Raw genomic sequence first — 57,268 nt, forward strand, 5'->3', positions numbered from 1 at the left:
GGTGGTGGCGATGACGCAGGACGGTGCGGGTGCGGTTGCGGGGGAGTCCGGGTCCGGGGTGATGATCGCGTTCGGGAGGCAACTGAAACTGCTGCGAACGCGGGCAGGGTTGGACCGGACGGAGTTCGGGAAGCGAGTGGGGTACGCGGGGCAGTCGGTCGCGTCGTTCGAGCAGGGGAGGCGGATTCCGCAGCCGGGGTTCATCGACAAGGCAGACGACATTCTGGATGCCGGGGGGCTACTGAAGGCGCTGAAGGAAGAGGTGGTGCGGGCACAGTATCCGGCGTTCTTCCGGGACGCGGCACGGTTGGAAGCCGGAGCTGCGGCGCTGTGCGTATACGGGGTCTACGCGATTCCGGGTCTGTTGCAGACGGCGGATTACGCGCGAGCCGGTTTCCAGATGGAGCGCCCGCTGCTGGACGACGAGGTCATTGAACAGGGCGTTCTGGCCCGACTGGCCAGACAGGAGATCTATGACCGACGCCCCGCTCCTTTGTTGAGCTTCATCGTCGAGGAGTCCGTACTTCATCGGCCGATCGGCGGTTCGTCGACTAGGTACGGTCAGTTGGAGCAGGTGCTCCACATCGGCAGGAAGCGAAACGTCGAGGTTCAGGTGATGCCGATGGATCGCGAGGACCACGGTGCTCTGGGGGGACCATTCACGCTGATCGACACCGCGCAGGGGCAGCGCATCGCGTACGCCGAAGTGCAGGGTGACAGCCGTCTCTATACCGCACAGTCGACGGTTCGTGAGCTCGAAGCCCGCTATGGCATCATCCGGTCTCAGGCACTCACCCCGAGTGAGTCTTCGGAGTTCATCGAGAAACTTCTGGGAGGGAGATGACCGTGCAGCGCATCGAACCGACTATGCCTGCGTTGGAGTGGTTCAAGAGCAGTTACAGCACCGGCAATGGCGGCGAGTGTGTCGAGGTTGCCACCGGATCCACCCACGTATTCGTCCGGGACTCGAAGCGGCTCGACGGACCGATGCTGACCGTTGGACCCGAGGCGTGGGTCGGGTTCGTTGGGCTGGTCACGGGCTGAGGGCACCGCAACAACGGGCTGCGTACCCACAAAAGAGTGAGTCGGCCGGTCTCGGAACTCGAAACCCGGAGCTCGGAGTTCGGGCTCCGAACCCCGGGTGCGTGGCGCGACGTTCAGCGGGCCACGGCGCGCCGTCGCTCGCGGGTGCTGCGGACGACGTATGCGGCGAGTGCGATCACACCCGTCCCGAACACGCCGTCTGCCAGCAGCCCTCCGGTGTCGTACGGCACCGAGGCCAGGAATCCTGGCGGGAGGAGCGCGAGGACCGGTGCCACGATCAGTGCAGCGGCCAGCGCCGGGGCGTAGCGGGCGCGGGCTACTGCCAGGGCGGCGGGCACGGCGAGGACCAGCGGGGTGAAGAAGAAGAGCAGATGCAGCGGATCGGGCCGTGCCGAAGTGGTGGTCCCTGGCCCGGAGGCCGCCTGAAAGGCCGTCACCGACCCGACCAGTAGCGGCACTCCCAGGGCCAGGGTGATCAGTGCCATCTTCTGACGGGCACCGCGAGTGGCGGGCGGCAGGTCGGGTGGTGCGGCGAGCACGAGGACGGCCGCCAGCGCGAGCCCGATGAGCGTCGACCGGTTCTGTACGAGCCCTTCCGCGCCGTCGGTCCAGCTGACCAGCGGCAGGGACACGGCCGCTCCGAACAGCGCGGCCCCGGCGGCGATTCGGGCGGTGGCCCAGCGGCCCGCCAGCGCGAAACCGAGGACGGCGAGCCAGGGAACGTAGGCGAGCGGGGTGTAGGCGTGCGCGCCGTCCCAGGGCAGCGGGGGGATCCGCCAGACGACGAGCAGCGTCAGGCTGAGTGCGGCGGCGACGGGGACGGTCAAGGGCAACAGCCCTGCCAGGAACCGGCCGCCGGGGCGGGCGGAGTTCAGGCCGGTGCGCAGGCGCAGTGCGTGACCGAGGACGGCGACCATTTCGAGGGCGCCTGCCAGCCGCCCTTCGTCGGCCCTGACGCAGGCGATGAGATCGCTGATCTCGGCTGCGTATGTGCGGCGGTAGTCGGGCGGGTATACGCGGGTGGTCCAGTGCGGCACGGGCGTGCTCATGCGGTGGCTCCGTCCGGTCGGTCGAGGTTGATTCCCAGGCGCCGCACCGCCTCGTCGGCGGTGGCGCGCAGGCGCTCGGCCTCGGCGGCGAGGAGGACGGAACCCGCGTCGGTGAGGGCGTAGGTGCGGCGCATCCGGCTGTCGACGACCTCCTCGCTCTCGACCCGGATGAGCCCCTGCTTGAGCAATCGTTCCAGCGCGCCGTACAGGGTGCCTGCTCGTAGGCGGACCCGGCCGCGAGAGATCGTCTCCACCTCCTTGATGAGTGCGTAGCCATGGCGGGGCGCGTCCGCGAGGGCAGTGAGAAGCAGGAGGGTCGGTTCCCGCAGCGATTGCTCGGTCATGGAGAAACCATATACCGGCTAGCGATATATGCCGTCACTGCCGTCATGCCGCCACCGCCATCAGTGATGTCGTCGGTGTCCACGTCCTGTTGTGCACTTCGGGCTGCGCCGGCCTGGGCACCGGAATCGCCCTGGGCGGCCGGACCTGACGGCGCCGCTCGGAAGGACCGGTGAACAATGGGCCCAGGCGCGTGCGTCACCCGGTGTTGTTCCCGGTTCGACGGCAGCGGGGCCACCGGCGAGAGGGGACAGGAGAGGTATGCCCAGATGGGGGCTGATCGTTGAGCAGAACATCGGGTTCGGCAGCAAGAACCGGATGTGGTCGGTCGGCGTGATGGGGCAGGTGGAGGGGACTCGCGAGGAGGCGCTGGCCGAGCTCCGGCAGCGGGCGGAGCGCTTCGAACCGGTGCATCCCAACACGCCGAAGCGCCGCAGGCTTTACCGGGACGGCGACGGATTCCTGATGGTCCTGGACGGCGCGTGGCAGACGTTTCATGTGCGGTTCTCGGTGGCGGAACAACTCTTCGACAGCGAGGAGTCCGAGCCGTCGAACACCGCACCCGAGGCGACGTCGGCGGCAGTGCGGGAGAGTCGGCCCGCCGTGGTCCAGGAGCCCGCGGGGCCGGTGCCCGACCCCGGGCCCCCGAAGCCCTGGGACGCGGATGTGCCGGACCTTCCTTCGTGGTGGGGACGCGACGACCTGGCGTGAGCGGCATACGCCGGCGGGCGGACCGGAGCCAGATGGGGGCCGAGGCCGGGACCGGGACCGGAGCGGAGCGGAGCCGGACCGGGCCGGTCGTGTTGCGGTCGGGGCCGCCTGGTTGCCGGAGCAGCCCCGACCGGAGCGCCGATCAGGCCGGTACACCTACGTACGAGGCCGGTGCCCCCGCTCCTGCTTCGGGAACTTCTGCGCCGCCCCGGGCAGCGTCGGCTTCGGCAGCGTCGCCACCTCTTCCTTCGCCTGTTCCAGCTGTTCCGCCGTGTCGTCCGGCAGGTGCGGCGGGCGGTGCCGGGTGTCGGAGAAGCGGAAGGCCGAGGTCAGGTCGCCGAAGGTGCGGCGGCGCCACTGGGTGATGTTGGGTTCCCGCACCCCCGTGAACTGCTCCAGGAACTGCAGCACCGAGGTGTGGTCGAACGCCTCGCCCGCTACCCAACCGCCTACGGTCCAGGGCGAGATGATGATCGACGGGACGCGGAATCCCCCGCCGATGGGCAGACCCTGGATGAACTCGTCCGTGGTACCGGCCTTCGGAGTGGGCGGCGCCACATGGTCGAACAGCCCGTCGTTCTCGTCGTAGTTGAGGATGAAGGCCGTCTTCGCCCACACCTTCGGGTTGGAGGCGATGGCCTCGATCTTCTGCGCCACGAAGTCCGCGCCCGCCGCCGGGAGATAGTCCGGGTGCTCGGACTGGTAGCTCGTCGGCATGATCCAGGAGACGGCCGGCAGACGGTCGTTGCGGGCGTCGTCCTCGAAGGTGCCCTCGGGCTGCGGACGCACACCGCGCTCGTACAGCTCGTCGCCCGGCTGGGCATCCCGGAACGTCCGGAAGTTCGTCAGCATGTTGCAGCCGTAGGAGTCCTCCTGCTGGTACACCTTCCAGCTGATGCCTGCCGCCTGGAGGCGCTCGGCGTAGGTCGTCCACCGGTACGGCTCGGGCACGGTGTTGTCGATGATCGGGCCGCCCTGAGCGCCGCCCGGGTCGATGGTGCCGGTCATCCAGTACATCCGGTTCGGCCAGGTGGGGCCGAACACGGAACAGAAGTAGTTGTCGCAGATGGTGAACGTCTCCGCGAGCGCGAACTGGAACGGGATGTCCTCCCGCGTGTAATACCCCATGACATAAGGGCCGTTGGCGCCGTCGGCCTTGCGGTGGGCGGGCAGCCACTGGTCCATCCTGCCGTTGTTCCATGCCTCGTGCTGCACGGACCAGGCGTGGCTGGTGGACGGAATGGCCTGGGCGCTGGAGGTGTGGGTGTCCAGGTGGAACGGCAGCAGGTAGCCCTTGGGGTTCACCGCGTCGGGCTGATAGAAGACCGAACGGCCGTTGTCCAGCTTCTGCGCGTGCGGGTCACTGAATCCGCGTACGCCGGAGAGCGTGCCGAAGTAGTGGTCGAAGGAGCGGTTCTCCTGCATCAGCATCACGACGTGTTCGATGTCGCGCATGGAGCCGTGGCGCGGCGGACCGGCCGCCACGGCCTTCTGCACGCTGGGTGGCAGCAGTGAGAGTGCGGCAGCGCCACCGACGGCACCGGCCGCTGATCCAAGGAGTCTGCGTCGCGTCAACTCGGCCATGAACGTCCCCTTCTCGATCGAGCTCGGTTCGAGTCCTGCTTCCGGACCCGACGGAACTCTTCCGGGCCCGGGTGTGAGGCGGAGGAAGGAGGAGATGAACAGGTGGCCAATACACCGGTGGCCGCGGTGCTCCCCGATCCTCCCGTGCGGATCGTGCGGATCGTGCGGATCGTGCGGATCGTGCGGATCGAGCGGATCATGCGGATCGGTCCGGGCCCCGGACGGGCCCGGACGCGCAGAACCCGCCTGGACCGTGGTCCGGCGGGTTCTGTCCCGGTGTGTCAGCCGTCAACTGTTGCGCCGTCAGCTCACCGGTGCGGTGTTGCGTAGGGCGGTGCTGTCCTCGCTGCGGGCCGGGACCGTACGCGGTATGAGATGCCGCTCGGCGAGGTGGCCGAAGAGCAGCCCGAAGGCGGTCCACAGCGTGAACTGGATGGCGAGTGCCGAGAGCCGGAACCGCCAGAGCAGCGTGGCCGGGAAGTCCTTCGGCACCTCGTTGATCGTCGGCAGGAACGCGTACGCCAGCCCGACCGCCACGAGGAACGCGGCCCCGGCCGTGATCGTGGCGTTCCAGTTGCCCAGACGGGGCGCCAGCCGCTTGCCCACCAGCACGGCGGCGACGGCGAGCAGCACGCTGAGCACGATCATCAGGAAGTACAGGGTGGTGCGTTTGCCGATGGTGTCGGGGCTGCCGACGGACGGCGGGTTCGCCGGGTACTTCAGGAAGGGCACGAGGTACACGGCGATCAGCGCGCTGACCGAGATCAGCACGGCGGTGGCACGCGGGCCGAACCTGCCGATACGGCCGAGTGCGACGCAGAACGCGAGCGCGGCGATGCCACCGACCGCGACACCGAAGACGAGCACCCCGGTGGCCAGCCCGGCCGTGGACTGGAGCGAACGGCTGACCAGTTCCTCTTCGTGCTCATGGCTGTGCGAGCCCTCGAAGGCGATGGCCGAGTCCACCTGCGGCTCACCGAGCAGATAGGCGACGATCAGCGCCAGCACACCGGCGACGAGCCCGGCGAGCATGCCACGGACCAGCAGTGCCCGGACGGATATGGAGTTCATGGAAGCGGATCCCCCGGGCGTCAGTGGCAGGGGAAGCCGAGGAGATGACGGCCGTCGTGAACCCACTCGTGCACGTCCGAACCGGAGACGAGCGAGGTCGCGCCCTGCTCGGCGCCGACGAAGTACAGCAGGATGAGCATGAGGATCCCGAAGAAGACCGCCCACGGGGCGATGGCCTTGAGGGAGATGGGTGCGATCGCCGGAGTGGCGGGGGCGCTCGGGGTGGGGGCAAGGGTGTTTGCCATGGCAGAACCTCCTGGGGAACACGCGTCCCGATCGTGGTACCTGAGACGAAGGCGCTGGGTCTGACTTCCCGGGTTTCGGGTTCACAGTGGCGCGACCGTGCCGGATTCTCACCGGACTTCCGTCACACCTTCGTCGTGTCCACGTGACGGTACCGCCTGCCCGTCCACTCCGCTACGGCGCACCGGCGGTCCGGCAACGCACCGTGACCCGGACCCGCACCCCCCAACCCCCGTGATGTGCCCGCCTCATGAGGGACCGGAGAACGCGACCGGTGCAGGGACGGCAGTACGAGTGATGTGGGTCTCACCAGCGTGGCGCAGCAACACGGGACCGACGCCGGAGAGCGCCGGGAATCACACGGCCGGGCCGCCTCTGAGGGAATGATCGCTGTTCATGGCAGGCTGAACCCCTTGTGCACCATCAACATCTACAGACGCAAAGGACAGGGCGGACATGGGTGAGCTGATTCTCGTGCGGCACGGTGAGACCAGCTGGAGCCGCACGATGAAACACACCAGCTGGACGGATCTTCCGCTGACGGCGTTCGGTGAGGACCAGGCGCGCGCGGTCGCCCCGCTGCTGGCCGAGCGCCGGATCGCCCTCACCCTGACCAGCCCCCTCGCCCGCGCCAGGCGCACCGCCGAGCTGGCCGGGCTCAGCCCCGCGTACCCCGACACCGACCTGCACGAATGGGACTACGGGGCGTACGAGGGCATCACCACCGTGGAGATCCACCGGGACCGGCCCGACTGGGACCTGTGGACCGACGGGGTGGCCGAGGGCCCGCCCGAGCACCCCGGTGAGACCCCCGAGCAGGTCGGCGCGCGAGCGGACCGGGTGCTGGCCACCGTCGACAAGGCGCTGCGCGACGCCGACCTCGACGGGCAGGGCGGAGACGTCGTGGTGGTCGGCCACGCCCATTTCCTGCGGGTGCTGACCGCTCGCCGCCTCGGGCTCCCGGCGTCCGGCGGATCGCTCTTCCGGCTGGACACCGCGTCGGTGAGCCGGATCGGTACCGAGCACGGCCGTCCCGTCGTCGCCGCGTGGAATCAGGTGCCCGCCGTCACGGCGTGACGGCTCCGACCCCCGCCGTGGTCTCCACTTCGAGCAGTGAGGCGCTCTGCCGCTCGGCCTCGAAGGCGGCGTGGCCGCCGCGCAACCCGAACAGCCGCTTGCCGAGCAGGATGTACAGGACGGCCAGGATGTTGATCGTCAGGGTGGCGATCTTCAGCCAACTGACCTTCTCGGTCAGCTCGTAGACCTCCAGGGGCAGGAAGACGGCGGTCGCCACCACGGTCAGGTACTCGGCCCAGCGCTTGGCCCGCCACAGCCCGACACCTTCGATGATCTCGATCAGCGCGTACGCCAGCAGCAGTACGGCCACCAGCATCAGCGTGGAGTGCTTGTAGCCGAAGGTCTTCTGAATCGTGCCGACCACCGGCGAGTGGTCCAGGTCGTAGTGGAAGTGCCGGAACACCGGACGCAGCACGTCCAGGTTCTCGTCGAAGAGCCTGCGCACCGCGTCCTGGCTGTTGCTGAACTTCCATACGGCCACCGCCGCCAGCACGATGAACACCCCGCGCACCGCCCGCTCCACGGCGAGGAAGCGCAGGATGAACAGGTCGCGCAGCACCTTGCCGCGCGGTACGAGCGGGGCCTCGTCCGCGGGGCCCGATCCGTGCGGGTCGCCCAGGGCGAAGTCCCCGCACCGCAGACAGCGCCAGGCCTCGCCCAGCCGCGTCTCGGCGCGCAGCCGCTCCGCCAGTTCCGGCTCCTGCGGGACATAGGTCACGTGCCCGCGCCGTGCGCAGGTGCGCCGGTCCCAGTCGATCTTCAGCATTCGTTTCCCCGTGAGTCAGTGGTCGTGTGCGTACGTTCTGCGGACGGTCGGCCGGGACCCGCACGTATGTGCTGGGCGCAGCCTCGGCCCGGACCGTAGCAACGCATGTTATGCGCCAGATGGCGAGCCGCCCCAGGCGATCCCTTGACGCCGGCGATCACGCTCTGGAATTGTCCCGACGCAGTGAGCCGCAAGTGCATGCTTCGCCCCACATCGGAGGATGGACATGAACGTGACCGCCCAGGAAGAACTCCGGACCGAGGCCTCCCAGGTGCTCGATCTCACCATCGGTGAGCTGGAGACGGAAATCCCGGACTACGAGAGCGCCCGCCCCATCAGCTGTATGGCCGGCGGCTACTGCCTTCCGTAACCGGCGGACGGCAGGCTGTGCGCCAGTCACCCGAACTGCCCCCGGCCGCCGCGCGGTTGATCCGCGCGGCGGCGCGGGGAGGGGCCACGGAGGCCTTTCCGCCCGTGGTCACCGCGGGGCCTGACGGCACGGTGGCCAGGGACCCGGGCCCCCACGGGGAGGCCGTTGCCCATCGGCTCGGCGAGCTGCTGGCCGGACCCGCCTTCACTCCGCTGCTCGACCTGCTGGAACGGCTGGAGAGCTGGTGCGGGTCCCTCGCTCCCGAACTCTCCGGACTCTGCGCGGGCGCTCTGCCCGAACTCTCCGGGCTCTGCACCGGCGCTCTCTCCGGGCATCCCGCTGCGCCCTCCACCGTGCCCCCTGCCACCGTGCCCTCTCCCGTTGCACCGTCTTCCACGGCTTCTTCCGGAGGGCTGCTCAGCACGCAGAACACCGCGCTCTTCGGGCCGCTCGTCCTGGAGGTCTTCACGGCCTGTGCGACGGCGCCCGCCGACACGGCCCGGCGCTTCGCGACCGAACGGGGCGCACAGTTCCAGCGCGCCCTCGGCCTCTTCCTCCGCCGCCTCCACCGTGACCTGCGGGGCCCCGACTGGCCGGAAGGGCCGCGATGCCGGGGAACGCTGGTCGCCCTGAGCGCGTACGGCGAGGAGACGCACAACGGCGGACAGCGCGTGCTGCGCGCGCGGTTCAGCGGCGGTGGCTCCGTTGCGTACAAACCACGCCCCGCTTCCGGCGAAGCCCTGTTCCTCGCCACCGAGGGCTCGGTATTCGCCCTGCTCAACGCCCTGCCCGCCGCCTCGGGCGAGATCCTGCTGCCCACGCTGCGCTGCTGGACCGGCAACGGCGGCGACCGGCACGCCTACAGCTGGCAGGAGTGGATCGAGCCGCCCCTGCAGGCCGGAGTGCTGCGCAGCTCGGGCCGGTGGCGGCAGACCGGCACCGTACTCACCGAAGCCCGGACCGGGCCCTTCTGGCATCGCGCCGGATCGCTGGCCGCGGCGGCCTTTGCCTTCGGCTTCTCGGATCTGATCGGCGACAACCTGCTGACCGGGTCGCGGGACGGGGTCGACGGTCCGCTGCTCCACCCCGTCGACCTGGAAGTGTTCCTGGCCGCGACGCCCCGGCTGTACGACACCCATCTCGTCCACGACCCCGCCATGGGCGACCAGCACCATGTGGGACTGGAGTCCGGGGAGCTGTGGTGCGGCCCCGAGGGCCCCGCGCTCTGCTGGCGGGCATCGGAGGGGGGCGGGCTGGAACTCCAGCGCAGGACAAGGCCGTTCACCCGGCAGGCGTCGCGGTCCGTCGTCGGTGACCACCTGGGCAGGACCGGGTACGGGCCGCATCTGACCGCGCTGCTGCGGGGCATGTTCGACGCCTGGACGCTGCTGTGCCGCCACCGTGACGAGGTCTCCGGATTCATCGAGGAGCGCCGCGCGCACCACTACGTACGGGTGATCGCCCGAACCACTTCCGCGTACGCCGAAGCCGTCACGTCCCTGGACCCCGCGGCGCGCGCGGGCTTCACCCCCGACGAGCGGGCCCAGCTCGCGCGTGGCGACGCGCCGTACTTCTTCCGCACCGCCGACGGCGGCCCGCTGCTCGTACTGGAACCCTCCCCGGACGGATTCCGGCCGGTGCCCGCGGCCGGGGCCCCATCCGCCGAGAGCTGGTGGCCACCGGCCGGCGGCACCTCGACGGCGGACCGGCTCACACTGGCGGCGCTCGGCATCGCGCTGCGCGACGCGGTGCGGTACGTCTTCGCGGACACCGCACACCACGTCCACGACGAGCGGTCCGGCGTACGGCTCGACCTGCCGGGGCCCCGGCACGGCCGGGTCGCCTTCGACTGGGCGGAGACCGGTCGCCGCATCACCTACACCTGGGACGCCGCCGCGGTGCGCGTCGGCGTCGAAGAGCTGTCGGCCCCGCTCGCGCCGCTGCCGCTCGCGCCCGACACGGACATCGGCCGGTGGATGTGCGCACTCGACCGTGCCGACGCCGCGCTGCGCGAGCGCTGGACGGCGACCGGGTTCACCGACGGAGCGCTGGAGGTACGGCTGGGACGGCTGGTCCGCGCGGGCATCCGCCGGCTGCGCGGTGTCGTCGAGCGCTACGGCTGGCCCGACCGGCCGCTCGTGGGCCCCGCCGCGGCGGGCGCCGCCGCCCGGCTGCTCCAGCACGCCGATGACGAACTCGGCTTCCGCAAAGAGGCGTTGGAGCTGATGAGGAAGTCGGCGGAGGCCGGGCGGACGCCCTGGCGCGAAGTGGCCGGGGTGACCGACTCGGTGCGGCTGTCCGAGAACCGGCCACAGCTGTACGGCACCAGGTTCACCCGGGCCGGCGGAGTCCTGCGGCCCTTCCCGATCGAGGACTCCGAGGACCTCGCGGAGATCGACCGGCGCAGAGCCGGAATGGGACTTGAGCCGTTGCGGCAGTACACCGCGCGCATCCGGGAGCGCTTCCCGCTCGACGCCGCCACCAGGAGGCCGACACCATGAACGACGAACCGGTCGACTGGGTGAACTTCGCCGCGTACCACTGGGGGAAGGGGCCCGTGGTCCTGCCCGGGGGCCGGTCGGTGGACCCGCAGCGGGTGCACGAGGTGATCACCGCCGCGAGCGCGCCCTTCCACGCGGGCACCCGGGTACGCGCCATGCCCGACGTCCGGTTCCTCACCACCCGGGGGCGGCTACCCGCTCCGGGCTCCCTGCTGCCGACCCCCGCGGACGGTGACACGGAAAGCTATCTGGCCAGACTCCGTACCGAACTACCTGATGAGGGAGCGTTGTTGACGGTTCGGCATCCCCTGCTCATCGACTTCGGACTCTGGTCGCGGGTGCGGGAACTGCTCGCGGGCCTCTGGCAGCAGGTCGGCTGGCCCGTCGTGCCGGTCGCCGCCGAGCTGACGGTGGGGGAGCGGTACGTCCGCACCTCGGGCGCCCCGGGCCCGGCCGGCGCGGCGCATCTCACCTGGGTGCTGACCGGCGCCATGACCGTCCGCGTGTGGCAGGACCCGGACCGGGAATGGAGCGAATTCGCCGTCCGTGCAGGGGAGTTGATGTACCTGCCCGACGGGTACCGGTTCGCCGACCAGTACGGCGACGGTGTGACGACCCTGCGGATCACCGTCCCGGTGCGGCAGACCGCCGCCCTGGCGACCGTGCAGGACCTGCTCGCCGAACGGGCCCAGCGGCAGCCGGAGTTCGCCGCCGGACCGGCCTTCCTGCCCTTCCCCGCTCCGACGGCTCCCGACGGCTCGTTCCGGTCGGCGGAGCCGCTCCCGGCGACTGCCCGACTCGTCGGACAGCTGGCCCACGGACCGGAGTTGGAGCGGACCCTGCGAAACCGGTGGGCGGCCCGCAGATCCGCGGCCGGTCTTGAGCCCGTACCGCCGCCCCGCGCCGCCAGGGACCTCGGACCCGGTCAGCGGTTCCGGGTGACGGCGGAGATCTTCCGGATGGCCGACGGACCCGGATCCGCGGTCTGGGCGATCAACGGCCACCTCCTCCCGGTCGCCGGGGCGGCGGGAGAACGGATCCCGGCCGCTCTGCCGCCCGGCCGGGAGACCACGGTGGACGAGCTGGCCCGCGTCCTGGAGGTGCCCCCTGACAGCGAAGGACTGCGCGCACTGACGCGTGCGCTGTACCGGACCCGGGCGATCGAACCGCTGGAAGGCGCAGCCCCATGACCGAGATCGCTGTACTGGAGACCCTGGACTGGGAGAAGTTCGCGGCGGAGTACTGGGACCGGCGGCCGGTGCTCATCAAGTCCGTCGGCGCACCGCCCTTCGTGGAGTCCGAGGTCTTCCGGGCCGCCGTGGCGGGGAGCGTGCCCCCGGGGCCGTACGGCATGCCGCCCACCGCGCAGTTCACGGTCGGCCGCCATCAACTGACCGAGCCCGGACGCCACTTCCCGCAGCTGGACGACGTCACCTTCGACGGCTACCACAAGCGCGTGGCGGGCCTGCTGGACGGCGAGCGCTACGCCCTCGTGATGCAGGGGTTCCACACCTTCCACCACCCCCAGTGGGCCCGCGAACGCGCCTTCTACGCAGGGTTGTGGAACGAGGTGGGACAGCCCTTGCAGAGTGCGATCACGGCGCTGTTCCACGGGACGTACGAGCACAGCCCGGTGGGCGTGCACCGCGACCGCTACGCCACCTTCATGTTCGCGTTGCGCGGCCACAAGCGCATGCGCTTCTGGCCCGAGCGCCCGTGGACCGAGGAGGTGACGACGGTCCTGGACTACCGGCCGTACCTGGCGGGCTCCTTCACCGCCGAGGCCGACCCCGGCGACCTGCTGTACTGGCCGTCCCGCTACTACCACGTGGGGGAGAGCGGCGACGACCCGGACACCGCGACGACCAGCGTCAACGTCGGCATCCCGCGCGAGGTCAGACAGGCGGACTTCGAGATCCACGACCTGCTGTACGACCTGACGCCGGACACCCTGCTGACACTCGCCCACGACCCCGGGCAGCTGCCGGCCCCCACCGGCCACGCCCCGCTGACCGTGCCGCCCGAGGAGGCGGGGACGGAACTGCCCGCGGTGCTCCCGGCCGCACTGGAGCAGGCGCTGGCCCACTTCAGGACGGCGGCCGACGACACCGGCGCCGCGTGGCAGGTGGCCCGCAGATCGCTCGCCCACGGGACGGCGGGCGGCTTCCGCCCGGTGCCCCCGCCCGCCGGTCCCCGACCACCGGACGGTCCCGGCGACGGCGCGGTCCGGGCGGCCGAGCCGGTGCTGTGGGCCGAGGCGGGCGGCCGTAGGTTCTTCGCCGCGGCAGGACATGTGGCCGAGACCCCGCTGCCCGCCGCCGACCTGTCCGCCCTGCTCGGTGTCCTCAACGCGGGCGGCACACTCACCCCGCGGGAACTGCCCGCCGGGGCGCGGTCCGTGCTGGCCGCGCTGGAGTCCTTCCGGGCGCTGAAGCACGGCTGAGGGGCTGTCGCGGTGGACCTCCGAAGGCCGCCGCGCCCCGACGTGCTCCCCCCCGCCGTGCTCCGGTCACTCCTGCCCGTCGTCCCCGGCTCTGCGCCGGCGGGCGACCTCGGCACGGTAGCCGCCGGGCGCGCCTTCCCTGCGTACGGACATTGCGTCCGTGAGGAACTCGGCGACCGCGGAGGCGGGTTCACCCGGACCGTACGGATGGAACGCCGTCTCCCGCCGCAACCCGGACCGCAGCGCCTCGGCCCGGACCGGCTGGACCGCGAGCAGCGGCAGGTGCCGGGACAGCCGCACCTCCTCGTCCGTCCGGCGGAAACGCAGATTGGCGATCAGCGGGCCGTGCCACCAGTCCGACTCGACGACCCCCTCCAGGACTTCGTGGACCAGGCTGCCGGGCCGGTTCGGGATGCCCCGGACCAGCAGGTGCCAGCCCGGCGCCGTACGGGCCAGCAGACCCGTCCAGATCTGCAGTACGCCCGGCTCCGGGAGGGCGCTGAGCACCGGCAGATGCTCCGTGATGTCCTGCGGCGGGCTCACCCCGCGCAACCGGCAGACATCGGCGACGGAGAGATGCTGGAGCGGCAGCCACTCGCTGCTGCCGGACGGGCGGTAGGCGAACGAAGCTCCGTCCCACTTCAGCGAGCAGTCCAGTGGCGGACGGGTGTACCAGCCGTGTCCGGCCGCCGCGCGGAACGGCTCGCAGTGCGTCACGGCGCGGAAGGGCGGCGATCCTTCGAGGGCCGGGTCGGCGGGGGTCGGCTCGATCGCCCCGGAGAAGCATCCGTGGAAGGAGAAAGTGGTCATGTTGGCAGCTCCTTCAGGGCAGAGGAGATTCGAAGATTACTGCCAACGCCTTCCGGGCAAGCGAACTTCTGCCCGAACGTGAACTGGTCCTCGGGACCGCCCCGCAGCGCCGACCTGCCGGGATAGTCTCGGAATCCGCATGCCTGGCAGGGGAGGAACGATGGGGTCCCGGAAGGAACGGCCGCTCGCCGTAACGCTGCTGGAGCGCGAGGAAGAGATCGCCGCCGGGGCGCACGCCGTGGAGGCGCTGTGCACCGGGGAGTCCGCCGGAGGCCTCCTCATCTGCAGGGGCGAGGCAGGTCTCGGCAAGACCGCGCTGCTCGCCGCGCTGAGCGGTCTCGCGGCCGGGCGCTGCACGGTGTGGTCCGCCCGCGGCGGTGAGACGCTCACCTCGGTCCCCTTCCACGTCGTACGCCAACTCCTCATGCCCGCACTGACGATGCCCGGCACCGGCGACCCGCGCGAGCTGCTCGGTGACCGGTACGACATCGTGGGACCCGCGCTCGGTATCACCCCGCCCAGTGCCCAGCAGGCCGACCCGCAGGGCGTCCGGGACGGTCTGGACGCGGTGGTCGTGCGGCTCGCGGAGATCTGCGGTCCGCTCGTGCTGGTGGTCGACGACGCGCAGTGGTGCGATCTGGAGACGCTCGCCTGGCTGGCCTCCTTCGCCCGCCGGCCGGGCGGACTGCCGGTGCTCGTGCTGCTCGCCTACCGGACGGGGGACGCGGTCGGCGACACCGCCGAATACCTCGGACTGCTCGATGACGCCGCGCAGCAGCACGTGTCGCTGCGCGCCCTCACCCCCGATGCCACCGCGCAGCTCTCCCGCAGAGCACTCGGTGAGCACGCGGACGACCCGTTCTGCCGCGAGGTGTGGGCGGTCACCGGCGGAAACGCGTACGAGACCGTGGAACTGCTGGCCAGAGTCCAGGACGACGCGCTGGAACCGGTCGAGGACTCGGCCGGATCGCTGCGCGCGCTCGGCGCCTCGGCGCGCGGGTCGGGACTGATCGCCCGGCTGGAGGAGCTGGGCGCGGCGACCACCCGGCTCGCCTGGGCCGCGGCGATCCTGGGCACGGACATCTCGCTGAGCCTGGCCGGATCGCTGGCGGGCATGGGACAGGCGCAGGCCGCCGAGTGCGCCGAACGGCTGCGGTCGGCCCGCATCCTGACCGGTACCGACCCGATGGAGTTCGCCCATCCGCTGATCGCGAGCGCCGTCTACCGCGCGGTTCCGCCCGCCACCCGTACCGCGTTCCACGGCCAGGCGGCCTGGGCGGTCACCATGGACGGGCGGGGCGCGGCAGCCGCGGCCCCGCATCTGCTCCAGGTCCATCCCGACGACGACCCGGAGCTGGTCGCGCAGTTGCGCGAGGCCGCCGCCGAACACCTCGCGGTGGGGGCGCCGGACGCGGCCAGGCGCTGTCTGGAACGGGCCCTGGAGGAACCGCCGTTGCCCACGGTGCGGGCCAGCGTCCTGTACGAGCTGGGCTGCGCCACGCTGCTGACCTCACCGGCCACCACGGCCGCGCATCTGCGGGCCGCACTCGCCCTCCCCGGTCTCGACAGCGAACTTCGGGTGGACGCCGTCTTCCGGCTCTCCCAGGCGCTGACCCACAACAACCAGACCAGGCAAGCGGCGCAGGTGGTGGCCGCCGAGGCCGAGCGGACCGAGCCGGGACCCGCCCGGCGGCGGCTGCAGACCGCGCACTTCCTCTGGGAAGGCGTGCAGGCCGTCGAGGACGACGGTCCGGCGCGCTCCCGCCGTCTCGCGGCGATGGCCGACAGCCTCACCGGCCAGGACAACTCCGAACGGATCCTGCTCATACTGCGGGCCTTCGACGGCACCGCCCGCGGGGAGAGCGCCGAGGAGATCGTCGAGTTCTGCGACCGCGCCCTGGTCAACGGGCGCCTCGCGCCGGGCATCGGCTGGACGGGTACGTCGTGGGGGTTCGAACCCGCGGCCCTGCTGGGCCTCTCGTACGCCTACGCGGACCGGCTCGACCGGGCCGAGAGTCTCTTCTCCGAGGCGTTGCGCTCGTTCGAGGTGTCCGGCTGGAGCGGTGGTCATCTGTCCTTCGCCAACGCACTCGTCGGCTATCTCCAGCGCAGGCGCGGCCGGCTGGCGGAGGCCGAGAGCTATCTGCGCGAGAGCCTGCGCCTCGCGGACCGGGTGGGCAACGGCCTGCCGATGAACTGGGACGCCGCGTGCATGCTCATCGACACGCTGCTGGCCCGCGGCCATGTCACGGCGGCGCAGGAAGCCGCGGATCGCTACGGATTCGCGCCTCCCTACCCGTCCACGATCGTCATCCCGGACGCGCCCTCGGTACGCGGCAGGCTCCTGCTCGCCCGCGGCCGGACGAAGGAGGCCATCGCCGAACTCGAAGGCGCGGGCGAGGCGTTGAACAGCCGGGGCAGGCACAACAGCATCATGGCGCCGTGGGCCGGAGACCTGGTGCGGGCGCTCGCCACCGAGGACCCGGCCCGCGCGGCGGAGCTGGTGACGTACGTCCGGGACCGGGCCGAGCGCTTCGGCACGGACACCGCGATCGGTGAATCCCTGCGCATCGCGGCGATGCTGGAGACCGGCGGGCGGGCGATGGACCTGCTCGGCGGAGCGGTCGCCTATCTCGAAGCCTCGCCCTGCGCGTACGAACATGCGCTGGCCCGCGTCGAATTCGGCATCGTGGCCCGGTCCGAGCCCGATCTCAGCCGGGGTCTCGCCCTCGCCGAGTCCTGCGGCGCCGACGGCCTCGCGGCCCGCGCCAGGCAGGCCATCTACCACGGCGGACGCTGAGGTCCGCGTCAGGCGCTGAGGTCAACACCGCCCCATTCGTGTGTAGTTGGTACACAAGTTCGGTCACTCCCCGTGTGCGGGTCGAAGCTGACCGTGCAAAACCGGCGAGTCTATTCCTCCGGAGGGTGCGCCGCACGAGGTTGGGAGAATATGCCGCCGCGGTGATCTGATCGGGCTACGCTCGCTCATTGTGAGTTGAGATGACATGTATTCATGCACTTGTTCCCACATGTCTTGATAGTTCGACTCTCCCACCGTCAACTGCCAGAGGGATCACATGGTTCGCGTTGAGGCGCCTCCAACCGATCGGACAGCGCCACTGGTTCGTGCGCTGCTGCTCTCCGTCGTAGCGACGTCGGCAGCCACGGCCGTCGGCGCGGTCGTGGTGGACCAGGCCGCCCGGATACCCCTTGTCTGGGCCGGCGTGCTCGCCACCGTCGTCATCGCCGTACTCGTCGTCGCGCTCGTCCGCCGCGCCTATGCGACGCGGGCTCTCCACCACGTGTACGGGGAGCGGCTGGCCTTCCTGGAGCGCCGCCTCGCCGCGCACGACGCGGAGACCGTACGGCTCGCCAAGGAACTGATGCCCGCAGCGATCCACCGGCTCAAGCACGGTGAGTCGCCGCTGGAGGTCATGCGGATCCTGGTGGACAACAACGAGATGTACCGCGACCTGCCGTCCGCGCAGCGCGAGATCCTCGCCTCCCTGCTGAAGATCGTCGACGACGAGGAATCGCAGCGTGAGGGTGCCCAGTTCGCGTTCGTCGGCATCGCCCGCCGGGTGCAGGCCATCGTCCACCAACAGGCCTCGGAGCTGCGCGAGATGGAGGAGGACCACGGCCGTCAGCCGGAGGTCTTCGACGACCTGCTCCGCATCGACCACGGCAACGCGCTGATCGGCCGCCTCGCCGACAGCATCTCCGTGCTCGGCGGCGCCCGTCCGGGACGCCAGTGGCCCAAGCCCGTACCGCTGTTCAGTGTGTTGCGCGGCGCGATGTCGCGCATCCTGGAGTACCCGCGGGTCGATCTGCACTCCATCGCCAAGGTCGCGATCGTGGGCCCGGCCGTCGAGCCGCTCATCCACGCCGTCGCCGAACTGCTCGACAACGCGACCCGTTACTCGCCCCCGCAGACCCGTGTCCATGTCACCGCGGTCGAGGTGCAGACCGGTATCGCCATCGAGATCGAGGACGGCGGGGTCAGCCTCAGCGAGGAGGCGCGCAAGCGGGCCGAGGGCATGCTCGCCAAGGCCCAGGCGGGTGTCGACCTCAACGACCTGGGGGAGTCGCCCCGGCTCGGAATGGCCGTGGTCGGCCGGCTCAGCCAGATGTACAACCTCAAGGTCGCGCTGCGGCAGTCCGCGTACGGCGGTGTCCGGGCCGTACTGATCGTGCCCCGCGAGATGATCACCACGGGCCCCGCGCCCGGTATCGCACACGGTATCGGCGCTGCCGGACTGCCCCGAACCGGAGCGGACACGGACATCGGCGCCTTCGCCGACCGGGTCCCTTCGAGGGCGCCGCGCAAGGCCACCGTGCCGAAGCGGCGTCCCGCACCGGCGGCGCTGTCGATGGAGGACGACGTACCGGTGGTGACCGAGTGGACCCCGAACGGCCTGCCGCAGCGCCGCAGCCGCCTCCGCACCTCGTACGGCTCCGAGCCGGTCGCGCCGCTGGTGCCCGCTCCGTCGCCTGAACCCGACCCGTACGTGGCGCAGGAACCGGAGAAGGAGGAACCGCAGCCGGGGATCTGGCTCGAAGCCTTCACCAAGGCGGCCAACGGAGTGCCGCAAGAGCCTTCGGCGGTCGGAGAGTCCGGCGACGCGTGGGACAAGGGGGACCTGACGTGATTCAGCAACTGGGCAGCATGGACTGGATGCTCAAGGAGCTCGCCGACGGCGTCCCCGGGATCCAGCAGATCGTGGTGCTTTCCGCGGACGGACTGCGCATCGCCCGGCACGGCGGTGACCCGGACGGCGCGGACCGGCTGGCGGCTGCCTGCGCCGGGCTGCAGAGCCTCGCCGCCGCCGTGGCCACCGAGATTCCCGAAAGCGACGGCCGGATGCGGCTCGTCGTCATCGAGATCACCGGCGGCTTCTTCTACCTGATGGCCGCGGGCACCGGCTCGTATCTCGCGGTACTCACCGACGAGCGCGTCGACGCGGGCCTGGTGGGTGCCCAGATGCGCGACATGGTGGTCCGGATCGGCGCCCACCTGGCCAGCCCGCCGCGGCACGACGGGAAGGCCGGATGACGTCCCCGCCCCGCAGAGAACGCCGGACGGCCGATACGGATGCGGAGGACCCCGAACGGCTCTATGTGATCACCGGCGGGCCGGACGGCACCGAACGGGCGGAACTCGACCTGGTCACCATCGTGGTGTCCCGGGCCGAACCCTCCCCGACCGTCCAGCCGGAGCAGGCCGCGATCGTACGGCTGTGCACGTCGCCGCTGTCCGTCGCGGAGATCTCCGCCTATCTGCGCCTGCCGTTCAGCGTGGTGACCGCGCTGCTGACCGATCTCCTCGCGGCCGAACTCGTCGAGTCGCGCGCGCCCATCGTCCGTGCCGCGCTGCCGGACAGGGCCCTTCTCGAAGCGGTGATGCATGGACTCCAGAAGCTCTGACACGATCGAAGGCCCCCGGAGGGAAGACGTCCTGCCCGACACGGCCACGGCCGCGGTCAAGATCGTGATCGTGGGTGGATTCGGGGTCGGCAAGACGACGATGGTGCGTTCGGTGAGCGAGATCCGCCCGCTGACCACCGAGGAGACGATGACCCAGGCCGGGGTCGGCGTCGACGACAACTCCGGGGTGGAGAGCAAGACCGCCACCACGGTGGCGATGGACTTCGGCCGTATCAGCATCAGCGAACAACTGGTGCTGTACCTCTTCGGCACACCCGGCCAGGAGCGGTTCTGGTTCCTGTGGAACGGCCTGTTCGAGGGGGCGCTCGGCGCCGTCGTGCTGGTCGACACCCGGCGGCTGGAGGTCAGCTTCGACGTGATCGGCCGGCTGGAGGAGCGCGGGGTGCCGTTCATCGTCGCCATCAACACCTTCCCCGACGCCCCCCGGCACGGTCTGGAGGCACTGCGGATCGCGCTGGATCTGCCCGACGAGGTCCCGATCGTCGACTGCGACGCCAGGCAGCGCGCCTCCAGCCGCGACACCCTGATGGCACTCATGCGCTATCTGCACGCCCTCGCCATGCGACGCGCCCAGGGCGGGACGTGACGGTCCCCCGCCTCGCGGCGCCCGGCCCCGGCCTGTGCGAGAACCCCCAGATCCGTCCCCGTCCGTACGCATTGGAGTGACCGTGACAACCCCCTTCGACCACCGGCCCGGCACCGACGGCGCGGTAGTACCGCCCCCGGAGTGCCCGGCCCACGGGCACGGCCCCGGTGGGCTGCGCCGGCTGTACGGGGCCGAGGCCGAGAGCGACCCGATGGGTCTGTACGAGAAGCTGCGTGCCGAACACGGTTCGGTGGCACCGGTGTTGCTGCACGGCGATGTGCCGGCCTGGTTGGTGCTCGGCCACAGCGAGAACCTGTACATGACCCGTACGCCCTCGCTCTTCTCCCGCGACTCCCGCCGCTGGCGCGCCCTGCAGGACGGCTCGGCCACCCCGGACCACCCGCTCGCGCCGATCTTCACCTGGCAGCCGGTCTGTGTCTTCGCCGACGGCGCCGACCACGAACGTCTGCGTGGTGCGGTCATGGACGCCATGTCGTACATCGACACCCGCAGCACCCGCCGCTTCATCAACCGCTTCAGTAACCGGCTGGTCAACGAGTTCTGCCAGGACGGCAGAGCCGACCTGGTCAGCCGCTTCGCCGAACACCTGCCGATGATGGTGATGTGCCAGATCCTCGGCATGCCGGAGGAGTACAACGAACGGCTGGTGCAGGCCGCCCGCGACATGATCAAGGGCACCGAGACCGCCATCGCGAGCAACGCCTACGTGATGGCCGCGATCAACCGGCTGGTGGCCCAGCGCCGGTCCGCACCGCAGGAGGACTTCGCCACCCGGCTGATCGAGCACCCGGCGGGACTCAGCGACGACGAGGTCGCCCAGCACCTGCGGCTCGTGCTCATCGCCGCCTACGAGACCACCACCAACCTGATCGCCAACGTGCTGCGCATGGTGCTCACCGACCCCCGCTTCAGGGCCCAGTTGAGCGGCGGTCACATGACCGTGCCCGAGGCGGTGGAACAGACCCTCTGGGACGAGCCGCCGTTCACCACGATCTTCGGCCGCTGGGCGGTCGGCGACACCGAGCTGGGCGGCCAGCAGATCAAGGCGGGCGACGCCCTGGTGGTCGGGATCGCCGCCGCCAACATCGACCCGGTGGTCCGTCCCGACCCGCACGCCTCCATGCAGGGCAACCGCGCGCACCTCGCGTTCAGCGGCGGCGCCCACGAGTGTCCGGGGCAGGACATCGGCCGCGCCATCGCGGACGTGGGCGTCGACGCCCTGCTGATGCGGCTCCCCGATGTGGAGCTGGCCGTCGCGGAGCACGAGCTCCGCTGGGTCGGCTCACTGATGTCCCGTCAACTCGTGGAGCTGCCGGTGGAGTTCGCCCCGCGTCCGCCCCAGGACGTCATGGTCGCGCCATCGCCCGCAGCGATGCCCGCGCCCCGCACCGACTGGGAGGTCACCTCGCACCCCACGGACGGACCGGCACCTGCCGCCCAGTCGGCCCCGCCGGTCCAAGCCCCGCCGGCCGGACCCCCCGGCAGCGGATTCCCCGCGCAGCGGGATCCGGACCCGAAGGGGCTGTGGCAGGTCCTGACGAGCTGGTGGCGCGGCTACTGACCGTCCAGCTGGTCCCACCACCAGGAGAGTGAGGCCACCGGGAGCGGGTCCTGGTCCAGTACGGCCGGGAGCCGCTTCCACCAGCTCTCCGGCTCGGCGGTGGGAGTGCCGGGTACGGAGTAGCGGGGGCAGACCGAAGCCCAGTCGAGGTGGCCCCGCACGAACTGGCCCAACCCGTCGAGATAGGCCCGCAGTTCGATCCTGGCGTCCTTGAGCACTTGGTCGCGCAGCCGCAGGAAGAGCACCATCACCCGGTCGCGCATGACCACGGCCTCCTGCTGCGCGCGGGGCCCGTCGAGGCCGAACTCCTGGGCGAGGACGTCGATCAGGTTGAGGTCGTCGCCCGCGCGGAGGATCTCCTTGTTGCGGGAGTAGAGGTCGTTGTCCCAGCTGACCAGCGTCCAGGTGATCTCGGTCAGCGCGCGTACCCGGGGATCCTCCAGCTCCTCGTCGGTGAGGGAGAACCCGCCGACGATCTCGATCATCGCGGTGGACGGGGCCATTCCTATGGCCCGCATCCAGAGGGTCACGTAGTCGTCCAGCGAGGGAAGACCGGAACTGCTGCGCCAGGTCGCCTCCCAGACGAGGCCTGACGTATAGACCCGCATGGCCTCGGTGAAGCGGCGCAGCTGCCGGGGCGACGCGTACTGGGCGAGGTCCCGACGGATGGCGCGAAGGACCGCGGTGCGTGGTGACTCACCGGGGGTGGGGACCGCGTGCGGGGCCTCTACGGCCCGCATGATGCGGCCGGTCTCCTGGGCGAGCAGGCCCGCGGTGACGTCGGACTCGTCGCACAGTCCGTCGTCGAGCGAGAACAGCACGGCGTGCAGCCGGGCCATCAGTGTGAGGCGTTCCAGCCGCCCGTACGGCATGGTCGAGGCGGTGAGACCACCGAAGTCGCAGAGGGTGAGTCGACGGCGTTGGTGTTCGTCGGTGTCGAGGTCCTGCCGCAGCATCCACTGGACGGTCGCCTCGTTGAGCGAGGCCGCCGCGGGATGTGCGGCGGGCGGGACCGGGCAGTAGAAGGGAACGGCCGGAAGCTGCTGAACCAGCCGTTGTTGCTGGGCGACGGTCACGATCAGCCTCCAAGTGCGGAACCCCTGATGATGCGCTGGAGCGTATATGCCCACGCCCGATCGTTGTTCACCATACAACTAGCCTTCGGACGCCCTCAATTGACAAAAAGATGTCCGGATTCAGCTCTGGCGTTCCTGCGATTCTGTGTTGTCGCTGCCTGGCCGGGTGTGTCGGCGGGCCCGGACCCTGCGGGATTCAGACAGTGACGGTCCGCTCGGCCGAAAACGTTCCCCAGTTCCCGTCAGGCAGCTTCGCGCGGATCTTCACACGGTAGGTCGTGCCCGGCTTCTCGCGTACCGCGAAGGTGTACGTGGCCGCGTGCTGCGGGGCGGCCGCACCCCAGACGATCGTCGTGGTGAGCTTGCCGTCGAGGTACATCTGATACCCCGTCACCTCACCGCCGGTGTCCGGCGGGACCCAGCTCAGCTCGACCGAGCGGACACCCTTGACGGTGCGGGCGGTCGCCCGGAAACCGGTCGGCTCGGTGCTGGGTCCCTGGCCCGGCGCGGACGCCGTGGTCAGATCGACGGACCCGCTCGGCGCCGAGGAGTTGTCGGCGCCGTCCCGCGCCCGGACGGTGAAGGTGTACACGGTGGCGGGCCGCAGCCCCGTGATCCGTGCCGTGGTGAGATCGCCGCCGACCGTGTGGATCTTCGACTGGCCCTGGTACACGTCGTACGACGTGACGCGGACGTCGTCCGTCGACCTGGTCCAGGAGAGCGTCGCGGCATGTGCGCCCCCGGCCCTGACCCGCAGGTCCCCCGGACGGGACGGGGCCCGGTGGTCGTCGGGCACCCGGGCCGGCAGGGTGACGCGGACCGGTCGGCTCCTCGGGGAGAAGCGGCCCGCCGCGTTCTTCGCCCGGACGGTGAACTCATAGGCGGTGGACGGCCGCAGACCGATGATGTCGACCATGGTCGTACCGGCCCCGACGGTCCTGGCCTTGGTGCCCGCGCGGAATATCTCGTATCCCGTGACCCCGTCCGCCGTCGCGTCCGGCGTCCACATGACATGGGCGGAGGTGGCGCTACTGGCCTGCACCGACACACCGGCCGGGGTCGACGGGCCCCGGGCGTGCGGCTGCCCGCCCCCGCCGCAGGCGGTGAGCAGCAGACAGGCGGTGGCGGCCAGCAGGGCGAATCGGGAAGGGTGTTGCACGGGGTCCGGTCTCCGTCCGACGGAAGGGTCGTGCCTAAAGGTCTAGACATATATGGCACACCGGGTGGCGTACAACAAGGGGGCGGCCGGAGCCCCGTTCCGAGGCGTAGCCGGGGCACAGCCGGGGCACCGATGACCTTCGCGGGACTGCCCCTCGGCCCCGGGCCGCTCCGATACGGAGTGCGGGACCGCAGGCGCAGGACCGAAGAACCGTAGAGAGGAACCCCCGTATGACCCGCACCACCCCGCGGACCGTCCGGCTGCGCGCAGCCGGAGTCAGCCTCGTCGTCGAGCTGTGCGCTCCGGTGCCCCGGATCCTGCACTGGGGCGAGGACCTGGGTGAACTCACCGACGAGGACTGCGCCGCTCTCGGCCTGACCGCCGACGGCGCCGCGCTCATCAACGCCCTGGACGCACCGCGGCAGTTCACCGTCTGGCCGACGGAGGCCGACGGCTGGTCCGGCACCCCCGCCCACCAGGGCCACCTCGCGGGCACCGCCACCGCGCCGAAACCCCACCTCGTCGGCGCCGAGGAGCGCGACGGCGAACTGGTCATCCGGCTCGCCGAGGACACGGCCGGTCTCGATCTCACCCTTAGCTACCGGCTCGACCCCTCGGGCCTGCTCGCGGTGCGGACCGAGGTCGCCCGTCGGACGGACGCCGCCGACCCCGCCCCGTACGACCTGAGCGGCGTCACCACGCTGCTGCCGCTGCCGCGCCGGGCCGAGGAGATCCTCGACTTCACCGGCAAGTGGTGCCGTGAGCGCTCCCCGCAGCGCAGGCCGCTCGGCCACGGCAGCCACGTACGGGAACTGCGCCGCGGCAGGACCGGTCAGGACTCCCCGTACCTCCTCACCGTCGGGGTCCCCGGCTTCGGCTTCCGCCGCGGTGAGGTCTGGGGCCTGCACATCGGCTGGAGCGGCAACCAGCGCTGGCTGGCCGAGCAACTGCCGGAAGGCGCGGGCGTACACGCCTCCGTGCTCGGCGGTGGCGAACTGCTCGCGCCGGGCGAGATACGGCTGGCACCGGGGGAGTCGTACACCTCGCCGCTCTGCTGGTTCGGCTGGTCCGACGCCGGACTCGATGGTCTCGCCGACCGCTTCCACACGCTGCTCAGGGCCCGCCCCACGCATCCGTCGACGCCCCGCCCGCTGACCCTCAACAGCTGGGAGGCCGTGTACTTCGACCACCGGCCCGAGCGGCTGCTCGCGCTCGCCGACGCGGCGGCGGACATCGGGGTGGAGCGGTTCGTCCTCGACGACGGATGGTTCACCGGCCGGCGCGACGACACCGCCGGGCTCGGTGACTGGACCGTCGACAGGACCAGGTGGCCGGACGGACTCACCCCGCTGGCCGACCGGGTGCACGCGCACGGCATGGAGTTCGGGCTCTGGGTCGAACCCGAAATGGTCAACCCCGACTCGGACCTCGCCCGCGCGCACCCCGAGTGGATCCTCGCGCCGACGGCCGGACTCGGCCCGGCCTCCCGTCATCAGTACCCGCTCGACATCGCGCATCCCGACGCCTGGAAGTACCTGCTGGAGTCGTTGGACGCGATCGTCACGGAGTACTCCGTCGACTACCTGAAATGGGACTACAACCGGGATCTGCACGAGGCGGTCCGGCGGACGGCGGACGGCCGGGACCAGCCGGGCGTCCACGCCCGGACCGAGGCCCTGTACCGGCTGCTCGACGCACTCAGGTCCCGGCATCCGGCGCTGGAGATCGAGAGCTGCTCCAGCGGCGGCGCCCGGATCGACCTGGGCGTTCTCGGCCGTACGGACCGGGTGTGGGCGTCGGACTGCAACGACCCGGTGGAACGCCAGGCCATCCAGCGCTGGACCGGCCAGCTGCTGCCGCCCGAGCTGATCGGCTCCCACGTCGGGGAGACCCGCAGCCACACCACCGGACGGCTGACGGACAGCTCGTTCCGGCTGCTGACCGCGCTGTTCGCGCACGCCGGGATCGAGCGGGACGTCACCGACTGCCCGCCGGCGGAACGCGCGGTGCTGCGGGAGTGGGCGGCGCTCTACAAGGAACTGCGTCCGCTGCTGCACACCGGCCGGGTGGTCCGGGCGGATCTGAGCGGTGACGCCGCGCTGCTGCACGGTGTGGTGGCGCAGGACGCGAGCGCCGCCCTGTACTGCTGGGCGCGGCTGGTGACTTCGCCGGAGGGCCAGTCGGGCCGGATCGCACTGCCGGGCCTGGACCGCACCCGGCGCTACCGGGTGCGGATCAGGACGGAGGCCGGACTGCCCTCGTTCCGCGAGGGGCTGGGCCCCGCCTGGGTCACCGCCGCCCTGGAGGGCTGGGTGGCGCTGCCCGGATCCGTCCTCAGCGGAGCAGGGGTTCCGATGCCGGCGCTCGATCCGGGGCAGGCACTGCTGATCGAGGTGCGGCAGGGGTAGCGGCGGCAGAGACAGTGACCGTCGCCCGGGTCAGCAGCACCACGCCCCGGGCGGCGGCTGCCGCCCCCACCAGGGCGAGCAGCAGCCCGACCGCGCCGCCCTGGAGGCGCTCGCCGAGCAGGGCCAGGCCGATCACCGAGGCCGCGACCGGGTTGGCGAGGGTGACCATCGCGAGGGGTGCGCCGAGGCCTTCGCGGTACGCGGTCTGGGAGAGCAGCAGCCCGCCCACCGCGAAGGCCGCGACGAGCAGCCCCATGATCACGGTCCGCGGGCCGAGCACGCCCGAGGTGTGGTCGGTGACCGAGACCGTCACGGTCTGGGTGAGCGCCGACGCGACCCCGGAGACGACCCCGGACGCGGTGGCGAACCGCAGACCGGGCCGTGCGCCGGGCCGTCCGGCGCGCCGGACGAGCACGGAGACCAGGACGACGACCGCGGCGGCGATCCCCAGCGCCTCCGGCAGCGAGAGGGTTTCGTGCGGGGGAGTGCCCCCGGTGGTCAGCAGCAGCGCGCCGAGCCCGAGCAGGGTGAGCACGGTGCCGCGCCACTCGATCCGGGAGACCCGGCGCCCGGCGAGGCGGGCGCCCAACGGCACCGCGGCGACCAGGGTGAGCGCGCCGAGCGGCTGCACGAGGGTGAGCGGACCGTACTTCAGCGCCACCACGTGCAGCACCGCACCCGCGGCGTTCAGTCCGACCGCCCACCACCAGGCCCCACGGCCGAGCAGCCGCAGCAGCCCGGACTTCGGCCGGGTGCGGGAGGCGAGGCGTTCCTGCGCCACCGCGGCCGTCGCGTAGCCGACGGCGGACAGCAGCGAGAGACCGACGGCCAGCAGCGTGGCGTTCACCGGCACCCCCCGTGGTCGGCGAGCGCGCGTACCGGCTCGGGGCGGGCGCCGTCGGCGGACGGGCGCGGGACACGTACGGATACGGGGACGGCGCCGGCTTCTTCGGGAGGCGCGGGCGCGACGGGGGCCGTCGCCGGGGCGGGCGGCTCCTCCGGGGTGGACGCTACCTTCGGGGCGGGCAGCTTGATGCAGACCAGCGCCGCCGCGAGCAGCACCGCGGCCACGATCGAGTCGAGCCAGTAGTGGTTGGCGGTGGCGACTATCACCAGCAGAGTGATCAGCGGGTGCAGCAGCCAGAGCCAGCGGTACCGCGAGCGGGTGGCGGCGATCAGCCCGATGGCGATCATCAGCGCCCAGCCGAAGTGCAGGGAGGGCATCGCGGCGAACTGGTTCGCCAGCGTGTCCTTGGCGGGAGCGGCTGCGTAGACGGTCGGCCCGAACCGCTGCCCCGTGTCGACCAGATGCGCCTCGGCCAGCATCCGTGGCGGGGCCAGCGGGACGAGTAGATGCAGGACCAGGGCGGCGCCGGTCAGCGCGGTGAGGACGCGACGCGTCCACACGTAGTGCCGCGGTCGGCGCCAGTACAGCCAGGCCAGGAAGAGGACGATCGCCGGGAAGTGCACGGTCGCGTAGTACGTATTCGCTATGTGTACGAGTGAATCGCTGTGCAGCACGGCCCGCTGCACGGAACCCTCGTCGGGTAGATGCGCCCAACGCTCGAAGTCCCAGACGTGGTCGGCGTTGCGGTACGCCTCGTCGACATGTCCGCCGGCCACCTGCCTTCCCAGCTTGTAGACGAGGAAGAGTCCGACGACGAGCAGGAGCTCGCGGACCGGGGACGGTCGGGCAGAGGTGTCCGGCTCCCGGTCGGCGGGCTCGATGAGGGCATTCATCACCCCGGCCCCTTTGCGTTGCGAAACGAAATTACTGTGCCGTGGTCCGGACCATGGCACATCGAAACGACAGTGTACCGATACGTGGCCGTATCGGTACACCAGCGTATCGGTACACTGGCGTATCGGTACGATGAAGTATCGATGCTGCTCGTCACACCGAAAGGGAGAGCTCATGTCGCCCCAGGACTCCGTGATGTCGTCCTCGCGCTCCAAGATCACACCGGAGCGGGAGCAGGAGTTCTACGCGGCGGTGCTCGAACTTCTCCGTGAGTGCGGCTACGACGCGCTCACGATGGAAGGCGTCGCCTCCCGTTCCCGCTGCGGAAAGTCCACCCTGTACCGGCAGTGGGGAAACAAGCCGCAGCTGGTCGCCTGCGCCCTGCGCGGCACCCGCGGTGGGCACCTGGTGTCCATCGACACGGGTACGCTCGCGGGGGATCTGCGGGAGACAGCGAAGGCGCTGGGGGCGCAGTCGGGACGGGACACCCCGCTGATGCACGCGCTCAGTCACGCCGCGCTGCAGAACCCCGAACTCCTCGAAGCGATCCGCGAGGGCCTGGTCGAACCGGCCGCCGCGGCGATCGACACGATGGTGGCCCGTGCCGTGGCCCGCGGGGAGGTGGCCGCCGACAACCCGGCGGTGGAGTTCGTCGCGGCGCAGCTGATGGGCGCCATGCGTGTCCGGCCGATGCTGGAGGGGCGGTACGGCGACACGGAGTACCTGGTCCGCTTCGTCGAGAGCGCGGTCCTGCCCGTGCTGCTGCGCACGGACAGCGCGCGGACCTGAAGACTGGCGGGGCCGTCGTCGAGCGGATGACGACGGGCCGCCTGCGCCGCACCGTGGGGACGGGGGCGGCGCGCCCCGACGCTCGGAACCGGGCCGGTACGCCGACCGGTTCCGAGCGGCGAAGGGCCCGCCGGGAGATCTCCGGCGCCGTTCGCCAGGCGCGGCCGGCGTACCGGCCCGCTTCGGCCGTTCGTCCGGCGCGTTCGGCGACCGTCAGGAGTCCACCCCGGCCGGCCGCAGTGCGAGCTGGTACTCGATCGTCCGGTGCGTCGGCACGTAGCCCAGTGCGTCGTTGACGGCCCGCATGGGCAGGTTGTTGTCCGCCGTGTCGGTGAGCAGCCCGCCGAGTCCGGGATGGCGCCCGCGGGCCTGCCGGATCGCCTCGGCCTTCATCCAGTGCCCGAGCCCGTGGCCGCGGTGTTCGGGCAGTACGGCGGTGCCGTAGTGCTGGGCGTCGCCCGTACCGTCCCCGGGCACCACGAGTTCCGTGAATCCGGCGATCGAGCCGTCCGACTCGGCGACGGCCGCGACGGTGTGCAGCAGGCCGCCCCGCTTCGCCACGGCTTCGGCGGCCTCCCTGACCCGGTCCGCGTCCCAGACCACCGATCCGTAGTCGGTCTCGCCCATCGGCATGTCGTCCATGGCGCGGTGGGACACCGCGAACGTCTCGGCGAGGTCGTCCGGGACGGTGCCGTCCCACGACACCAGCCGGTAGCCGGGATGCGGCTGTCCGACGGCCGCGTCGAGCGCCGGGACGTCCGTGTCGACGAGCGCGAGCCGGGCGAAGATCAGGACGAGGACCGCGCGGAAGCCCCGGCTCACCAGGAACCGTTCGCCGATCGATCCGGATCCGGCCTGCGTGATCACCGAGCGGCGGCCGTCGTGGCGGGCGGCGTCCAACGCGGCCTCCAGCAGCCGGGAACCGGCGCCCGCGCGCCGTTCCGCCGGGTGCACATGGAGTTCCAGTTCGGCCAGATGATCCTGGCCTGGCCGGGTGAACAGGCGCAGGTGCGCCGATCCGACCGGGCAGCCCTCGCCGTCGGACGCCAGCCAGACCAGGCGGCGACCGGACGGGTGGTGCTCGGGGTCGGTCAGGGCGGTGATGCGAACGGACAAGGGGGCTCCAGCGACGGTGGCGGGTCGTGCTTCGTCCGTTGCCAGGTTATTTGTGGCGGTCGGCACGCGCAGCCCATTTCGTCGGCGCTGCGCGTACGGGAGGGACGGCCCCGCCCGGCTGCTGCCCGTGCCTCCCGCGGGGCGGCCCGGCCCGCTTCCCACGGCACAATGTGGGGCATGTCCCGACGCACTTCCCGGCCGTCAAGGTCCCCGCAGCCGCACGCCCAGCAGTCCCGGTCGCCCCGACGGGAGACGCGGCGCGCTCCGGTCGCCGCCGACGCACCCTGCCCCTGCGGCCTCCCCGCCGCCTACGGCGCGTGCTGTGGCCGCTTCCACAGCGGCCAGGCCGCCGCGCCCACGGCCGAGGCGCTGATGCGCGCGCGCTTCAGCGCGTTCGCCGTCGAGGACGAGGCGTACCTGTTGCGCAGCTGGCACCCGGACACCCGGCCGCCCCGCGTCGAGTTCGACGCGGGGCAGCGGTGGCAGCGCCTGGAGATCCTGGACGCCACCGGGGGGAGCGCGTTCCACACCACGGGCACGGTCACCTTCCGCGCCCACTACTCCTACCGGAGCGAGCCCGGTGAACTCCGGGAGCACAGCCGCTTCGAGCGGTACGAAGGCGCCTGGGTGTACGTGGACGGTGTGGTCGAGGAGTGATCCGCTCCCCGAGCGGGGTCAGCAGGTGAAGTCCACCTGCTTGAACGTGACGTAGTGGTCGGCGGTGTAGTAGTCCTCGGCGGTCTTCTCGCCGGTGATGATGCGACGGGTCCCGCGGGTCGAGCTGCCCGGCGTCTTGACCGTGTACTCGTGGTAGTAGCCGGTGGACTGCGACGGCAGGACGCCTTCCCGGTTCTGGAAGACGACCCCGTCCTGGCTGTACGGGAACGGGCCGTTGGTCTTGATGAGATCCAGCGTGTCGTGCGCCTGGGAGGGGAGGGCGCCGTAACAGATGGTGCCACTGACGGTGGCATGGGCTTCGGTCGCGAGGAACACGGTCGGCGTGACGACGATCGCGGTGGCGACGCCGACGGCGGCAGCACGGTTGCGCAACGCGCGTAGAGTGATTCGCATGGCTCCAGGATGAGGGCGCCGGGAGCTCAGGGGAAGAGACGTGTCGAACCGTCACTTCCGTTTTACCCAGGGGGAGATGACCCTCACCCGACCTTCACGCGATGAACGCACCTGCTCCGGCCGATCTGTGCAGGAGCGCGGTGGCCGGCCCGGCCGGCGGACCGCTCGCACGGCCCGGCAGCAGTGGTGAAAAGGCTGCCGGCCGATGACCGATCAGGGCCCGCCCGTGGTCCCCGCGGCGGCTCCCAGCCGCTCCCAGCTGGGCCTTCTCCGCCACCGCGTGAAGCTCCGCTGTGACCCCGCTTAAGAAATCCTCGATGGACTGGAACCCCCCGCGCTGGGCAGATTGGTGCCCTGTCCACCGAATGTCACCGTTACGCCTGGAGTCGCCGCAATGAAGGCCCTTGTCAAGCAGCATGCCGAGCCGGGCCTGTGGCTCATGGACGTACCGGAGCCGGAGACCGGCCCCGGGGACGTACTGATCAAGGTGAAGCGCACCGGTATCTGCGGCACCGACCTCCACATCCGTTCCTGGGACGGCTGGGCGCAGCAGGCCGTGGAGACGCCGCTGATCCTCGGTCACGAGTTCGTCGGTGAGGTCGCCGCGGTCGGCGCCGATGTGACCGACATCGCGGTCGGCGACCTGGTGAGCGGTGAGGGCCACCTGGTCTGCGGGAAGTGCCGCAACTGTCTCGCGGGCCGCCGTCATCTGTGCCGCTCCACCGTCGGTCTGGGCGTCGGCCGCAACGGAGCCTTCGCCGAGTACGTCGCGCTGCCCGCGTCGAACGTCTGGGTGCACCGGACGAAGGTCGACCTGGACGTCGCCGCGATCTTCGACCCGTTCGGCAACGCCGTCCACACCGCGCTCTCCTTCCCGCTGGTCGGCGAGGACGTGCTGATCACCGGCGCGGGCCCGATCGGGATCATGGCAGCGGCCGTGGCCAAGCACGCCGGCGCGCGCAACGTCGTCATCACCGACGTCAGCCCGTACCGCCTCGACCTGGCCCGCAAGGCCGGAGCGACCCTGGCGCTCAATGTCGCGGAGAGCCCCATCGCCGAGGCGCAGCGCGCCCTCGGCCTCCGGGAGGGCTTCGACATCGGCCTGGAGATGTCCGGGCGGCCCGAGGCCATGCGCGACATGGTGGACAACATGACCCACGGCGGCCGGATCGCCATGCTGGGGCTGCCCGCCGAGGAGTTCGCCGTCGACTGGGCGAAGATCGTCACCTCGATGATCACCGTCAAGGGCATCTACGGGCGCGAGATGTTCGAGACCTGGTACGCGATGACCGTCCTGCTCGAAGCCGGTCTGGACCTCTCCCCGGTGATCACCGGAAAGTACGGCTACCAGGACTTCGACGCCGCCTTCGACGAGGCCGCAGGCGGCCACTGCGGCAAGATCATTCTCGACTGGACGGTCTGACCCACTCTGCTGGACGGCCGGCCCACCTCTTCCGGACGGGCCGGCCCCACCTCTTCGAAGTACGGTCCGGCCCACCCCTCCGGACGGTCCGGCCACCCCTTCTGAACGGTCTGCCCCACCCCTTTAGGAGCCCTTGATGTACGAGTCCGTCCGCGACGGTCTGCGCGCCACCCTCGACGAGATCCGCGACGCCGGTCTCTTCAAGCCGGAGCGCGTCATCTCCACCCCGCAGAGCGCGTCCGTCGGCGTCGCCTCCGGCGAGGTGCTGAACTTCTGCGCCAACAACTACCTCGGCCTCGCCGACCACCCCGACGTCGTCGCCGCGGCGAAGGACGCGCTCGACCGCTGGGGCTACGGCATGGCGTCCGTGCGCTTCATCTGCGGCACCCAGGACGTCCACAAGGAGCTGGAGCAGCGCCTCGCGGCCTTCCTCGGCCAGGAGGACACGATCCTCTACTCCTCGTGCTTCGACGCCAACGGCGGTGTCTTCGAGACCCTCCTCGGCGCCGAGGACGCGGTCATCTCGGACGCCCTCAACCACGCGTCCATCATCGACGGCATCCGCCTCTCCAAGGCCCGCCGCCACCGCTACGCCAACCGCGACCTCGCGGACCTGGAACAGCAGCTCAAGGACACCCAGGACGCCCGCCGCCGCCTCATCGTCACCGACGGTGTCTTCTCGATGGACGGCTACATCGCCCCGCTCGCCGAGATCTGCGATCTGGCCGACCGCTACGACGCGATGGTCATGGTCGACGACTCGCACGCCGTCGGCTTCGTCGGCGCCGGCGGCCGTGGCACCCCCGAGCTGCACGGCGTGATGGACCGCGTCGACATCATCACCGGCACCCTCGGCAAGGCGCTCGGCGGTGCGTCCGGCGGCTATGTCGCGGCCCGCGCCGAGATCGTCGCCCTGCTGCGCCAGCGCTCGCGCCCGTACCTCTTCTCGAACTCCCTCGCGCCGGTGATCGCCGCCGCCTCGCTGAAGGTCCTCGACCTGATCGAGTCCGCGGGTGAGCTGCGGGAGCGTCTCGACGCGAACACGCGCCTCTTCCGCACGAAGATGACCGAGGCCGGTTTCGAGATCCTGCCCGGCGAGCACGCCATCGCGCCCGTCATGATCGGCGACGCCGCGGAGGCCGGCCGGATGGCCGAGCTGCTCCTGGAGCGCGGGGTGTACGTCATCGGGTTCTCGTACCCGGTGGTGCCCATGGGCAAGGCCCGGATCCGGGTCCAGCTGTCCGCCGCGCACTCCACGGCCGACGTGGAGCGGGCCGTGGCCGCGTTCGTCGACGCACGGGCGACAATGGCAGGGTGATCGACCCTCGCCGCCTGCGCATTCTGCGGGCCGTGGCGGACCACCGAACGGTGACCGCCGCGGCCGCAGCGCTCTATCTGACCCCCTCGGCCGTCTCCCAGCAGCTCGCCGCGCTGGAACAGGAGACCGGACACTCCCTGCTGACCCGCAGCGGAAGAGGGGTGCGGCTGACGGCCGCCGGTGAGATCCTGCTCACCCACGCGCACGCCGTGCTCGCCCAGCTGGAGCGTGCCGAGGCGGAGCTCGCGGCGTACGCGGGCGGCGCGTCCGGCGAGGTCACCGTCGCGGCCTTCGCGACGGGCATCGCCGAGGTGCTCGCCCCGGCGATCCGCGACCTGGCGGACCGCAGCCCCGGCATCCGGGTCCGGGTACGGGACTCCGAGGGCGACGAGAGCCTGACTCTGGTGCTGGACGGCGAGGCGGATCTGGCCCTGGCCGTCGAGTACCGCGGCGCCCCCCGGGAGGACGACCGCCGGCTGGCCCGCGTGCCGCTGTACGCCGAGCCCTTCGACGCCGTACTGCACGCCTCGCACCCCCTCGCCCAGGCCCCGCACGTCGAGCTCGCCGAGCTCGCGACGAGCGACTGGATCGGCCCGTATCCGGGCAACCCGTGCCACGACGTGATGCTGCTCGCCTGCGAACTCGCCGGGTTCGAGCCGAGACTGATCCACTCGTCGGACGACTTCCACGCCGTGGTGGCCCTGGCCGGGGCGGGCGCCGGAGTGGCCCTCGTGCCGCGCTCGGCGCTGCGCGGGATGGAGCTGAAGGACACGGTCGTACGTCCGGTGGCCGGCCCTGCGGCGACCCGCAAGGTCTTCGCCGCCGTACGCCGGGGAGCCGAACAGCACCCGCTGCTGCGGCCGTTGCTGGAGGCACTGGCCGAAGCGGCAGCCGGGCTGACCACCGGCTGAACCGCCGGGCTGCTGGGCTGCCGGACCGCCGGACCGCCGGACCGCTGGGCTGCCGGGCTGCTGGATTTCCCGCGCCGCCGCGCCGCCGTACTGCCGGGCAGATTTGCGAAAACTTGCGCAACCGTAACCGCAATCGCAACCGCAACCCTGCTACCGGGGCGCCGTGCTTTCCCGGACGATCAGCTCGGTGGCGACCTCGGCCCGGGTGGTCTCCGGCCGTTCCCCGGCGAGCAGTTGGAGGACCATGCGCGCCGCCAGCGCCGTCATCTCGGCGAGCGGGGTGCGGACCGTCGTCAGCCGGGGCGTCACCCAGTCGGCGAACGGCAGGTCGTCGAAGCCGACCACGCTGACGTCCTCGGGGATGCGCAGCCCCAGGGTGGCAGCCGCCCGGTAGGTGCCCAGCGCCTGGTGGTCACTGCCCGCGAAGATGGCGGTCGGCCGGTCGGGGAGCTGGAGCAGTTCCAGGGCGTGCCGGTGCGCCAGACCGTGGGTGAAGTCCCCGTACCGCACCAGCTCCCCGTCGTACGGCAGGCCCGCCTCGTCCAGCGCCGAGCGGTATCCGTCGACCCTGGCGCGCGAGGTCAGACGACGTGCGGGCCCGCTGATGACCGCGACGCGGCGGTGGCCCAGTTCGACCAGATGGCGCGTCGCGGCAAGCCCGCCGGGCCAGTTGGTGGCGCCCACCCACGGCACCCCCGGCGCCGGTTCGTCGATCGGTGCGACCAGGGCGAAGGGGATGCCGAGGCGGCGCAGCTCCTCGTGCTGGGCGGTGGTGAGTTCGGGCACGACCAGGATCGCGCCGCGGGTGGGCCGGGTGGCGAGGGAGTCCAGCCACTGGCGGGCACGCTTCGTACGCCCGTGGGTGGCCGAGACGACCATCCCCATCCCCACCCCGTGCAGCGCTTCCTCCGCACCCCGGATCAGCTCGACCGCCCAGGGGCTGTCCAGTTCGTTGATGACGAAGTCGATCAGCCCGCCGCGCAGCGGTGCGGGATCCGTGGGCCGGTGCCGCTCGCTGTATCCGTGCTGCTCAAGAAGCCGTTGGATCCTGGCCCGCGTCGTGGAGGACACATCCGACCTGTGATGCAGCACTTTGGAGACCGTGGAGACCGATACACCTGCCTCTTTCGCGATTCCCGCCAAGGTGCTCCGTGGCATTCCTTCCCCAACCGTTGACCTCATCCGATGTTTCTCCTACGTTTCGACTCGATCCCGGTGTTGCGAAAACTATCGCAACATCAACTCCCGGCACAGAGACGGTCTTTGATGAAGCGACGGGTTCCCGGGGCGGCGGCGGTCGCGGTGTGCGGTGCGCAGCTGCTCACTTCCTGTGGTTCCGGTGCCTGCCGGGCACCGACGTCCTCGCCCGCCGTACCGCCCTTCCCCTGCTGACCACCCCGCTCCCGCCCGCACCACCGAAGACCGGAGGCCATGCGTGAGAGTCCCGTACCGATCGATTTCCCTGGTGACCGCAGCAGCGGCGGCCCTGTTCGCGCTGCCGGGAGCCGCATCGGCCCACGACAGCGCGGGGCGCACGTACGAGGTCGCGACCTGGGGGTCCGACCACGCCCCGGGGACGTCCCGGAAGCCGCTGCGTACCGTCGCCCGCTGCGCCGAACTGGTGAAGCCGGGAGACACCTGCCTGGTCCACCACGGAACGTACCGCGAACAGGTCACCCCGCCTTCCGGCCGCAAGGGCGCGCCGATCACCTTCGCCGCGTACGGCGACGGGACCGTCACCGTCGACGGAACCGACGTCGTCACCGGGTGGAAGGACGCGGGCGGCGGCCTTGTCGCCGCCGACACCGCCCTGCCGCTCGACCCGACGGAGAACGCCCTGTTCCTCGACGGCGGCCGGGCGATGGAGGGCCGCTGGCCCAACTCCGGCTCCGATCCGCTCGATCCGTCCTGGGCGGTCGCCGAGAAGACCTCCACCGACCAGCACATCGACGACCCCGCCCTGCCCGCAGGGGACTTCACCGGAGCGACGGTCCATCTCTGGGCCGGGTCCAACCCCTGGAGCCAGCAGACCGGCACCGTCACCGCCACGACAGCCGGAGCCCTGGACTTCAAGGGCGGCAACAACCGCTGTGCACCGCTCTGCATGGGTGACCAGAACTACCGCAACTACTACCTGGTGGGCGCCAAGGCCACCCTCGACCAGCCGGGGGAGTGGTACTACGACAAGGCCGCCGAGCGCCTCTACCTGGTACCGCCGAAGGGCGGCATCGGCGGGCACACCGTCACGGCGAAGCACCGCAGTTGGGGCGTCGACCTCTCGGGCAGCTCGTACGTCACGGTGCGCGGCCTCGACCTCTGGGGTACCTCGCTCCGCACCGGCAAGGACTCGACCGGCGACCTGGTCGAGGGGATGCGCGCCCAGTACGTCTCCGAGTTCTCCACGCTTCCGATGCCCGCCGACGACGAACTGTCCATCCCGCCCACCGAGGGCAACATCGTCGACTCGCAGGTCCTCCACTCGGGGGTGCAGATCCTCGGCACCGGCAACACCCTGCGCGACAGCGAGATCGGCTACTCGGCCGGTACCGGCGTCCTGGTGCGCGGCAGTGGCAACACCGTCACCAACTCCCTGATCCACGACGTCGGCTGGATGGGCAGCTACACCCCCGGCATCGAGATCAACGGCAGTGGCCAGACGGTCACGCACAACACCGTGCGCCGCACCGGACGGGGCAGCATCGACGTGTCGTGGCAGCTCAACGGCGTCCCGTTCCACGACAACCGCATCGCGTACAACGACCTCTCCGAGGCGATGCGCACCTCCCGCGACGGCAGCCCCTTCTACGTGTGCTGCAACCTGGACGCATCCGGTTCGAGCGTCGACCACAACACCGTCCATGACGCGGACGGCCAGGTGGGCTACTACATCGACAACTCGTCCGGCCACTTCCTGCTGCACCACGACGTGGCGTACAACACGGGCACCCGCGGCACGTTCTTCAACGGGCACAGCGATGTGAGCCTCGGCAACCAGGACCACAACTCCTCGTACGGGCCCGGCATCTCGACCGCGGCGGTCCGCCTGAGCGGCGCGACCGACGCGACCGGCACGTACGTCAGCAACGATGTGGCGCTGACACCGTTCGAGATCTCCGGGCCGGGTGACCCGGCCCCCGTCGTCCGCGACAACCTGCTGCCGCCCACCGACCCGCGCTACACCGACGCCCGGAACGGCGAACTCTGGCTGCGCGCCGGGTCCCCCGCGATCGACGCGGGGGAGACGGTCGACGGAGTGACCACCGGCGTCCGCGGCGCGGCTCCCGACCAGGGGGCGTACGAGTACGGCGCGCCGATCTGGTCGAGCGGCTGTACGCTGCCGGGCTGCTCGTCCAGGGTCCGCAACGACGGCTGGAAGGCGACGGCTTCGGACGGCAGCGACGCCACCGCGGCCGTGGACGGTGACCAGGGCACCCAGTGGAAGGCCGGCACGGCGCAGACGCCCGGCCAGTACCTCACCCTCGACCTCGGCACACCGAAGAGCGTCAGCCGCCTCGCGCTCGACGCGGGGCTGGACGCCACCGGCCACCCGCACGGCTTCACGGTCTCGACCAGCGGCGACGGCAGGACCTGGGGCGCCCCCGTGGCCCGCGTCGGTGGCCGCTCCTTCACCCAGGACGCGGTCTTCCCGCAGGCCACCGTCCGCTACCTCCGTATCGAGCTGACGGCGGCGGGCGACACGCCCTGGGCCGTCGACGAGATCAGGCTCTACGCGGACGGCCCGGACGCGGCGTCCACACTCCAGGCCGAACAGGCCGGTGTGATCAAGGGAGTTGAACGTGGCGATGCGGCCACCGGAGTGCTCGGCCCGGGGGACCTGATCGGCTTCCACCAGGTCCGGTTCGGTGCCGGAGCGAACCGTCTGACGGTGCGCCTCGCCTCCACCGGCTGCGGCCGGGGCTGCTCGCTCCAGCTGCGGCTGGACGGCCCGCACGGCCGGCTCGCGGGCGCGCTGCCGGTACGCGACACCGGCGGCTCCGACACCTGGCAGGAGCAGTCCGTGACACTGCCCCATGCGGTCACCGGGACGCACGACCTCTACCTCGTGGCCTCCGGCGGCCACCGGGTGGCCGCTCTCGACTGGCTGACCGTGCGCGACTGACGCCGGTCACCGACGCCCGGACCGGCACACCGCCGTCTGCCGGCGGTGTGCCGGTCCGTTGCGCGTCACCGGCCGGGCACCGGTTGCTCACTCGGCTCCGGGGTCCGGTACCGGTGCGAAGGTGAACGTGAACTCCGCTGGTTCGGCGGCGAGTTGGTGCTGATCCAGCGGGCGAGGGCCGCAGGACTGCGAGCCGATGCCCTGCTGGGCGTGGTCGAGATTGACCCAGACCGGTCCGGCCGGGCGCAGATCCGTACGGTGCTCCGCCGCGTCGAGCTGTTCGCTCGTCCAGCGGCGGGCCGTGAACCAGAACTCCGGATCGCCCTCCACCCGTACGCCCCCGACCTCCGCCCAACGGACATCCGCGCGGGCGCCGTTCTCCTGTGGCCGGACGTACGGCGTCTGGAGCCCGTCGACCGAGGAGTGCCACCTGCCCAGCCTGGACGCCGACCGGGTGTCCGGGTACGCCTCGCCGGGACCGCCGCCGAACCAGCTGGCGGAATCGGCCCCGGCCGGGAGGCCGAAGCGGATGCCGAGCCGGGGGAGCGGAGCCGTCCAATCGCCCTCGGGCGCGACGGACACGGTGAGCCGCAGCCGCGCCCCGTCGCTGGTCCAGCGGTACGCCGTCACCAGCGCGATGTCCTGCGCCGCGGGCGCCACCCTGGTCCGCACGGTCAGTGCGTCATCGCTCAACTCGACCGCGTCCAGGCGGTGTTGCATGCGATGCAGGCCCAGCTCCCGCCAGCGCTGCCCGTAGCGCACGCCGCTCTGCCAGTCCGCGCCGTTGTCGTTGTCGGTGGGCGCCCGCCAGATGTCCAGGCGCAGTTGCCGGATGTCGACCGGGCCGAGTGTCCGCAGCTCTCCGGTCCGGGCGTCGAAGGAGGCCGGGCCGAGTGCGACCGACTGCCCGTCGCGGCGCGGACGGCTTCCCGAGGCCACCGGCGGGGACTGCCTGGGGGCGGCGGGGAGCTGCGCCCAGGCGACCTCGTGCCGGGTCCCGTCGGCCAGCAGGGCCCGCACGGTCCACCGGGTCTCGGCGTTCCGCCCGGCGTACGCGGGGGCGGGCAGCTCGAGATCGGCCCGCTCGCCGGGGGCGAGCACCGGCACGTCGAGCACGCCTGTTTCGGCCGTCTCGCCGTCCACGTCGAAGGACCACTCGAACGTGAGGTGCGAGAGATCGGTGAAGTCGTACTTGTTGGTGATCCGGACGGCTGCACCGCCGCCCTCGGTCCGGTCGCCGTCGGTCCGCACGCCCTCGATCCCGACAGGCTGAATGACCTTCTTGTACTCGACGAGACCGGGAGAGGGCGTGCGGTCGGGGAAGAGCAGCCCGTCACAGACGAAGTTGCCGTCGTGCAGCTCCTCGCCGAAGTCACCGCCGTAGGCGTAGCCGAACTCCGGGTGCGCCAGACCGTGGTCGATCCACTCCCAGACGAAGCCGCCCTGGTTGCGCGCGTGCGCCTCGAAGAGCTGCTGGTACTCGCTCAGCCCACCGGGTCCGTTGCCCATCGCGTGCGCGTACTCGCAGAGGACGAAGGGCAGTTGGAGCCGTTCGGGCGGCCCGTCGTCCTCCCGGCGGCCGATGGCCGCGACCTCGGCGTGGGAGGCGTACATCCGCGAGTACATGTCCGTGTCGGCGCAGGAGAGGTCGCCCTCGTAGTGGATCAGGCGCTCCGGGTCCCGGCCGCGGATCCAGTCGGCCATCGCGGTGAGCCCGCGGCCGGTCCCGCACTCGTTGCCCAGCGACCAGACGACGACGGACGGGTGGTTCTTGTCGCGCTCCACCATGCGGGCCGCCCGGTCCAGCAGGGCCGGGGTCCAGCGCTCGTCGTCCACCGGGTTGGCGCGCCAGTCCTGCTCGGTGAACCCGTGGGTCTCCAGATCGCACTCGTCGACCACCCACAGGCCCAACTCGTCGCAGAGATCCAGGAAGGCGGGGTGCGGCGGGTAGTGACTCGTGCGCACGGCGTTGATGTTGTGCTGTTTCATCAGCACCACGTCCGCGCGCATCGTCTCCAGGTCCAGGGTGCGCCCGGTCTCCGGGTGGAACTCGTGGCGGTTCACCCCGCGGAAGAGGATCCGCCGCCCGTTGACCTTGATCACGCCGTCCTCGACGAGGACCGTACGGAAGCCGATGCGCAGCGGGATCCGCTCCCCGGCCGTGGCCAGTTCGCCGTCGTACAGCCGTGGCGTCTCGGCGGTCCACGGATCGGCCTCCACGACCGCCTCGTCGCCCGCCGCCAGGTCCAGACCCAGCTCCGGCACCGTCACCCGGCCCGGCACCGCACTGTCGACGCGCAGCGTTCCGCGGCCCGAACGGTGGTCGTAGGCGGCGTGGACGAAGAAGTCCCCGGCCGCGCCGTCCGGGCGGTGCAGCAGGGTGACATCGCGGAAGATGCCCGGCATCCACCACTGGTCCTGGTCCTCCAGGTACGAACCGGACGACCACTGGTGGACGCGCACCGCCAGCACATTGCCCTCGGCCCGCAGCAGCGCGCCGACCGCGAACTCGTGAGGCAGCCGGCTCCCCTTGAACTCGCCCAGTTCCTCGCCGTTCAGCCAGACCCTGGCGCACGACTCGACCCCGTCGAAACGCAGTACGGCCTCACCGGAACCCGGCCACCGCGCGGGCAGGTCGAAGGTACGCAGATGGTCCCCGGTGGGGTTCTCGGTCGGCACCCGCGGCGGGTCGACGGGGAAGGGGTAGAGGTGGTTGGTGTAGATGGGCGCCCCGTGACCCTGCAGGACCCAGTGCCCGGGGACCGCCACCTCGTCCCAGGCGCCGGAGTCGTACCCGGGCGCGGCGAACGAGTAGTCCGCACCGTCGGCCGTCGGGGAGAGCCGGAAACGCCAACTGCCGTTCAGCGACAGGCTCATGGCATCGGAGCGCGCATATCCGGCGCGCGGCGGCAGGGTGCCGCTGCCGGGTGACACATCTTCGTGGTACGTGGTGCTCATCGGTCTCCCTGGTCGAGGTCTGATCGGCGTGCGCGTCAGCGCCGGACCGCGGTCCCGGCGGTCTTCGGTACGGCGGTCTTCGGTAGGGCGGTCCCGCGTCCGGCGGTCTTCGGTACGGCGGTCCCGCGTCCAGCGGTCTTGGGTCCGGCGGTCTTCCGTCCGGCGGACGCCAGCGCCCCTTCGAGCGCGAAGGTCGCGGCGCCGAGACTGACGGGGTCGGTGGGGATCGGACTCAGCACGATCTCGGTGGCGGCCAGCGGCCGGGCCGGTGCCCGCCGGGACACCGCCGTACGCACCTCGTCGAGCAGCGGCTCGCCCAGTGCGGCGGCGACCCAGCTGCTGAGCACGATCACTTCCGGATTGAGCAGGCCGACCAGATCGGCGAGGGCCGCGCCGAGGCAGCGGGCCGTCTCCCGGACCACCTGGACCGCCACCGGGTCGCCGTCCGCCAGGGCCGCCCCGAGCGCGCCGATGGTCGCCGTCTGGTCGTCGGGGTGCAACAGCGGTCCGGACGGGGCCAGTTCACGCAGGTGCCGCATGATGCCGGGTGCTCCGACGTATGCCTCGATGCAGCCCCGGTTGCCGCAGTGGCAGAGCCGCCCGTCGAGCACGAGCGTGGTGTGGCCCCACTCGCCCGCCGTGTTGGTCACCCCCCGGTGCAGGGAGCCGCCCACCGCGATCCCCGCGCCCACACCCGTACCGAGATTGACCACCACCGCGTCGGAACGCCCGCGCGCCGCGCCGAACCACAGCTCGGCGACCGTGCTGGCGTGCAGCGGATTGTCCAGGTACAGCGGGTACGGCAGCCGTTCGGCCAGCAGGCTCAGCAACGGCACGTCGTGCCAGCCCCAGTTGACCGCGTACACCGAGGAACCGGCCTCACGGTCCACCTGGCCGGGCATGCTGATCCCGGCCCCCAGCACCCTCGCCGGATCGACGCCCGACCGCTCCACCACCGAGTCCACCGCCTCGGCGATGTGCGCCACCACCCGCTCCGGCTCCGTCTCACCGGGGCGCAGCCCGGTGTCCGCGCGGGCCAGCACGGTCAGGGACAGGTCGAAGATCTCGGCGTGGACGTACGTCTCCGCCACATCGACGCCGATCAGCGCACCACGGGCCGGGTCGACCGCGACGAGACCGCGGGGCCGGCCGCCCGCGGATTCCTCGAATCCGACGTCGGTGAGCAGACCGAACTCGACCAGTTCTCCCACCAGGGTGGCGACGGTCGCCAGGCTGAGCCCGGTGGCCGCCGCCAGTTCCTGCCGGGAGGCGGGGGAGTGGGCGATGATCTGCCGCAGGACGGCGTGACGGTTGGCGGTGCGGATGTCACGGGACGTGCGTGGCACGGCAGTTCTCCCTCCCCGGAAAGCCCACAGGCCCTTGGCGGGCCCCATACCGGGCCCCCGCGGCGCTCTCCGTCGCGTGGGCCGGGCGTCAGGCTAGGGCGCCCGCCACCCGATCGGCAAGGGGTTCTGAAAAGGGTTGTGAAAAGGGGATGGGTCGCGTGCGCGTCAGACGCCGCGCAGCACCGGCGCGAGGAACGCGTTGGTGAACTTGCCCTTCGGGTCCAGCTCCCGCGCCAGCCCCCGGAAGTCCGCCAGTCTCGGGTAGAGGTCCGGCAGCCGGTCGGCGGGGACGGTGAAGAGCTTCCCCCAGTGCGGGCGCGCGGCGAACGGACCGAGCGCCTCCTCCAGCAGCCCGAGCACTGGCAGCACGGCGGCCGTGTCCTTCAGCCAGGTGAAGTGCAGCGCGACGGTGTCGTGCCCGTACGCCGGGCTCAGCCACAGACCGTCGGCGGCGACCGTGCGCACCTCGCAGACCTGGAGCACCGGCGCGACCGACGCACGGATCGCGTCGACGGCGTGCAGCGCGGCGAGCGCGTGCCGCCGGTCCACCAGGTACTCCGACTGGAGCTCCTCGCCGGAACTCGGCGTGAACTCCGCCCGGAAATGCGGCAGTCGCTCGTGCCACGGCCCCGGCACCCCCTGCTGCCGGGTGCAGTGCACGGGCGACACTCCGGGTACCGGATGCAGCGGCCCCGGCGCCTCGGGCGCCCACGGGAACTCCGGCTCCCGGTCCGCGGCGTACTTCAGCCACACCTGTCCGAAGAGCGGACCGCGCCAGTCGGTGAAGAGGCTCACGCTGTACGCGGCGGAGGTCACCGCGCCGAAGTGCTCGTCCAGGACGGACAGTGGCAGCCCGGTGTGCACCCGCTGGGCCAGTTCGAAGCCCGGCACCAGATCCAGGGTGAGCGAGGTGACGACCCCGAGCGCCCCCAGCGAGACGACGGCCCCGGCGAAACGGTCACCGTCCCGGTCGCGGCTCAGCGTCAGCAGGTCGCCCTCGGCGGTGACCAGCTCCAACTCCCTCACCGCGGTGGCGAGCCCGCCGTTCGCCACCCCGGAACCGTGCGTGCCGGTGGCCACCGAACCGGCGACGGAGATGTGCGGGAGGGAGGCCATGTTGTGCAGGGCGAGGCCGTGCCGGTGCACCTCGCGGGCCAGTTCGGCGTACCGTGTGCCCGCCGCGACCCGGACCGTCGAAGCGGCCGTGTCCACGTCGATCTCGGACGGCAGCCCGGCCACCGAGACCAGCGTGCCCCCGGTGTCGGCGATCTCGTTGAACGAGTGGCCGCTTCCCAGCGCCCGCACCCGCGCCCCGGTGGCGACGAGCCGGCGCAGTCCGCCGAGCGTGGTGGGCCGGTCGATGTGGGATGCGGTGAAGGCGATGTTCCCCGCCCAGTTCGTCAGCATCCCCGGGATGCTATCGGCCGCTCACCACCGGTTCGAGGGCGCGGCGGAACCGTCAGTGGTGCCCGGTCCCGCCCTGCGCCGCCTCGATGCCGCCGTGCAGATCCTTCGCGGCGTCGAGCGCTCCGGCGGCCGACAGCGACAGACAGACCAGCAGCGCGGCGGCGACCGTCCGGGCGGCCCGGCCGCGCCGCCCGTGCCCGGCGCGGCCGGTGGGGTGGCGCCCCAGCAGCGCGGCGACCCGGCGCGGGACCGGGCCCGCGGTGGCCGCCAGTACGACGCTCGGCCGGGCGGCGGGCGCCCGGTGCGCGGCCAGCGCGGCACGGCCGATCGCCCGCGCCGCGAGGGAACGGTCACCGACGGCCCCGGCCGCCGACTCGTCCGCGCAGCGCTCCAGGGCGTAGCCGAGCGGGGCCCGCAGCGCGCGCAGCGCCGGATGGCAGAGCGCGGCCAGTTCGGCCGCCGCGATGAACAGGTGATGGCGGCCCGCGAGGTGCGCCCGCTCATGGGCGAAGAGGGCTTCGCGCTCGGCCGGTGCGAGGGCGTCGAGCATTCCGGTCGTGACGACGATCCGGCCCGGCCTGCCGGGCAGTGCGTACGCGTCGGGAGCGGCGTCGCGCACCACGGCCAGTTCACCCGCACCGCCGTGCCGGCGCCGGGCCTCGCGGAGCTCGGCGCGCTGCCGCAGCACGGTCCGTACCAGCGCGGCGGTGCAGACGGCCAGCGCGAGGGCGGCTGCCACGGCCGTCACGGCGGTGGCAGGACCGCTGTCGGCCGGCGGGTGGATCAGCTCACCGAGCGCGGCGACCGGTGGCAGCCGCAGGGCGCCCGCCACGACCAGCAGACCCAGCGCCGCCGCGGAGCAGCTGCCGAGCGTCAGCGCGGCGGCGGTCAGCAGCCGGACGGCCTGGCGCGGGGACAGCAGTTCGGCCAGCCGGCGGGCCGCGGGAGCCGCGAGCAGCGGCATCAGCAGGGGCACCCACACGGCGTAGATCACTTGCCCTCACCCTCCAGCAGCTCGCGCAGCAGCCGCTCGTCGTCGGAGCTCAGCCGGGACACGAACCGGGCGAGGACCGTGGAGCGGTCCTCCTCCTTCTCCAGTTCGGTGTGCATCCGGCGGGCGGTGAGGCCGGGGGAGTCCTCGGTCGGGGTGTACGCGAAGCCGCGTCCCGAGCGGGTCCGGCCCACCCACCCCTTTTCGTACAGCCTGCTCAGGATCGTGGTCACGGTGGTGCGGGCGAGCCCACTGCCGAGGGTCCGCTGCACATCCGCGGGCGTCAGCGGTCCGTCGGCGGCCCACAGCGTCGCCAGTACGCTCGCCTCCAGCTCTCCGGCCGGCCGCCGCTCTGGGTGCTCCTCGGTCATGGGGATCTTTCCTCCGGAATGCCGTCCACGCTGCCGTGGGCGGTCTGCGTCGCCGTGGTCGGGTGGGGTCCGCGGTGAGTGGCCCGACCACCATCCCCGACCACCATTATGGGAGACCGCGCCGCGGGGGTGTTCCCGCCCCTGACTCGCCGGACCGCTGGAGCGCGGCCAGCCGGGCCCCGGCGGCCGACAGCAGCAGTTCCAGGGCCGTCGGATAGGCGCTGAGGTTCATTCTGGCCACCAGGTGCCGGGAGGCCGCCGCGATGTTCGGATGGCTGTCGGCGGGCAGCTCGGCGTAGGTCGCCCGCCAGACGTCGTCGTCCGCGCCCCGCGCCTCCGGCGGCAGGGCCTCCGCCGCCGCGTCCAGTGCGGCGAACGCCAGCGTCTGGTCGACGAACGCGTGGTAGATCCGCACCGCCTCGGTCTCGGGGAAACCGGCTCCGCGCAGCACACCGAGGATCGCCTCCACCGACCGGATCTCGTTCGCCCTGCCGGTGGCCCGGCAGGAGCTGAGCACGGCGGCCTGTGGGTGGGCGAGCGCCCCCGAGTGGATGCGGAGACCCAGGTCCCGCAGATCGGCACGCCAGTCGCCGGTCGGCTGCCAGGCGCGCATCGCCAGGCCGATGAGCTCGTCTGCGACGGCGAGCAGCAGATCGTCGGTGTCGCGGAAGTAGCGGTACAGGGCGCTCGGGTCGGCGCCCAGCGCCGCGCCCAGGCGGCGTACGGTCAGGGCCGCGGCGCCGTGCTCCCGCAGCAGCCGCAGGGCCGTCGCGACGATCAGTTCCTCGGACAGGACGACGCCCGTCTTGGTCGGACGCCTGCGCCGCCGATCCGGCGCCGGGACCACTCGCTCAGCCACCCACTGCCTCCCTCCACCGCCCTGTGCTGCGGGAACCTTACGTCAACGGCATTGACCTGTTAAGACCTTCGGCGTTTTATGGCCAGCCACCGGGCCGGTACATCGGCCCCGCGGTGAGAGCGGAGCGTGCTGTGACAGCAACGGAAAGTCCCCTGGGAACAGACCCACCGGAGAGTCTGCGCCGGTCCATGGGTGTCCTGGACACGGTTGCCATCGCGGCCTCCAGCACCGCGGCGACCTCCAGTATCGGGATCGGCCTCGGTGTGACCGCGGCTGCCGTCGGGCTGCACCTGCCCGCCATCATGCTGCTGGCCTTCCTGCCGATCCTCGGCATCGCGGGCGCCTTCGTCCGGCTCAACGCGGTCGAGCCCAACGCGGGCAGCGGCTATGTGTGGGTGGGGCGTTCCATCAGCCCCTGGCTCGGATTCCTCACCGGCTGGATCAACATCGTCGGCACGGTGGTCTTCCTCTCGTACACCACCGCCGTGACCGGGTCCGCGGTCATGCAACTCGCGGGTGAGGCCGGACTGCACTCGGTCGGCGGCCTGGCCCTCGACCCGGACTCCACCGCGCAGACCACGGCCGTCGGACTGGTGATCCTGGCCGGAGTCACCTTCACCGCCGTCACGGGGGTCCGCAGCGCCGCCCGGTTCCAGAGCGCACTGCTGGTCTTCGAGTACGCCGTACTGCTCGGCTTCTGCGGCTACGCGCTCTTCGCGGGCAGCCATCCCTTCAGCCTCGACTGGTTCAACCCCTTCGACATACCCTCGATGCACGCGCTGGCCGAGGGCATGGTGCTCTCCGTCTTCTGCTACTGGGGCTTCGACGCCGCGTTCTCCGTCAACGAGGAGGTACGCGACCCGGCCCAGGCGTCCCGTGCCGGAATCGTCACCCTCTTCACCATGCTCGCGCTGTTCCTGCTCGGGGCCACCGCCTTCCAGCGGGTCCTCTCGACGGACGAACTGGTGGGCCACGGCGCGCAGGGCCTGACGTACTTCGGCGACAAACTCGCCTCCCAGCCGCTGGCCGCGCTGCCGCTCGTGGCGCTGCTCTTCTCGGCCGTCGCCTCGCTCCAGTCCGGAGTGATCCCGACCGCGCGCGGCATGTTCGCGATGAGCCGCGACCGTACGCTCGGGCCCGTCTGGGGCAAGGTCAGCGAGAAGTACGGCACGCCCGCCGTGGGCACCGTGCTGGTCGGCTCCTGCGCCGCGGTGGTCGCCCTCCTGTCGCTGGTCATCCACCAGCTCAGCGACCTGATGCTGGCGGCGGTCAACGCGATCGGCATCGTGGTCGCGCTGTCGTACGCGCTGACCGCGCTCGCCGCCGCCGTACGGTTCCGGTCCCTGCTGCGCGAGGACTGGCGGCAGGGTGTGCGCGCGGTGATCCTGCCGACGCTCAGCGCGGCCGTCCTGCTCGCCCTCGGCGGCTACCTCTGCTACGCCTTCTACACCTCCACCGACCACCTCGAAGTCGACCCCGACAACGGCTGGTTCATGCTGCTCTGCCCCGCTCTCATGATCGTCTCGGGACTGCTGGTCGCCGCCTGGGCGAAGTGGGTCCGCAAGTCCCCGTACTTCCGTACCGGCGAGTCCACCGCTGCCGAGCAGCTCACCACGGAGCTGACCCCCGTCTGAACGCCTTCCCCCCGACCACAACCGAACGGACCCCTCGATGCAGCACCCGCACGCCGATCTCGTCCTCACCGGCGGCCCCGTCCTCACTCTGGACGCCGCCCGCAGCCGGGCCACCACCGTCGCCGTCACCGGAGACCGCATCACCGCGGTCGGACACGACGAGGTACGGGAGTTGATCGGTCCGAAGACCGAAGTCGTCGACCTGGCAGGCCGGCTGCTGATCCCCGGCTTCCAGGACGCCCATGTGCACCCGGTCGCCGCCGGACTCGAACTCACCCAGTGCGACCTCACCGGGGCGAGGACCGCGACGGAGACGCTGGAAGCCGTGGGGGCGTACGCCCTCGCCCACCCCGACCGGGAATGGATCACCGGCGGCGGCTGGACCATGGAGGCCTTCGAGGGCGGCACCCCGACCCGCGAACTGCTGGACGCGGTCGTGTCCGACCGGCCGGTCTATCTGCCCAACTGCGATCACCACGGCGCCTGGGTCAACAGCCGCGCGCTGGAGCTCGCCGGGATCACCCGCGACACCCCCGACCCTGCCGACGGCCGCTTCGAACGCGACAGTTCAGGCACCCCGACGGGCATGCTCCAGGAAGGCGCGATGGATCAGGTCGCCCGCCTGGTCCCGCAGTCCACCGCCGCCGACCGGCTCGCCGCGCTGCTGCACTCGCAGCGCCTGCTCCACTCGCACGGCATCACCGCCTGGCAGGACGCCATGGTCGGCGCCAACCTGGGGATGGCCGACGCGTCGGACGCCTATCTCACCGCCGCACGCGACGGCTCGCTCACCGCGCGGGTGGTCGGCGCCCTGTGGTGGGACCGGGAACGCGGCGCCGAGCAGATACCGGAACTCGCCGCCCGGCGCACGGCGTTGAGCCACGGCCGGTTCCGCGCGGACTCCGTCAAGATGATGCTCGACGGGGTGGCCGAGACCGGCACCGCGGCCCTGCTCGACCCGTATCTGGACAACTGCGGCTGCGCCACCGCCAACCGCGGCACCAGCTTCATCGATCCCGAGCTGCTCCCCTCCTACGTGACCGAGCTGGACTCCCTCGGCTTCCAGGTGCACTTCCACGCCCTCGGCGACCGCGCCGTACGCCAGGCACTCGACGCCGTCGAGGCCGCCCGCGCCGCCAACGGGCACAGCGACACCCGCCCGCACCTCGCCCACCTCCAGGTGGTCCACCCCGACGACATCGGCCGCTTCCGCGAGCTGGGCGCCGTCGCGAACATCCAGCCGCTGTGGGCCGCGCACGAGCCGCAGATGGACGAGCTGACCATTCCCTTCCTGGGCACGGAACGCGCGGCCTGGCAGTACCCCTTCGGCGCGCTGCTGGGCGCCGGCGCGACGCTCGCGGCGGGCAGCGACTGGCCGGTGAGCAGCGCGGACCCGATCCAGGGCATTCATGTGGCGGTCAACCGGGTGATCCCGGGTGGCACGGATCCCGTGTTCCTGCCCGAGCAGCGCATCGGACTGACCGCCGCACTCGCCGCGTACACGGCGGGTTCCGCCTATGCGAACCACCTGGACGACACCGGCAGCATCCGGGCCGGAGCCCTGGCCGACCTGACCGTACTGGACCGTGACCCGTACGCCGGACCGCCGGAGGAGATCGGCGGGACGGGCGTCGCGCTCACCTATGTCGGCGGCAGGCGCGTCCACGCGGCGCCCGACGCCTGACGGTTCCGCAGGAGTCCGCAGGCTCAAGGACCCACGGGGGAGGGCCTGCGGCTCCTCGGCATGCCGACGGCGAGATCCTCGGCGAGCAGCCGCTTCGCGATGGCGTCGACCGCGGCCCGGAGTTCGGCGCTGCGCGGCCTGCCCTTGTCCTCCTCCAGGCGGGTGTTCAGCCACCGCGACCAGGCGGACGTGATGGCTTCGGCCTCCCGGTGGCCCGCGGCAGTGTGCGAGAAGAGGTTGCCGTCGCGGGTCAGATAGCCCTCGTCGACCATCCGGTCGAAGACCGGCACCAGCACCTCGGGAGGCAGCCGGTACCTGGTGGCGGTCACGCCGATACTGGCGTGTCCGACGAGCCGGGTGAGCAGTTCCACCTGCATCACCGCCCAGGCACCCGCGACGTCCAGGCGAGTGTCGGAGTCCGCGACGATCCGGCGCGCGGTGTCCGGCCCCTGGCCGTGCAGGATCTTCGCGACGGAGAGTTCCAGGACCTTCGCCGAGTCCCCGGACGCCGGGGCCGCGAAGCCCTCACCCATGTCGGTGGAGCCGACGCGCGCGGAGTCGCGGAGCTTCACCTGCTTCAGGAACAGTGCCACCACGAAACCGATCAGCGCGACGGGCACGGTCCACAGGAACACGGTGTGGATGGTGTGCGAGTAGGCCTGCACGATGGGGTCGACGGCGGAATCGGGCAGCCTGTGCAGCGACATGGGGTCCTGGGCCGCCCGGGACACCCGGACCGGGGCGATCCCGGATGCCCGGCTGGCCTCGGCGATGGCCGAAGTGAGCTTCGGCTTCAGGGTGTTGGCGTAGATCGTGCCGAACACGGCGGTACCGAAGGCGCTGCCGAGCGTACGGAAGAACGTCACGCCCGAGGTGGCGGTGCCCAGATCGGCGTAGTCGACCGTGTTCTGCACGGCGATGGTCAGCACCTGCATGCAGAGCCCGATGCCGAGGCCGAGCACGAACATGTACAGCGACTCACGCCAGAGGCCCGCGGTGGGTCCCATCCGGGACATCAGGAACAGTCCGGCCGCCATCACCAGCGCGCCGACGATGGGGAAGATCCGGTAGTTGCCGGTCTTGCTGACGACGTTGCCGCTGAACACCGAGGCGATCAGCAGCCCGACGACCATCGGCAGGGTCCGCACGCCGGAGACCGTTGCCGAGACCCCGTCGACGTACTGCAGATAGGTCGGCAGGAAGGTCATCGCCCCGAGCATCGCGAAGCCGACGATGAAGCTGAGGATCGAGCAGACCGTGAACACCGGATTCGCGAACAGCCGCATGGGCAGCATCGGTTCGGCGGCCCGGGTCTCGACGACGCAGAACAGCGCCAGCGCGATCAGCCCGCCCGCGAACAGTCCGATGATGGGTCCCGAGCCCCACGCGTACTGGTTGCCGCCCCAACTGGTGGCGAGGATCAGGGCGCTCGCCCCGACCGCCACCAGGGCGATGCCCAGGTAGTCGATGACGGGTCTGCCGGCCGATCTGACGGCGGGGATGTTACGGGCCGCCGCGATGACCACGAGGATCGCGATCGGCACATTGACGTAGAACGCCCAGCGCCAGGTCAGATTGTCCGTGAACACCCCGCCGAGCAGCGGTCCGATCACCGTGGACACCCCGAACACCGCACCGATCGCACCCTGGTACTTGCCGCGTTCGCGCAGCGGGATGACGTCCGCGATCAGCGCCATCGAGGTCACCATCAGACCGCCCGCGCCGATGCCCTGCACGGCGCGCCAGGTGATCAGCAGGGTCATGTCCGTCGCCAGGCCGCAGAGGAACGATCCGGTGATGAAGATGATCGCCGAGACCTGGAAGACCAGCTTGCGGCCGAAGAGGTCACCGAACTTGCCGACCAGGACGGTGGCGACCGTCTCGGCGAGCAGATACGCGGTGACCACCCAGGACATGTGCGCGGCCCCGCCCAGATCGGACACGATCGTCGGCAGCGCCGTACCGACGATCGTCTGGTCGAGGGCGGCCAGCAGCACACCGAGCATGATCGTGCCGAACACGATGTTCCGCTGCCGGACGTCGAGCACGGGCGGCGCGGAGGGCGTGGTGCTGCTGGCAGTCGTCACAGTCGCACCCTCACACCCGATTGGCCCCGGCGCATGCGCTGTGGCCCGGACCGGTGATCACCGGTCCGGGCGCGTTCAGCCGGGGCGGACCTGCTCGGTGCTGTCGAGCCCGGCGGTCGCCGGCGTACGCAGGGAGGCGGCGAGCCGCGGGCCCTCCCCTCGTTTCCAGGAGGCGCAGGATCGGGTCACTGTGCAGCGGGGCCGGCTGATGGGGGCTCCAGGCCGACATCCTGCCGGAATCCCGGTCGTGGGCGGCAGCCCCTCAGGCCTTGGGGATGTCGAAGTACCGGGTGAGCCTGGAGGCCAGCCCCAGATCGCCCGCGATCTTCACCTTGCGCAGCACGAACAGCGTCACCGGGCCGGCGTTGCCCGAGACCAGCCTGAGGAAGTCGGCGTCGCCCATGACGAGGGTGAGGCGCGGCTCGCCCGCCGAGCGTCCCTCGGTGACGGTGCAGTTCCCGTCCGCGATGGCGGTCTCGTACACCACGTCGCTCCCTCCGGTGATCTTCCAGCGGATCACCGCCGCCAGGGATCCGGCGTTCTCCGGGCGGAACTGCCGCTCCACGCGTCCGAAGACCTCGGCGAGTACGCGGTGGCGCAGGTCGCCGCGCGCGATCTCGCCGAGCTCCTTCGTGGACAGCCCCTTGATGATCTTCGCGAATTCCTGCGGGGAGACGGACGCGAAGTCCAGTTCCGCAAGTCTCTCGCTGATGCTGTCTGCCACGAACGCTTCCCTACTCACAAGTAAACTTACTGGGAGTGAGGCTAGGGCGCATGGGGGCCATGGGCAAGGCGGGTGCGTTCCCCGGCCGGGCCGCCCGGGTGTCCGGTCAGTTCCGGCGCGCCTCCAGCTGTATCGCGCGCAGCACGATCTCGGTCGCGAACCGCCACTCGGGGTCGGCGAGCTGCTCGCCGAAGATGGTGTCCAGGGTCCGCATCCGGTAGCGGACGGTCTGCGCGTGCACCCCCAGCGCCTCGCCCATCTGGGCGGCTGTGCCACGTGTCGCGAGCCAGGCGTGCAGGGTCTCGGTCAGCCGGTCGCGGCGGTTCGCGGTGAGTTCGGCGACGGGCGCCAGTTCACGCCGGGCCAGCTGCCGGAGCAGTGGGGGGTCGGAGAGGAGCCAGAGCGTGACCATGTGGTCCTCGCAGCGGGTCGTCGGGTTGTCCTCGACGATGCCGGTGTCGACCAGGTCGAGGATCTGCCGCGCCCAGCGGAGCGAGTCGGAGGCGTTCACCAGGGGGACGGACAGGCCGATCGCCGTACGGGCGCCGGGCAGAGCGGCGTCCAGCATGAGCTGTCTTCGCTCGTCGAAAGGGCCGGGGACGAGTAGGTGCGGCTGCGGTTCGGCGAGATCGGCGAGGACGTCGTCGCCCAGGGCGGCCGACGGCGCGCCGACGGGCGTACGGAGCGCGACCAGCGTGACCTGCTCGGGTAACTCCCAGCCGGTCTGCTCGGAGAGTTCCGCGATGGCGGTACGGGGCACGGGTGACCCGGCGAGTATCAGGTGCAGCAGTCGGCGGCGGAGCGTGTCCTTGTGGTTCCCGTCGGCGGTCTTCACCTCCAAGTAGCCCTCACGCGACAGTGATTCGAGTTCGTCGACGTAGGTGAAGAGGGCGTCGGCGAAGGTCAGCATGAGGGTGGGGGAGAGGTTGTAGCGCCGGCCCACCGTCTTGGCCCGCCGCAGTGCGATCCGGGCGCCGAGCCGGTACGCACCCTGGAGCTGTTCCAGACTCCGGCCCTCGTACGCCTCGAACCTGCCGAACCTGCGGCACATCTCGTCGCGCAGGGTGGAAGGGGCGTCGGGCTCGGCGACCTGGTCGACGAAGACGGAGATGCTCTGCTCCACCCCGACGCGGATTCCCTGGCCGTACGGCCCGTCGAGCAGCCGTGCGTACTCCGGGTACGCGCGGGTGATCTCCAGGCCGATCTCCTTGATCAGGGTCGGAAGTTCGGGACGGATGACCGCCGCGAACTCCTGTGGCAGCGGTCCCAGTGGTTCTCCGATGTCCGAGGGTCGTGCAACTCCCGGCATTCCTCTACCCCTTGCTCTCCGGCGCCCAGTGGGGGGTGGCCTGCGGGAGAGCGCTCCCGCAGGCCGTCAGGTGCGAACCGATTCGGGCTGCTGAACATAGTCCACGGCAGGGGGTGCTGGACACAGCTATGACAGGGAGTCATGCAGGGGGCATGTATTCGGCCACGCCGGGACCGTCCCGGCGCCGCTCACGGGCGGATCCGGAAATGCTCACTTCCGGACAAGGGAAATCCGCCGATTGCGCACCCTGGCACAGGAAATGGAGAGGGCGCCGATGCCCTTTGGATTTTCTCGGTACGGGGCATTGCAAACCGACGTTACTCGCTCGTAGCGTCAGCGCCGCACGGTCGGAACGGGCGGTCGTTCGGGGCAAGGCAGCCTCTTCTCCACCGCGTGAGCCCCTCGGGAGATTCGTTCCCACAGGGCGGAGCTCCCTGTACCGGATCAAGACGCGACGAAGGGAATTCACACCATGCACAAGCTTGCACGAAGAGCCGCTGTCGTCACTTTCGCAGTCGGCGCGGCCATCGGCCTGGCGGCGACGTCGGCCTCGGCCACCGCTTCCTCGTACTCGTGGACGGTCACCCCGTCCGGGAGCTACACCGCGGCTGCCACGGCTCCCACGCTGACCGTGCCGTTCGCCACGCTCGTCTGTGACTCCTCCAGTGTGTCGAGCGGGACCCTCCAGGCGACCAGCGCCACCGGGGCCGGGATCGGCAACATCAACGCCATCTCGTTCACCAACTGCAACGTGGGCGGCATTCCCTTCACCGTCACGATGAAGGCCACCCCCTGGAAGATCAACGCCATCCAGCCGAACGCGTCCAACGCGCAGTGGGTGGACGCCACCGTGAGCACGATCTCGGCCCACATCGCCGGGACCGGCTGCAACGCGGACTTCACCGGTTCGGTGAAGGGCCACTACGCGAACGACACCGGCAGCCTCGTCATCGACGGAACGGGCAACGGCCTGGTCGCGTCGAACGCGAGCTGCCTGGGGCTCATCAACAACGGTGACGTCGCCAGCTTCTCCGCGTCGTACCTCGTGAACACGCACCCGTTGATCAAGACCCCGTAACGACCGAGCGTGCCGGGTACGGGCCGACGGCTGGCAGGAACTGCCGCCGTCGGCCCGGACTTCGCTGTTTCCGGGCCCGGAAGGCCCGGTTCGGACGGCACGCGTGACCAGGCGTCGGAGGGCAGCCTCATCGGACCACAGGAAGAAGGAGCGGGGCCGGGATGAACGTACAGAGACCCGTGACCGGCGGCAGACACTCCGTACGGCTGACACTTGTCTGCGCAGCCGCCCTGCTCGCCGGGGTGATGTCCGGCCCCGGATCGGCCGCGGACGCCCGGACGGACCCGGACACGCTCGCGTACACGTGCGGGCTGCCGTCGTCCGGCTCCCTCACCGCCGTGGTGCAGGTCGCGTCGGCGTACCCGGCGTCGGGCACGGTGGGCGAGCCGATGCAACCGGGTCCGGTGACACTCACCGTGGGCATCTCGCGGTCCGATCTCGACGCGGTGCTTCCCGCGGGCACCACCGCCGTGGTCAGCACGGCCACGCTGTCCGTCGAGGTAGGGCAGAACGGGCAGTCGGCCGAGGCGCAGTGGGCGAATCTCGTCGCCCCGAGTACACCGCTGCCGTCCGACGGCGACGACATCCACCTCGCCCATGTGGGCGAAGTGCCCTCGATCACGGTGGGCGCCCCGGGCGAGGTCGCCCTCTCCGCCGGAAAGCTGACGCTGCAACTGCGTTCGGCCACGGCCACCGACCCGACCGCCGAACCGTCCGCGGACCCGTCCGGTGCGGCGGCCCCCGAGGCGCTGACGTGCGAACTCGCGGCAGGCCGGACCGGGCACCTGGCGACCGTCCCGGTGCCCGGCGCGCCGGGCACCCCGTCGCCGGGTGCGTCCGGATCGGGGAACCCCGGTGAACCGGGCGACGGGAAGAGCGTGAAGGGCAGCGACGGCATCAGCGTGAAACCCCGGACCGCGGACGCCGACCCGGCCAACGCCTGCCCGGTCGAACCGCCCACGGGAAAGCTGGACGCGAGCGACGCACCACAGGCGCCGGCCGGTGACCCGCTGATCGAGTCCGATGTGCCCGGGGTGCGACCGGGCTGTGCCTACGCGGTCGGGCTGGCCAATGTGCGCAAGCTCAACGGCGCGATGATCATCAACGATCCGAAGCGGAAACCCGCGCTCATCAGCGTCCTGGCGAACGCCCATACGGCGAGGCGCCTGCCGACCTCCGCGGGCGGCTACTATCTCCGTCTCGATTCACTCGGGAATCTGAAGCTGCCGGACGCCGAATCGACGTTCCTGACCTTCGGGTTCGAGCCGGTGTCGGCGAAGGTGGAATTCGAGAACGGGCCCGTCACCATCTCGACCGGAAACATCGGCATTCTGACCAACGTCGTCTACTTCGCCACGGCCTCCTTCAAGCAGTCGCTGCGTCTGTACGACGTGAAGGTCAACGGAACGCCTCTGGACGTCGGTAAGAACTGCCGGACGGCCGCACCGTTCAAGGTGGTTCTCAACGGGAAATTCCCCAAATACATGAACGTGCTGTTCGGCGGACCGATGGAAGGTGAGGTCACCATTCCGCCCTTCTCCGGCTGCGGAACGGCCGACGAGAATCTCGACTCCTTGTTCACCGCGTCGATCTCGGGCCCCGGGAACCTCGTCTCGCTGAATCAGGGCACGACGTGCATTCCCGAGGACACCTCCACACCTTGTCCGCCGACCATGCCCGAACTGCCGTCCGCCGCACCCGAGAAGAACTGAGCGGCGGAACGGACACCGTCTCCGTACGCCGATGGGGCCGCCCTCCACTTGGGAGGGCGGCCCCATCGGCCGGTGTGCGGGGTGGTGGTTACTTCACCGCCGAGTGCCAGTACTGCGCGAGCACCTTGCCCTCGTCAGGAGCGACCGCGCTGGGGTCGTTGACCGTGGCGACGTAGGTCGAGGCGTTGTTGAGGACCACGCTGTTGTTGCCGGACGCGGACGGCAGGCCCGTCTTGAGGTTGACCGCCCAGTCGAGCAGCCCCGCACCGCAGCCGTTCGCGCCGGGCACCGAGTAGGTGGAGTCGCCCTGGTCCGCGCCCACCAGGTTGATCCGGCCCAGCGGGCCGGCCGG

At 71.2% G+C, this 57,268-nt stretch carries 49 protein-coding genes and 1 riboswitch (1 of these 50 cut by a window edge); of the genes, 25 read left to right on the forward strand and 24 right to left on the reverse strand.

The genetic code is table 11. The features are described 5' to 3' along the window. Window positions 1-10: 10 nt before the first annotated feature. Both NBY69_RS21505 and NBY69_RS21510 read left to right on the forward strand, forming a co-directional pair. On the forward strand, window positions 11-844 hold the full coding sequence (locus NBY69_RS21505; protein ID WP_250303137.1) for a helix-turn-helix transcriptional regulator: 834 nt from the start codon (window positions 11-13) through the stop codon (window positions 842-844). After that, window positions 841-1,044 carry a DUF397 domain-containing protein gene (locus NBY69_RS21510; RefSeq protein ID WP_374211319.1) on the forward strand — a complete coding sequence of 68 codons (204 nt, stop codon included), beginning with the start codon at window positions 841-843 and terminating at the stop codon, window positions 1,042-1,044. Before NBY69_RS21505 ends, NBY69_RS21510 begins: the two co-directional genes overlap by 4 nt. 113 nt (window positions 1,045-1,157) lie before the next feature. On the opposite strand, the gene NBY69_RS21515 is transcribed toward NBY69_RS21510, so the two are convergent. Continuing rightward, entirely contained in the window at window positions 1,158-2,093 is a 936-nt protein-coding gene (locus tag NBY69_RS21515) for a hypothetical protein (protein WP_250302762.1), read from the reverse strand. Then, window positions 2,090-2,437 carry a PadR family transcriptional regulator gene (locus NBY69_RS21520; protein ID WP_250302764.1) on the reverse strand — a complete coding sequence of 116 codons (348 nt, stop codon included), beginning with the start codon at window positions 2,435-2,437 and terminating at the stop codon, window positions 2,090-2,092. The genes NBY69_RS21515 and NBY69_RS21520 overlap by 4 nt, the downstream gene beginning before the upstream one ends. A gap of 259 nt (window positions 2,438-2,696) precedes the next feature. On the opposite strand from NBY69_RS21520, the gene NBY69_RS21525 reads away from it, so the two are divergent. Further along, window positions 2,697-3,146 (forward strand): hypothetical protein, encoded by a 450-nt coding sequence (locus tag NBY69_RS21525; RefSeq protein WP_250302766.1) that lies wholly within the window; start codon window positions 2,697-2,699, stop codon window positions 3,144-3,146. A gap of 156 nt (window positions 3,147-3,302) precedes the next feature. Here the strand turns inward: NBY69_RS21525 and NBY69_RS21530 are convergent, their stop codons facing one another. The 3 genes from NBY69_RS21530 to NBY69_RS21540 form a co-directional block, all read right to left on the reverse strand. Then, entirely contained in the window at window positions 3,303-4,730 is a 1,428-nt protein-coding gene (locus NBY69_RS21530; protein ID WP_250302767.1) for an alkaline phosphatase family protein, read from the reverse strand. 303 nt (window positions 4,731-5,033) lie between these two features. After that, window positions 5,034-5,801 (reverse strand): CbtA family protein, encoded by a 768-nt coding sequence (locus NBY69_RS21535; RefSeq protein WP_250302768.1) that lies wholly within the window; start codon window positions 5,799-5,801, stop codon window positions 5,034-5,036. Window positions 5,802-5,821: 20 nt separating this feature from the next. Further along, the gene (locus NBY69_RS21540) at window positions 5,822-6,046 is read right to left on the reverse strand and encodes a CbtB-domain containing protein (RefSeq protein WP_250302769.1); all 225 of its coding nucleotides are present in this window, start codon (window positions 6,044-6,046) and stop codon (window positions 5,822-5,824) included. A gap of 2 nt (window positions 6,047-6,048) precedes the next feature. Then, a riboswitch (adenosylcobalamin (AdoCbl) riboswitch) is annotated at window positions 6,049-6,193 on the reverse strand. 307 nt (window positions 6,194-6,500) lie between these two features. Between NBY69_RS21540 and NBY69_RS21545 the strand changes: the two genes are divergently transcribed. Further along, entirely contained in the window at window positions 6,501-7,121 is a 621-nt protein-coding gene (locus tag NBY69_RS21545; RefSeq protein ID WP_250302770.1) for a histidine phosphatase family protein, read from the forward strand. Here NBY69_RS21545 and NBY69_RS21550 read toward each other — a convergent pair. After that, on the reverse strand, window positions 7,111-7,884 hold the full coding sequence (locus NBY69_RS21550; RefSeq protein ID WP_250303139.1) for a DUF2127 domain-containing protein: 774 nt from the start codon (window positions 7,882-7,884) through the stop codon (window positions 7,111-7,113). The two genes, NBY69_RS21545 and NBY69_RS21550, sit on opposite strands and share 11 nt — an antisense overlap. 229 nt (window positions 7,885-8,113) lie before the next feature. On the opposite strand from NBY69_RS21550, the gene NBY69_RS21555 reads away from it, so the two are divergent. From NBY69_RS21555 to NBY69_RS21570, 4 genes are read left to right on the forward strand one after another with little or no spacing between them, the layout of a single operon-like run. Further along, on the forward strand, window positions 8,114-8,257 hold the full coding sequence (locus NBY69_RS21555) for a hypothetical protein (RefSeq protein ID WP_250302772.1): 144 nt from the start codon (window positions 8,114-8,116) through the stop codon (window positions 8,255-8,257). A gap of 17 nt (window positions 8,258-8,274) precedes the next feature. Next, on the forward strand, window positions 8,275-10,758 hold the full coding sequence (locus NBY69_RS21560; protein ID WP_250302774.1) for a DUF4135 domain-containing protein: 2,484 nt from the start codon (window positions 8,275-8,277) through the stop codon (window positions 10,756-10,758). Further along, on the forward strand, window positions 10,755-11,948 hold the full coding sequence (locus NBY69_RS21565) for a hypothetical protein (protein ID WP_250302776.1): 1,194 nt from the start codon (window positions 10,755-10,757) through the stop codon (window positions 11,946-11,948). The genes NBY69_RS21560 and NBY69_RS21565 overlap by 4 nt, the downstream gene beginning before the upstream one ends. Continuing rightward, on the forward strand, window positions 11,945-13,201 hold the full coding sequence (locus NBY69_RS21570) for a cupin domain-containing protein (RefSeq protein WP_250302778.1): 1,257 nt from the start codon (window positions 11,945-11,947) through the stop codon (window positions 13,199-13,201). The genes NBY69_RS21565 and NBY69_RS21570 overlap by 4 nt, the downstream gene beginning before the upstream one ends. 66 nt (window positions 13,202-13,267) lie before the next feature. On the opposite strand, the gene NBY69_RS21575 is transcribed toward NBY69_RS21570, so the two are convergent. Then, complete coding sequence (locus tag NBY69_RS21575) at window positions 13,268-14,011, reverse strand: DUF6065 family protein (protein ID WP_250302779.1); 744 nt, start codon at window positions 14,009-14,011, stop codon at window positions 13,268-13,270. Between the two features lie 160 nt (window positions 14,012-14,171). Here NBY69_RS21575 and NBY69_RS21580 point away from each other — a divergent pair, with 160 nt between their 5' ends. The 6 genes from NBY69_RS21580 to NBY69_RS21605 all read left to right on the forward strand — a co-directional run bounded on the left by NBY69_RS21580 (window position 14,172) and on the right by NBY69_RS21605 (window position 21,624). After that, complete coding sequence (locus NBY69_RS21580; RefSeq protein ID WP_250302781.1) at window positions 14,172-16,811, forward strand: AAA family ATPase; 2,640 nt, start codon at window positions 14,172-14,174, stop codon at window positions 16,809-16,811. A gap of 277 nt (window positions 16,812-17,088) precedes the next feature. Then, the gene (locus NBY69_RS21585) at window positions 17,089-18,660 is read left to right on the forward strand and encodes an ATP-binding protein (protein WP_250302783.1); all 1,572 of its coding nucleotides are present in this window, start codon (window positions 17,089-17,091) and stop codon (window positions 18,658-18,660) included. Continuing rightward, window positions 18,657-19,064, forward strand: a complete 408-nt coding sequence (locus tag NBY69_RS21590; protein ID WP_250302785.1) for a roadblock/LC7 domain-containing protein — start codon at window positions 18,657-18,659, stop codon at window positions 19,062-19,064. The genes NBY69_RS21585 and NBY69_RS21590 overlap by 4 nt, the downstream gene beginning before the upstream one ends. Continuing rightward, the gene (locus NBY69_RS21595; protein WP_250302786.1) at window positions 19,061-19,435 is read left to right on the forward strand and encodes a DUF742 domain-containing protein; all 375 of its coding nucleotides are present in this window, start codon (window positions 19,061-19,063) and stop codon (window positions 19,433-19,435) included. The genes NBY69_RS21590 and NBY69_RS21595 overlap by 4 nt, the downstream gene beginning before the upstream one ends. Beyond that, window positions 19,416-20,042, forward strand: coding sequence for an ATP/GTP-binding protein (locus NBY69_RS21600; protein WP_250302788.1), 627 nt, complete (start codon window positions 19,416-19,418; stop codon window positions 20,040-20,042). The genes NBY69_RS21595 and NBY69_RS21600 overlap by 20 nt, the downstream gene beginning before the upstream one ends. Window positions 20,043-20,124: 82 nt before the next feature. After that, complete coding sequence (locus tag NBY69_RS21605) at window positions 20,125-21,624, forward strand: cytochrome P450 (RefSeq protein ID WP_250302789.1); 1,500 nt, start codon at window positions 20,125-20,127, stop codon at window positions 21,622-21,624. Here NBY69_RS21605 and NBY69_RS21610 read toward each other — a convergent pair. Together NBY69_RS21610 and NBY69_RS21615 are read right to left on the reverse strand one after the other, a co-directional pair. Continuing rightward, the gene (locus tag NBY69_RS21610; protein WP_250302791.1) at window positions 21,618-22,700 is read right to left on the reverse strand and encodes a terpene synthase family protein; all 1,083 of its coding nucleotides are present in this window, start codon (window positions 22,698-22,700) and stop codon (window positions 21,618-21,620) included. The two genes, NBY69_RS21605 and NBY69_RS21610, sit on opposite strands and share 7 nt — an antisense overlap. A 196-nt stretch (window positions 22,701-22,896) precedes the next feature. After that, window positions 22,897-23,859: a fibronectin type III domain-containing protein gene (locus NBY69_RS21615; RefSeq protein WP_250302794.1), complete on the reverse strand. Its 963-nt coding sequence runs from the start codon at window positions 23,857-23,859 to the stop codon at window positions 22,897-22,899. A 230-nt stretch (window positions 23,860-24,089) separates the two neighbouring features. Here NBY69_RS21615 and NBY69_RS21620 point away from each other — a divergent pair, with 230 nt between their 5' ends. Then, window positions 24,090-26,267, forward strand: a complete 2,178-nt coding sequence (locus tag NBY69_RS21620) for an alpha-galactosidase (RefSeq protein ID WP_250302795.1) — start codon at window positions 24,090-24,092, stop codon at window positions 26,265-26,267. On the opposite strand, the gene NBY69_RS21625 is transcribed toward NBY69_RS21620, so the two are convergent. Together NBY69_RS21625 and NBY69_RS21630 are read right to left on the reverse strand one after the other, a co-directional pair. Beyond that, window positions 26,194-27,114, reverse strand: coding sequence for a DMT family transporter (locus NBY69_RS21625; protein ID WP_250302797.1), 921 nt, complete (start codon window positions 27,112-27,114; stop codon window positions 26,194-26,196). The genes NBY69_RS21620 and NBY69_RS21625 overlap by 74 nt on opposite strands. Then, complete coding sequence (locus tag NBY69_RS21630) at window positions 27,111-28,007, reverse strand: phosphatase PAP2 family protein (RefSeq protein WP_250302799.1); 897 nt, start codon at window positions 28,005-28,007, stop codon at window positions 27,111-27,113. The genes NBY69_RS21625 and NBY69_RS21630 overlap by 4 nt, the downstream gene beginning before the upstream one ends. Before the next feature lie 175 nt (window positions 28,008-28,182). On the opposite strand from NBY69_RS21630, the gene NBY69_RS21635 reads away from it, so the two are divergent. Beyond that, complete coding sequence (locus tag NBY69_RS21635; protein ID WP_250302802.1) at window positions 28,183-28,797, forward strand: TetR/AcrR family transcriptional regulator; 615 nt, start codon at window positions 28,183-28,185, stop codon at window positions 28,795-28,797. Window positions 28,798-29,010: 213 nt separating this feature from the next. Here the strand turns inward: NBY69_RS21635 and NBY69_RS21640 are convergent, their stop codons facing one another. Further along, window positions 29,011-29,913 (reverse strand): GNAT family N-acetyltransferase, encoded by a 903-nt coding sequence (locus NBY69_RS21640; RefSeq protein WP_250302803.1) that lies wholly within the window; start codon window positions 29,911-29,913, stop codon window positions 29,011-29,013. A gap of 177 nt (window positions 29,914-30,090) precedes the next feature. On the opposite strand from NBY69_RS21640, the gene NBY69_RS21645 reads away from it, so the two are divergent. Next, entirely contained in the window at window positions 30,091-30,570 is a 480-nt protein-coding gene (locus NBY69_RS21645; protein ID WP_250302805.1) for a YchJ family protein, read from the forward strand. Between the two features lie 18 nt (window positions 30,571-30,588). Here NBY69_RS21645 and NBY69_RS21650 read toward each other — a convergent pair whose 3' ends face one another. Further along, entirely contained in the window at window positions 30,589-30,984 is a 396-nt protein-coding gene (locus NBY69_RS21650; RefSeq protein ID WP_250302807.1) for a ribonuclease, read from the reverse strand. A gap of 394 nt (window positions 30,985-31,378) precedes the next feature. Here NBY69_RS21650 and tdh point away from each other — a divergent pair, with 394 nt between their 5' ends. From tdh to NBY69_RS21665, 3 genes are all read left to right on the forward strand, one after another. Then, window positions 31,379-32,407 carry an L-threonine 3-dehydrogenase gene (gene tdh / locus NBY69_RS21655; RefSeq protein WP_250302809.1) on the forward strand — a complete coding sequence of 343 codons (1,029 nt, stop codon included), beginning with the start codon at window positions 31,379-31,381 and terminating at the stop codon, window positions 32,405-32,407. 136 nt (window positions 32,408-32,543) lie between these two features. Further along, a complete protein-coding gene (locus tag NBY69_RS21660) occupies window positions 32,544-33,725 on the forward strand; it encodes a glycine C-acetyltransferase (protein ID WP_250302811.1) in 1,182 nt (393 codons plus the stop codon). Continuing rightward, complete coding sequence (locus NBY69_RS21665; protein WP_250302813.1) at window positions 33,722-34,636, forward strand: LysR family transcriptional regulator; 915 nt, start codon at window positions 33,722-33,724, stop codon at window positions 34,634-34,636. Before NBY69_RS21660 ends, NBY69_RS21665 begins: the two co-directional genes overlap by 4 nt. A 150-nt stretch (window positions 34,637-34,786) precedes the next feature. Here NBY69_RS21665 and NBY69_RS21670 read toward each other — a convergent pair whose 3' ends face one another. After that, on the reverse strand, window positions 34,787-35,794 hold the full coding sequence (locus NBY69_RS21670) for a LacI family DNA-binding transcriptional regulator (protein WP_250302814.1): 1,008 nt from the start codon (window positions 35,792-35,794) through the stop codon (window positions 34,787-34,789). A 307-nt stretch (window positions 35,795-36,101) separates the two neighbouring features. On the opposite strand from NBY69_RS21670, the gene NBY69_RS21675 reads away from it, so the two are divergent. Beyond that, window positions 36,102-38,756: a carbohydrate-binding protein gene (locus NBY69_RS21675; protein WP_250302815.1), complete on the forward strand. Its 2,655-nt coding sequence runs from the start codon at window positions 36,102-36,104 to the stop codon at window positions 38,754-38,756. 87 nt (window positions 38,757-38,843) lie between these two features. Here the strand turns inward: NBY69_RS21675 and NBY69_RS21680 are convergent, their stop codons facing one another. The 6 genes from NBY69_RS21680 to NBY69_RS21705 form a co-directional block, all read right to left on the reverse strand. Then, entirely contained in the window at window positions 38,844-41,714 is a 2,871-nt protein-coding gene (locus NBY69_RS21680; protein WP_250302816.1) for a glycoside hydrolase family 2 TIM barrel-domain containing protein, read from the reverse strand. A gap of 35 nt (window positions 41,715-41,749) precedes the next feature. After that, entirely contained in the window at window positions 41,750-43,060 is a 1,311-nt protein-coding gene (locus NBY69_RS21685) for an ROK family transcriptional regulator (protein WP_250302818.1), read from the reverse strand. 165 nt (window positions 43,061-43,225) lie between these two features. After that, window positions 43,226-44,467, reverse strand: a complete 1,242-nt coding sequence (locus NBY69_RS21690) for an FAD-binding protein (RefSeq protein ID WP_250302820.1) — start codon at window positions 44,465-44,467, stop codon at window positions 43,226-43,228. A 52-nt stretch (window positions 44,468-44,519) separates the two neighbouring features. Next, a complete protein-coding gene (locus NBY69_RS21695) occupies window positions 44,520-45,461 on the reverse strand; it encodes a M56 family metallopeptidase (RefSeq protein ID WP_250302822.1) in 942 nt (313 codons plus the stop codon). Further along, window positions 45,458-45,829 carry a BlaI/MecI/CopY family transcriptional regulator gene (locus tag NBY69_RS21700; RefSeq protein WP_250302824.1) on the reverse strand — a complete coding sequence of 124 codons (372 nt, stop codon included), beginning with the start codon at window positions 45,827-45,829 and terminating at the stop codon, window positions 45,458-45,460. Before NBY69_RS21700 ends, NBY69_RS21695 begins: the two co-directional genes overlap by 4 nt. A 106-nt stretch (window positions 45,830-45,935) precedes the next feature. After that, window positions 45,936-46,688: a TetR/AcrR family transcriptional regulator gene (locus NBY69_RS21705; protein WP_250302825.1), complete on the reverse strand. Its 753-nt coding sequence runs from the start codon at window positions 46,686-46,688 to the stop codon at window positions 45,936-45,938. 188 nt (window positions 46,689-46,876) lie between these two features. Between NBY69_RS21705 and NBY69_RS21710 the strand changes: the two genes are divergently transcribed. Together NBY69_RS21710 and NBY69_RS21715 are read left to right on the forward strand one after the other, a co-directional pair. Continuing rightward, entirely contained in the window at window positions 46,877-48,322 is a 1,446-nt protein-coding gene (locus NBY69_RS21710; protein ID WP_250302827.1) for an APC family permease, read from the forward strand. 37 nt (window positions 48,323-48,359) lie between these two features. Further along, window positions 48,360-50,006 carry an amidohydrolase gene (locus NBY69_RS21715; RefSeq protein ID WP_250302829.1) on the forward strand — a complete coding sequence of 549 codons (1,647 nt, stop codon included), beginning with the start codon at window positions 48,360-48,362 and terminating at the stop codon, window positions 50,004-50,006. 23 nt (window positions 50,007-50,029) lie between these two features. Here NBY69_RS21715 and NBY69_RS21720 read toward each other — a convergent pair whose 3' ends face one another. From NBY69_RS21720 to NBY69_RS21730, 3 genes are all read right to left on the reverse strand, one after another. Further along, window positions 50,030-52,093: an MDR family MFS transporter gene (locus NBY69_RS21720; protein WP_250302830.1), complete on the reverse strand. Its 2,064-nt coding sequence runs from the start codon at window positions 52,091-52,093 to the stop codon at window positions 50,030-50,032. 262 nt (window positions 52,094-52,355) lie between these two features. Then, the gene (locus tag NBY69_RS21725) at window positions 52,356-52,817 is read right to left on the reverse strand and encodes an SCP2 sterol-binding domain-containing protein (protein ID WP_250302832.1); all 462 of its coding nucleotides are present in this window, start codon (window positions 52,815-52,817) and stop codon (window positions 52,356-52,358) included. Between the two features lie 106 nt (window positions 52,818-52,923). Continuing rightward, window positions 52,924-54,126 carry a helix-turn-helix domain-containing protein gene (locus NBY69_RS21730; protein ID WP_250302835.1) on the reverse strand — a complete coding sequence of 401 codons (1,203 nt, stop codon included), beginning with the start codon at window positions 54,124-54,126 and terminating at the stop codon, window positions 52,924-52,926. Between the two features lie 472 nt (window positions 54,127-54,598). On the opposite strand from NBY69_RS21730, the gene NBY69_RS21735 reads away from it, so the two are divergent. After that, on the forward strand, window positions 54,599-55,204 hold the full coding sequence (locus tag NBY69_RS21735) for a hypothetical protein (RefSeq protein ID WP_250302836.1): 606 nt from the start codon (window positions 54,599-54,601) through the stop codon (window positions 55,202-55,204). Between the two features lie 161 nt (window positions 55,205-55,365). Beyond that, window positions 55,366-56,916, forward strand: coding sequence for a DUF6801 domain-containing protein (locus tag NBY69_RS21740; RefSeq protein ID WP_250302837.1), 1,551 nt, complete (start codon window positions 55,366-55,368; stop codon window positions 56,914-56,916). An 88-nt stretch (window positions 56,917-57,004) separates the two neighbouring features. Here the strand turns inward: NBY69_RS21740 and NBY69_RS21745 are convergent, their stop codons facing one another. Next, a protein-coding gene (locus NBY69_RS21745; protein WP_250302838.1) for a hypothetical protein crosses the window boundary here: on the reverse strand, window positions 57,005-57,268 show its end. 678 nt of this gene lie beyond the right edge of the window; the window shows 264 of its 942 coding nt (coding positions 679-942); its start codon lies beyond the right edge, outside the window; it ends in the stop codon at window positions 57,005-57,007.

Origin of the sequence: Streptomyces sp. A 4/2, assembly GCF_940670765.1 — a bacterium.
Lineage (GTDB): Bacteria > Actinomycetota > Actinomycetes > Streptomycetales > Streptomycetaceae > Streptomyces.

Coding starts and splice junctions, on each gene's coding strand:
- NBY69_RS21585 (WP_250302783.1), top strand. CDS start 17,089: ATGGTTCGCGTTGAGGCGCCTCCAACCGATCGGACAGCGCCACTGGTT.
- NBY69_RS21580 (WP_250302781.1), top strand. CDS start 14,172: ATGGGGTCCCGGAAGGAACGGCCGCTCGCCGTAACGCTGCTGGAGCGC.
- NBY69_RS21630 (WP_250302799.1), bottom strand. CDS start 28,007: ATGAATGCCCTCATCGAGCCCGCCGACCGGGAGCCGGACACCTCTGCC.
- NBY69_RS21730 (WP_250302835.1), bottom strand. CDS start 54,126: ATGCCGGGAGTTGCACGACCCTCGGACATCGGAGAACCACTGGGACCG.
- NBY69_RS21510 (WP_374211319.1), top strand. CDS start 841: ATGACCGTGCAGCGCATCGAACCGACTATGCCTGCGTTGGAGTGGTTC.
- NBY69_RS21600 (WP_250302788.1), top strand. CDS start 19,416: ATGGACTCCAGAAGCTCTGACACGATCGAAGGCCCCCGGAGGGAAGAC.
- NBY69_RS21715 (WP_250302829.1), top strand. CDS start 48,360: ATGCAGCACCCGCACGCCGATCTCGTCCTCACCGGCGGCCCCGTCCTC.
- NBY69_RS21535 (WP_250302768.1), bottom strand. CDS start 5,801: ATGAACTCCATATCCGTCCGGGCACTGCTGGTCCGTGGCATGCTCGCC.
- NBY69_RS21555 (WP_250302772.1), top strand. CDS start 8,114: ATGAACGTGACCGCCCAGGAAGAACTCCGGACCGAGGCCTCCCAGGTG.
- NBY69_RS21515 (WP_250302762.1), bottom strand. CDS start 2,093: ATGAGCACGCCCGTGCCGCACTGGACCACCCGCGTATACCCGCCCGAC.
- NBY69_RS21525 (WP_250302766.1), top strand. CDS start 2,697: ATGCCCAGATGGGGGCTGATCGTTGAGCAGAACATCGGGTTCGGCAGC.
- NBY69_RS21735 (WP_250302836.1), top strand. CDS start 54,599: ATGCACAAGCTTGCACGAAGAGCCGCTGTCGTCACTTTCGCAGTCGGC.
- NBY69_RS21710 (WP_250302827.1), top strand. CDS start 46,877: ATGGGTGTCCTGGACACGGTTGCCATCGCGGCCTCCAGCACCGCGGCG.
- NBY69_RS21660 (WP_250302811.1), top strand. CDS start 32,544: ATGTACGAGTCCGTCCGCGACGGTCTGCGCGCCACCCTCGACGAGATC.
- NBY69_RS21740 (WP_250302837.1), top strand. CDS start 55,366: ATGAACGTACAGAGACCCGTGACCGGCGGCAGACACTCCGTACGGCTG.
- tdh (WP_250302809.1), top strand. CDS start 31,379: ATGAAGGCCCTTGTCAAGCAGCATGCCGAGCCGGGCCTGTGGCTCATG.
- NBY69_RS21680 (WP_250302816.1), bottom strand. CDS start 41,714: ATGAGCACCACGTACCACGAAGATGTGTCACCCGGCAGCGGCACCCTG.
- NBY69_RS21690 (WP_250302820.1), bottom strand. CDS start 44,467: ATGCTGACGAACTGGGCGGGGAACATCGCCTTCACCGCATCCCACATC.
- NBY69_RS21700 (WP_250302824.1), bottom strand. CDS start 45,829: ATGACCGAGGAGCACCCAGAGCGGCGGCCGGCCGGAGAGCTGGAGGCG.
- NBY69_RS21645 (WP_250302805.1), top strand. CDS start 30,091: ATGTCCCGACGCACTTCCCGGCCGTCAAGGTCCCCGCAGCCGCACGCC.
- NBY69_RS21575 (WP_250302779.1), bottom strand. CDS start 14,011: ATGACCACTTTCTCCTTCCACGGATGCTTCTCCGGGGCGATCGAGCCG.
- NBY69_RS21545 (WP_250302770.1), top strand. CDS start 6,501: ATGGGTGAGCTGATTCTCGTGCGGCACGGTGAGACCAGCTGGAGCCGC.
- NBY69_RS21570 (WP_250302778.1), top strand. CDS start 11,945: ATGACCGAGATCGCTGTACTGGAGACCCTGGACTGGGAGAAGTTCGCG.
- NBY69_RS21505 (WP_250303137.1), top strand. CDS start 11: ATGACGCAGGACGGTGCGGGTGCGGTTGCGGGGGAGTCCGGGTCCGGG.
- NBY69_RS21520 (WP_250302764.1), bottom strand. CDS start 2,437: ATGACCGAGCAATCGCTGCGGGAACCGACCCTCCTGCTTCTCACTGCC.
- NBY69_RS21595 (WP_250302786.1), top strand. CDS start 19,061: ATGACGTCCCCGCCCCGCAGAGAACGCCGGACGGCCGATACGGATGCG.
- NBY69_RS21565 (WP_250302776.1), top strand. CDS start 10,755: ATGAACGACGAACCGGTCGACTGGGTGAACTTCGCCGCGTACCACTGG.
- NBY69_RS21635 (WP_250302802.1), top strand. CDS start 28,183: ATGTCGCCCCAGGACTCCGTGATGTCGTCCTCGCGCTCCAAGATCACA.
- NBY69_RS21530 (WP_250302767.1), bottom strand. CDS start 4,730: ATGGCCGAGTTGACGCGACGCAGACTCCTTGGATCAGCGGCCGGTGCC.
- NBY69_RS21650 (WP_250302807.1), bottom strand. CDS start 30,984: ATGCGAATCACTCTACGCGCGTTGCGCAACCGTGCTGCCGCCGTCGGC.
- NBY69_RS21620 (WP_250302795.1), top strand. CDS start 24,090: ATGACCCGCACCACCCCGCGGACCGTCCGGCTGCGCGCAGCCGGAGTC.
- NBY69_RS21670 (WP_250302814.1), bottom strand. CDS start 35,794: ATGCCACGGAGCACCTTGGCGGGAATCGCGAAAGAGGCAGGTGTATCG.
- NBY69_RS21540 (WP_250302769.1), bottom strand. CDS start 6,046: ATGGCAAACACCCTTGCCCCCACCCCGAGCGCCCCCGCCACTCCGGCG.